This window comes from Brenneria nigrifluens DSM 30175 = ATCC 13028 (assembly GCF_005484965.1).
GTDB classification, from domain to species: Bacteria; Pseudomonadota; Gammaproteobacteria; order Enterobacterales; family Enterobacteriaceae; genus Brenneria; species Brenneria nigrifluens.
Window position 1 is genome coordinate 2465316 of record NZ_CP034036.1, and the last position, 57671, is coordinate 2522986.

Consider the following 57671-nt stretch of genomic DNA (forward strand, 5'->3'; position numbering starts at 1 on the left):
GCCCGCATTTCATCGTATACGGGACTGCTAACCGGCGTGGTACTGGCATTCTGCACCGCAATTTTCACTACGCTATTGCGCGAACCCATCGCCCTGCTTTACAACCAGGACCCGGTGGTGGTGGCGATGGCGTCGCAGTTGATGCTGCTGGCCGCCGTTTATCAAATATCCGATGCGGTTCAGGTTATCGGCAGCGGCGTACTGCGAGGCTACAAAGACACCCGGTCAATCTTTTACATAACCTTTACCGCTTATTGGATACTGGGGCTGCCGAGCGGCTACCTGCTGGCGCTAACCGATTATATTGTGCCCGGTATGGGACCGGCGGGCTTTTGGTGGGGATTTATCATCGGCCTGACCGCCGCGGCGATTATGATGGTCACCCGTATCCGCTGGCTCCAGCGACAACCCGCTGAAAAAATCCTGCTGCGCGCCGCGCGTTAATACGGGTTATGTTCCGCAATCAGCCGGATAGCGCGGAAGATGATGAAAAAAAACGCGGTATGGATAGAAGCGCAGCAATCGCGCGCGATACAGAATAAGTATCCCCCGGCATAGCCGGGGGTTTTTCATATGCGCCTGTAAGTCTCTGTTACCAGCCGTGCCGTAACAGGCGCATCACGATCTGACATTTGCATCTATGGATTACTTACGGCCCGTAAACGGGCTACCCTGATACGGAATCGAGAGTTGCTCTCCCAACGTGTCCTGCTCCAACTGATATCCCTGAAAGTCGTACAGAGCAAGAGGAACACAATGAATTTATCTCAAAACAAAGGTTACAGGACAATACTTGGATACAAAGCATCCGATGATGTTGTGGGAGGCATTACTTGGGAGTCTAACTCAGGATGATAAAAATATTCTTTTGAATTATGCGTTTACTAACGGAATATCAAGCCTCTTACCCTTTAAGACATCCGAACACGTTCTTAAGATAGCGCAGCTAATTGATGCTCTTCCAAGCGATGATCTGAGAGAGATATTGCACCTCATTGAGGCTAAAAAACTTGGGGCATTATTAGATAGTACACAAGGGCGTAAGCACGGCCAACCAGAATCCCACGACCACGGCACTACCCTCGCAATGCCTGCCGGGACATTGCGCCGGATCAGCCAGGCAACAAAACGCTGCTCCTCTCCTACCCAATTTCGCCAAACTTAGCCCACATATTGGCCGATCTTGTGGGTGCGGCTTTGAGTGTACGAATCTTTTGCCATCTTCTTCACTCCTATCCCGAGTCGGCCTTTGCTATAGCCGCATACACAGCAAATCGGCGGCGGGAGGAAGGCAACTCAGATTCTAACGAACGGATTCCTGATAGTGAGACTGTCTTCCAGGATCTGGCCGTGGTTCATATCCTCGCTGTACAGCGTCTGGCACCCGGCCACTGCGGCTGCGGCAACGATGCACGCATCATAGAACGACAACAGTTGCCGTTCGGCAATGTAGCGCGCCCGGTCATGCACCTCCACCGTCAGCGGCACCACATCGCAGAAGCTGCGAACCAGATCGAGAAAATTCCCGATGTCCTGCCAGCTCATCGCCAGTTTACGACGACATACGGCGGTCACCTCGTTGAGAACCTGGACACTGATCACTGGGTTCGTCTTCAACAATGCCTCAGCGCCGTCGGCTTTGGCGGCATCATCGGACAACAGGTACAGCAAGACGTTGCTGTCCAGGAAAGGCCGCAATTTACCCACGCTCATTGGCCTCGTCCCTGCTGAACTTGAAGTCCGCCGGCAGCTTGCCACGATAGCCGCGTAGCCGCTCCAGCAATTCATCCGCGCCAGGTTTCTTGCGAACTGCAAACGTACGCGGGTCGTCGATCACGATCTCGATGTCATCGCCTTCTTGCAACTCCAAGGCTTCGACCAAACTTGCCGGCAGTCGGATCGCCAGACTATTGCCCCACTTTGACACCTGCATCACCGCCACCTCTAAAGATATACATTATAAAATTGTATATCTACAACTGGAAAATTGCAATTCCCAAGATGTGTTCATTCACATCCGACCAAATCCCGCTCACCAAATAGCAATTCAAGTAATCCTTTCAACTCAATAATTCATTAAGCAAACCCCAATATATAAACTATTTTATGGGTGCCTTTGGCAAAATCCAATGGCGGGGATTTGCAGCCCCTTTAGCAAGAGTCGAGAGCAGGTCCTGCGTAATGCTACCGATAGTAGACAAGATATCCATTCGCTCGTCCCAATCACTCCATGGTTGTGCACCGGCTGCAACAGATGTCGCCCCCCAGGTTCGGCTTCACATGCCTTGAAACGCAGGCTACACGGCCTTCTGGACGTAAGCGTTAACAATTCGTGATGAGATGATGTCCTGATACGCCGGAGGAAGACATCCTATGGCCACATGACATCTTTCAGGTATGGGGCTTTGCTTCTTTCATGTACAAATCAAGCACTTTTTTTGCAAAATCATCATCCTTGACATAAAAATAGCACTCAGGCACACCCAATATTTCTGCCATGTGGCACGCAAGCGTATATTTGGGGGTATGCGTTCCCAGCTCATACTGAGAAATACGTTGCCTTGCGGTTGCTTCCTCTATGCCTATCATCACACCAAGCTTTTCCTGTGTAATGCCGCGCATTTTCCGGGCTTCTTTCAGTCTCTTCCCTATCATCGGTTGTCCAGACAATCAATTTTAATCATTGACGCCTGTCTAGCATTCCTTTACATTTTATTTGTAAAGTAAAACCTTTACATCAGCCATGCACCAGGGAAATCAACCGTAAAAGATTTCAGCTTTCGGGCTCCGTCCGCAAGGCGGAGCCTTATTTTGTAGTACTGGGCGTAAAAGAATTAATACTGGCTACCGCTTTAAAATAAGTCCACAATTAAGTCCTAACCAATTTGGTTTATACATGAAACTTTCCTTTTATCAATTGGTTAGAGCTGGAATTTAGGTCCATTAGAACGCACCATTTCTTGTTCCATAGATGTCTACTGGTATCTATAGGTCATTGGAATATGGATGGAAATCATCCTTTCTCGTTGCAGCGGCTTCCACTGAATTCCACCCGTATCCGATACATTTAAGTCTAATTTTAAGTCCATATAGCAAACCCGGTCGTAATCATCGTTTGCCACTATCCAACCTTAATGCTCCTCCTCTTCTTCACCATCATCAAACGAGCGCTCCTCATCCTCATCGTTTTCATTGCTTTCTTCATCGTCGAACATGGCAGTGACCCTGTCACCTTTATGTTGTTCCCGAATCTCCGCCGCCGCGATGGCAATCGCCTGGCCGCTGCTCATCCCCTGCGACATCAGATCCTGTATCCGCTCCACCGCTTCCTGCTGCTGCTCATGGGTCAGCGCCGGCATACCTGCAATCATCATCTTCTCCTGGGGAGTAAATCGGGCGCGTATCATCGCACGCCATCTGCGCCATACGCCAGAACTTCCGCTTTGTGGTACGCTAGCCCGCCGGGGAAAATCACTCCGGGCCGACCACTAAACAGCGGTTCACCTGCAAGCATGAGATTATACGAAAAGACATGTCCTTAGATACCCACGCCTCATCCCCTGTCTATCATTCGCTGCCCTATCGGCCGGATGCGCTACTGACGCTTTTCGCGCCGTTTTCGCAGCAGCCGTGGGCGATGCTGCTGCATTCGGGCTTTGCCGATCATCCCCATAGTCGTTTCGACATTATGGTGGCCGACCCCAGAGTCACGCTGCGCACCCGCGGCGAACGAACGGAAATCACCCGCGACGGCAATACGCGGATATCCACCGACGATCCCTTCCTGCTGCTGCAACAACAGCTTGAACATCTGGGCGTCGATGCCGCGGCGCGCCCTGACTTTCCCTTTCAGGGCGGCGCGCTCGGCCTGTTCGGTTACGATCTCGGTCGCCGCATCGAGAAGCTGCCGTCACAGGCACGGCAGGATATCGCCCTGCCCGATATGGCCGTCGGTTTATATGACTGGGCGGTAATCGCCGATCATCAGCGTCAGACATTAACGCTGATCGTTCATCGTCATCTTCAGGAGCGGCTCGACTGGCTGGCGCATCCGCCCGCGGGTCGCCCCACCGCCGATTTCCGGCTGACCGGGCCGTGGCGCGCCAATATGTCGCGCGCGGAGTACGGCGGAAAATTTGATAAAATACAGGATTACCTGCTGTCGGGAGACTGTTACCAGGTCAACCTGGCGCAACGCTTTGTCGCCGACTATCAAGGGGATGAATGGCAGGCGTTTCTGCGGCTGTCGTCCGGCAATAAGGCGCCGTTCTCCGCGTTTCTGCGCCTGCCTGAACACGCGGTGATCAGCGTTTCTCCCGAACGTTTTCTGTGGCTGGAAAGCCAGCGCATCCAGACCCGCCCCATTAAAGGCACGCTGCCGCGCCTGGCCGACAAGGACGCGGACCGCGCGCAGGCCGCACGGCTGGCGCGGTCGGATAAAGATCGGGCGGAAAACCTGATGATTGTCGATTTGCTGCGTAACGATATTGGCCGGGTGGCGGTGCCCGGCAGCGTGCGCGTACCGGAATTGTTTATCGTGGAACCTTTTCCCGCGGTTCACCATCTGGTCAGTACCATTACGGCGCGGCTTCCCGCCGGCCGCCACGCGACGGCGTTGCTGCGCGCCTGTTTCCCCGGCGGCTCGATCACCGGCGCGCCCAAGATCCGGGCGATGCAGATTATTGAAGAGCTGGAACCGCAGCGGCGTAATGCCTATTGCGGCAGCATTGGCTACCTGAGCATTTGCGGCACCATGGACACCAGCATCGCCATTCGCACCTTACTAACCGAGCAAGGTAAAATTTACTGCTGGGCCGGCGGGGGGATCGTCGCCGACAGCCAGGAACAGGCGGAATATCAGGAAACCTTTGATAAAGTGAAGCGTATCTTGCCATTGCTGGATACGTTGGATTAATTGGATAATCAGCGCTTCCCAGGTAACTACTCGTGACCCATTCAGTGAATGAAACCCGCTCGCCCGCCAGCTTCGATCTGGCCGAGTTTATTACCCGCTTTCAACTGCAAACGCTGCGGCCGGCGCCGCCGGCCCGCCACCGGAGGCAGGCGGCCGTACTGGTGCCGATTGTGCGCCGCGCCACCCCGACGCTGCTGCTGACCCGCCGGGCATCCGGCCTGAGAAGCCATGCCGGGCAGGTCGCCTTCCCCGGCGGCGCCGCCGACCTTGACGACCGGTCGCTGGTGGAAACGGCGCTGCGCGAGGCGCAGGAAGAAGTAGCCATTCCGCCGCAAAATGTGCAGGTATTGGGCGTATTGCCGTCGGTAGACAGCGTCAGCGGCTTTCAGGTCACGCCGGTTGTCGGTCTTATCTCCCCGCTGACCCGCTTTTATCCGCATGAAAACGAAGTGGCGGAGCTATTTGAAATGCCGCTGGCGGAAGCGTTGGCGCTTACCCGCTACCACTCCCTTGATATCGAGCGGCAGCGCAAACCTCACCGTGTTTATCTCTCCTGGTATCGGCAGCAATTCGTCTGGGGATTGACGGCGGCGATTATCCGCCGGCTCGCCCTGCACGTTGCCAGCGAACCATGATGGTTATCTTGTCCCTCTGTGCGCTGAAATAAGTTTTGTTGCCTGTTGGCATAAGTTTATTTCATGCGAAAAAGCGAACTCCGCAACATATTGCACACTACAATGGCGCGATTTGAGAATTTTATCCTATTCTTCGGCTATCAAGGGCGCGGGTAAGGAGTTTGGGCGTGATAAGCGTTTTCGACATGTTTAAAATCGGCATTGGCCCCTCAAGCTCTCATACGGTAGGACCGATGAAAGCCGGTAAGCTATTTGTCGATGAATTGATAAGCCGTAGCTTACTGTCCTGCGTGACGCGTATTGCCGTTGACGTTTACGGCTCGCTGTCGTTGACCGGAAAAGGACACCATACCGATATCGCCATCGTTATGGGACTGGCGGGCAAGATGCCGGACACCGTCGACATTGACGCCATTCCGGGGTTTATCCGCGAGGTGGGAAGCCGGGAACGCCTGTTGCTGGCGGACGGCCGGCATGAGGTCGATTTCCCCCGTGAAAGCGGCATGGTTTTCCGCAGCGAAAACCTGCCGTTGCACGAAAACGGTATGACGATCGCCGCGTTTACCGGGAGCGAGGCCGTTTTCCGTAAGACCTATTACTCCATCGGCGGCGGGTTTATCGTTGACGAAGAGAACTTTGGTAAAAGCGTATTAACCGAAGTCTCCGTGCCGTATGCCTTTAATTCAGCGCACGAGATGCTGGCGCACTGTAAGCAAAACGGCCTTTCGCTGTCCGCCATGGTGATGCGCAACGAACTGGCATTGCACAGCCGTCAGGACATAGAAGAGTATTTCTCGCATATCTGGCAGACCATGCGCGCCTGTATCGACCGCGGCGTGAACACCGAAGGGATACTGCCCGGCCCGCTGCGCGTTCCCCGCCGCGCTTCGGCGCTGCGCCGCATGCTGGTGGCCTCCGACAAACTCTCCAACGACCCGATGAACGTCGTCGATTGGATCAATATGTTCGCCCTGGCGGTCAACGAGGAAAACGCCGCCGGCGGACGCGTGGTTACCGCGCCGACCAACGGCGCCTGCGGCATTGTCCCCGCGGTCCTCGCCTATTACGACCACTTTATCGAACCGGTCGGCCCCGACATCTATATACGCTATTTTCTCGCCGCGGGCGCGGTGGGTATACTGTATAAAATGAACGCCTCCATCTCCGGCGCCGAAGTGGGCTGTCAGGGAGAAGTCGGCGTCGCTTGCTCAATGGCGGCGGCCGGGCTGGCGGAACTGATGGGCGCCAGCCCGGAGCAGGTCTGCGTGGCGGCGGAAATCGGCATGGAGCACAATCTTGGGCTGACCTGCGATCCGGTCGCCGGCCAGGTTCAGGTGCCGTGCATCGAACGCAACGCCATCGCCGCGGTGAAAGCCATCAACGCCGCGCGGATGGCGATGCGCCGCACCAGCGAACCGCGCGTATCCCTGGATAAGGTTATTGAGACCATGTACGAAACCGGCAAGGATATGAACGCCAAATACCGCGAAACCTCGCGCGGCGGACTGGCGATCAAGGTGCAGTGCGACTAGCGCCCTTTTCGTAAAAAAGTTAATACCTGTTCGAGCGTGTAGTCAGGCGATTTTGTTGTTGGTAATCGTCTACTGACCGCGCCGTTCGTTGAATTAAAAAGGAAATAGTAATGTACAAACAGACGAACGCGCCAGAAAACTGTTGTGACATGAGTGAAATAAGAGCGGAAATCGATGCGATAGACCGGCAAGTGATCGCCCTGCTCGCACAGCGTTTCGAATATGTTAAGTCCGCCTCGAAATTCAAGAAAAACCCTGATGAGATCCAGGCCAGGGTCCGTTTTGAAAATATGCTTGCCCAACGCAGGGCCGGGGCGGAAAGCAAGGGGTTGAGCGCTGATGTGATAGAAAAGATGTACCGCGATCCGGTGACATGGTTTATTGCGGAAGAGATGGCGCACTGGTCGCGGTCGCAAAACGCGATTTACCCCAAACCAGCACAACCCGGCATAAGATAAAACGGCTTGCCCCTAATTGGGCAAGCCCTAGCAATATCCGCACCAGCGATGCTCCGCCGGCGGGAGATCGCCGCTATTCGTTTGCAAAAACTACTCGTTTTCCTCTTCCCTCGGTTCGGTGATTTTTTCGACCCGCACCAGTTCAATACGGTATTCCGACACCTCCATGATTTGGAAGCGCAACTGGTGCAGCTCAATCACATCGCCCACGTTGGGAAACTCATCGCTGTATGCCAGCAGCATGCCCGCCAGCGAAGCATAATCCTCTTTCGGACTGACCAGATCGCTGCTGTCGACCACCTGCTGCAAAGAGTGCAAATCCGTACCGCCTTTAACCAGCCAGCCGTCGCCGTCGGCCACAATATCCAGCGTTTCGTCTTCGTCCGGGAACTCGCCGGCAATCGCTTCCAGCACGTCCAGCGGCGTAACCAGCCCCTGCACCACGCCAAACTCGTTACTTACCATCACCAGACTGCCTTTGGCCCGGCGCAGTACCGGCAGCAAATTGATCACGTCCAGCGTTTCCGGCACCACAATCGGCTGATTGGCCGCCGCGAAACTTTCCACATCGGCATGCTCTTCCAGCGCCACCAGCAGATCTTTGGCCCGCACCACGCCGATTAGCTCGTCCAGCGAGCCGCGGCATACCGGAAACAGGCTGTGGGGCGTATCCAGCAACTGCAAACGGATCTCCTCCACGGAGCGCTCGCTGTCTACCCAGGAAATTTCCGTGCGCGGGGTCATCACGCTGCGTAGGGAACGCGACGCCAACGTCAGTACCCCGCTAATCATATAGCGCTCTTCTTCGGCAAAGGTTTCAGCAGTGATTTTCCGCGGCTGATCGTCCTCGTCGGCGGCGGCCTTTCTGGCCCCCATCAGCCGTAAAATCGCCTCGGCGGTGCGCTCACGCAGAGGGCGCCGAGACTGATGCTTCATAAAGTTATGTCGGGCAATCTGGTTGAACAGTTCGATCAGGATCGAGAAGCCAATCGCCGCATACAGATAACCTTTGGGAATATGGAAGCCGAAACCTTCCGCAACCAGACTTAAACCAATCATCAACAGGAAGCTGAGGCACAGCACCACCACCGTCGGGTGGGCGTTGACAAAATTGGTCAACGGCTTGGATGCCAGCAGCATCACTCCCATGGCGATAATCACCGCGGTCATCATAACGCCCAGGTGGTTAACCATACCCACCGCGGTAATCACCGCATCCAGCGAAAATACCGCATCCAGAACCACTATCTGGGCGACAACGACCCAAAAGCTGGCGTGCGCGCGGTTGCCATGCTCATCATGCGATTTATTCTCCAGCCGTTCATGCAGCTCCATGGTGGCTTTAAACAGTAAGAACAGCCCCCCGAACAGCAAAATAAGATCGCGTCCGGAGAAGCTGAAATCGCCGACGTGAAACAGCGGTCGCGTCAGCGTAACCATCCAGGAAATCAGCGACAACAGCCCCAAACGCATCAGCAGGGCCAGCGATAAACCGATAATGCGGGCTTTATCTCGCTGTCTGGGGGGCAATTTATCCGCCAGAATGGCGATAAATACCAAGTTGTCGATACCCAGAACAATTTCAAGTACCACCAGCGTCAATAAGCCCGCCCAGATTGAGGGATCCAGCAAAAATTCCATGTCAGACTCCGAAAAATGAACCAGCAGATGACATCAATACCGCGTTGGCATTGACGGATAATAAAAAGCGAGGGTATGAATCAGAATGACTCTGAGGGTGGCAGGGATGACCAACCGAGTACAGAAAACCACCAGCGTTAGCGGGTACACAGAGAACGTTTTGTCGGTGACAGTCCATGGGAAGGGCGAATGCCCGGTGCTCCTAAATAATTTAACAGGATATAACTTTAACAGGTTGCCCCGGTTTTTCACAAAGACTTTCTTACGCCGCGCCATGCGGGGAAAGCAGGTAATACATCTGTTATTTACCGCACATTTTTTTAGCAGGTCAAAGGTATCGCCAGTCAAAGGTGGAGCAACATCACACTATTTATTTTTTCGGTGAGTAAAATAAATCCGTCAAGCGGTTGTTTTAGGTTTGACAGGTTTGAACCGAATCATGGAATGTAGTGAATTAACTGTAAAATTTTTACCTATTGAATAACCAAGTCAGCCTCTGACGACCATACTGATATGGCAATGATTAACGTTCGCCCGGCGTACGTTAACCCTATATCCCGACACATTACACACTCGATTTGATCGTGAATAGTGAGGAGGTAGTAAGTGGGTATTGCAATAATACTATGCACTCACGGAGCCACCGCAGGGCCGCTGTTAAAGACAGCTGAAATGATTCTTGGCGATCAGGATAACGTAGCCGTGATCGATTTCATCCCCGGTGAAAACGCTGAAACGCTGATAGAAAAATATCAGGAGAAGTTATCTCAGTTGGATACTTCGTCCGGCGTATTGTTTTTGGTCGATACCTGGGGGGGCAGTCCGTTTAATGCCGCCAGCCGTGTGGTTACCGACAAGGAGAATCATGAAGTTATCACCGGGGTAAACATTCCCATGCTGGTGGAAACGTTTATGGCCCGCGATGACAACCCGGCATTCGCCGATTTGGTGACAACCGCGCTTGAGGCGGGAAGGGACGGGGTAAAAGCCCTGAAAACCCAGGAGCAACAGAAAGCGGAGGCCTCCCCCGCTCCGGTTTCATCCGCACCCAAAGCCCCCGCGCCGGTTAGCGGAACCGGCGGGCATATGAAGATAGGGTTGGCGCGTATTGACGACCGTTTAATTCACGGTCAGGTAGCGACACGCTGGACAAAAGAGACCAACGTCAACCGCATTATCGTCGTCAGCAATGAAGTCGCCGCCGACAACGTGCGTAAAACGCTGCTGACGCAGGTCGCGCCGCCGGGAGTTACCGCTCATGTGGTGGATGTGGCGAAGGCCATTCGCGTTTATGACAACCCGAAATATGCCGCCGATCGCGTGATGCTGTTATTTACCAACCCGAGCGACGTATTAACCCTGGTTGAAAATGGCGTAAAAATAACCTCCGTCAACATTGGGGGCATGGCGTTTCGTCAAGGGAAAACGCAGGTCAATAATGCGGTCTCCATTGATGAAAAAGATATCGCGGCGTTTAAAGAACTGGATAAACGCGGCATTGAATTGGAAGTTAGAAAAGTCTCCAGTGATTCCAAACTCAAAATGATGGATCTAATCAATAAGATGGTTCGTTAACACATTCAATAAATTCCGCTGTGTAACGATTTATTTTACTCGGATAACGTTTTCTATAGGAGAAGTACAATGGAGATTACCACCCTTCAAATTGTGCTGATATTTCTCGTGGCTTGTGTTTCGGGGATGGGGTCGATTCTTGACGAGTTTCAATTCCACCGCCCTCTCGTCGCCTGTACGCTTATCGGCGCCGTATTAGGCGATTTACAAACCGGGATCATTATCGGCGGTACGCTGGAAATGATCGCGCTCGGATGGATGAACATTGGCGCGGCGGTGGCGCCCGATGCGGCACTGGCTTCCATTATCTCGACGATCCTGGTCATCGCCGGCGGACAAAGCGTAGGCGCGGGGATTGCGCTGGCGATCCCGCTGGCCGCGGCCGGTCAGGTGCTGACGATTATCGTGCGCACCATTACCGTTGCTTTCCAGCATGCCGCCGATAGCGCGGCGGAACGCGGCAGCTTGAGCGCTATCAGTTGGCTTCACGTATCCGCGCTGTTTCTTCAGGCGATGCGTATCGCCATTCCCGCCGTTATCGTGGCGATCTCAGTAGGCACCGATGCCGTTCACGCCATGTTGAATTCGATTCCCGACGTAGTCACCAACGGCCTGAATATCGCCGGGGGCATGATTGTCGTCGTGGGTTATGCGATGGTCATCAACATGATGCGCGCGGGCTACCTGATGCCTTTCTTCTATCTTGGTTTCGTTACCGCCGCATTTACCGATTTCAACCTGGTGGCGCTGGGGGTCATCGGTATTGTTATGGCCGTGCTGTACATCCAGCTCAGCCCGAAATACAACAAGTCGCAGGGTCAAGCGGTGGCCGCGGGTAACAACGATCTCGATAACGAACTGGATTAATAGGAGTGAGAGAAATGGTTGATACAACTACTGACGTAAAAAAACTCACCGCCAGCGATATTCGCGCGGTGTTTGTTCGCTCCAACCTTTTCCAGGGTTCATGGAACTTTGAACGTATGCAGGCGCTCGGCTTCTGCTTTTCCATGGTGCCGGCGATCCGCCGTCTCTACCCGGAAAACTCGGAAGAGCGTAAACAGGCGATTAAGCGCCATCTGGAGTTTTTCAATACTCAGCCGTTTGTCGCCGCCCCGATTCTGGGGGTAACAATGGCGATGGAAGAGCAACGCGCCAATGGCGCTCCGATTGACGACGGGGCGATAAACGGCCTGAAAGTGGGGTTGATGGGCCCGCTGGCGGGCGTCGGCGACCCCATATTCTGGGGCACGGCGCGTCCCGTTTTCGCCGCGCTGGGCGCCGGAATTGCGATGAGCGGCAGCCTGCTGGGGCCGGTGCTCTTTTTCGTTCTGTTCAACCTGGTGCGCCTGCTGGTGCGCTACTATGGCGTGGCTTATGGCTATCGCAAAGGGGTCGATATCGTTAGCGATATGGGCGGCGGCTTCCTGCAAAAGATGACTGAGGGGGCGTCTATTCTCGGTCTGTTCGTCATGGGGGCGCTGGTCAACAAATGGACCCACGTCAACGTGCCCATGGTGGTTTCAAGGGTAACCAACCAGGAGGGCGAAACCACCGTCACCACCGTCCAGTCGATTCTCGACCAGCTTATGCCGGGACTGATTCCCCTGCTGCTCACCTTCGGCTGTATGTGGCTGCTGAGGCGCAAGGTTAACGCCCTGTGGCTTATCATGGGATTCTTTGCCATCGGCATTTTCGGTTATTGGATCGGCTTGCTCGGTCTGTAAGTACCTTACCCCGCCGGAGGTTGCCCCTCCGGCGGGCGTACGCCGTTCTGCGGTAAAATTCAGTCAGAAACTGAACTTTCGTTTAACACAGCACATCCCAAACATTCACACACGGAGTTACCCATGACGGTTACGGATATCGCCCTGGTTATTTTGATCGCGCTGGCGCTGATTTATGCTATCTATGACGAATTCATCATGGAGATATGGCAAGGGAAAACCCGATTGCGCGTGGCGCTAAAACGGGTAAACCGTCTGGACGCGCTTATTTTTATCGGTCTGGTGATAATCCTTATTTATCAGAATGTCATGAATAACGGTGCGGTAATTACCTCTTCTCTTTTACTTTTTCTGGCATTTATGGCGATCTATCTTGCCTATATTCGGCGTCCCAAATTGCTGTTTAAACCGACAGGTTTCTTTTATGCCAATATCTTTATTCCTTATAACCGTATTAAAAATATGAATTTATCCGAGGATGGCGTTTTGGTCATCGATCTGGAACGGCGCCGGTTACTAATACAGGTGGAGAAGCTTGACGATTTGGAAAAAATATATAATTTTATGGTTGAAAATCAATAATATATAAAAATTCAATTTTAAATTTAAAATATTATAAAACATACCATTAACTTATTTGTGGCATTTTACCCCCATCAACTATGACGTTATTTTTTGCGATAACGATCACGCGATTTTTAAATGAAAATAATTATCAATTGCATTATTAATCCCTGCCATTTTTATTGTTGTTTAATCCATAAATAATATGTTAAGGTTTCGCCGTCATTGGGGAGTAGCCGGTTTCTGAACGTCAGGATCAGAAATGCTCGTATCAACATACTCGTTTTATCTACTAAAACGTGGTGCGGGCGGCCAGTTGGCAGGCGAGACCATAGACACGGCGACCATCATCTGGTTGGGGATGATCGCCGTGGATATGGAGAACCACCCAGCCGAGGCTATTTACAATGAACCTATCAGCAACGCTCATCCTTGCTTTTGGCATGTCGATGGATGCTTTTGCGGCGTCAATCGGTAAAGGCGCCGTACTGTATAAACCCCGATTCCGGGACGCCATCCGTACCGGCCTTATTTTTGGTATTGTGGAAGCCATCACGCCATTGATTGGCTGGTCCCTCGGTTTTTTTGCCAGCCAGTTCGTTATTGAATGGGATCACTGGGTTGCCTTTGGTCTGCTGGTGATTCTGGGAGGGCGAATGATTATCGAAGGCTGCAAAACCAGCAGAACCTGCCGCTGCGATAAAATAAAAAAACACAGTCTGGCGCTGCTGGTTTGTACGGCCATCGCCACCAGCCTTGATGCCATGACCATTGGCGTGGGACTGGCGTTTTTACAGGTCAATATTTTCCACACGGCCATGGCCATTGGCTGCGCCACCATGATTATGGTGACGTTAGGGATGCTGATCGGCCGCTATATCGGGCCGCTTCTCGGCAAAAAAGCGGAGATTGTCGGTGGTATCGTGCTTATCGGCATCGGCTGCAATATTCTCTATGAACATCTTGGCCATTTAGCCTGATCCGCCCGCGGTCGATGCCGGGCTTGCGCCCTGCTCGTTTCAAGTTACCTATCGGTCGTGCCGCCGTCGTCAATACGCTGGTGCAGGCGGATAATAAAATCGGTCTCGCAGCTAAATTGCTCCGTTTCCCGCAGCTTTTTACCGACCTCCGATGCCGCCCGCCAGGCGAATGGCGTCATCTGTAGTAGTGCGGCGCCCTCCGGCCCTGTCAATTGCATCGGATATGCCAGCGTTTGCTGTTCAATCAACTGAAAACCGGCCAGCTCTTCGTCTCCGCCGGAGTGTAACCGTACCCGGTCATAGACTTGCGCTTTTAACTGATAAAGATGCCGCGGCCCCGGCGATACGGTTATGACCCAACCACCCGTTTTTACCGTACGCTGCAATTCAGCGTCATTGCATGGCGCATAAATCTTCAGGATGGCATCCAGTGAGTGGTCGTCAAACGGCAGTCGCTGGCTAGATGCGACGCAATAATCGACCTCGCGATAGCGTTTTGCCGCACGCTGTATCGCCGCTTTCGAGACATCCAGCCCATAGACGGTTATTGCCCGGCATGATTTGACCCGGGCAGCCAAAGCGGCGGTGTAATAGCCCTCGCCACAGCCGATATCCAACAATGCGGTCGCATCAAACGGTAAAATCTCATCAATGCGTTGTGTGACATATTCACGCAATGGCTGATAATGTCCCGCATCCAGAAAGCGTCGGCGGGCCTGCATCATTTCCGCGCTGTCGCCCGGTTGCTTTGAACGCTTAAATTGCACCGGCAATAAGTTCACATAACCTTCTTTCGCACAGTCGAAACTGTGGCGGCCACAGGACCATTGCTGCGCTATGCGGCGTAATGGTTGCCGACATAGCGGGCATTGATAAGGCATCAGCACGTTTTCCCTGCTAAAAAGCACTCTTTATATTGATAAAAATAAGACAACAAAAAACCCGCACCGTGGCGGGTTTTACAACGTGAACTGTAATTAAATCGCAGTGACGTTGACTGCAGACGGACCTTTCTGACCGTCTTGAATTTCGAACTCTACGTTCTGGCCTTCAGCCAGAGTTTTAAAGCCGTTGCCTTGAATTGCAGAGAAGTGTACGAATACATCTTTGCTACCGTCAGCCGGAGTGATGAAACCAAAACCTTTCGACTCATTGAACCACTTGACCTGACCTTTAATCTTTGCCATTTCAGATATTTCCTTTAATTGTTTAAACCGCCAGAGGCGTTATACAGACAAACCAAAGTCGTTACTGCTTGAGGCACTAAGATAAGGATCGGCAGAGAAGTGGTATTCAACGCTAACGTTTGTACTCAAGTCTTCTTTACTGAAAATGCCATTCATATACAGAACTGTACCTCGTTTTACCCAAGTGCGTTATTACACACTCTGCAATCGTTGGCAAGCCCTTTTTTATCAGTCATGGACATGACGCACAGATTAACGGCACTGACGACTCATAAATACGCAACAATGACGCTAACTAGCTCTATTAATAAGACTATAATTATTTATATATGTCCAAGAGACGCAGCCCGTAGCCTGTGTGCGGCGCACCGGGTCACCGGCAATCATAGAAAATGCCGTCATCCGTGCGCTGAAATCCACAGCGGAAAGGAATGGGAAAAGAGCAAAAGCGGCAAACTGCAAGGCCTTATATAAATACCCGCTATCGATTCCCATTTTTTCCCTTTGGATGGTTGACTTATAAATCAAAGCATACGCAACGTTACTTTTTTTGAATTAATCAACATTCAGCATAACAACAAGTAAAACAATCAAAAAAATAAGCAAAATAGCACTAGCCAGCTTCCAACGCCTTTCTGATTTGCTGCTCATACCCACACATTCCTTCCAGAAACAAAACTTATACTAAAGCTAATACTTTTGTTTTATCGGCAGATGCCGACATTTTATTAGTCCGCCGATCGGCTTGTCTGCTAATCTCGGTTAATTACCCTTGAATAGTGCGGATAACGCAGCGTTATCGTTAGACATGCGTTGCAAGGTTACGTACGATTTATTAAATTAGGTCACTACTTTTGTTATTGAAGGAGCATTATGAGTCTTTCGCTCATGTGCGCGCAGTTTGTTACCCGCCAAGTCCTCCGACACGTTATCACCGCCCATCTGTCTCTTGACTTAAATGATATTGATAATTATTCTCAAATAAATCATTCATGACCTGTAAGGATATACCTATGATCGGTTTTCTGACTCACCTGCCCTCTTTTTTGCGTAGTATGGCGTTACCCGGCATCCTGCTATTTATGTCCGTCGCCAGCGCCAACGCCGCGGAAAAGCTTAAGGTGGTCACCACCTTTACCATCATCCAGGATATTGCGCAGAATATCGCCGGCGATGCCGCGACGGTAGAGTCGATTACCAAGCCGGGCGCGGAAATTCATGATTACCAGCCCACGCCGCTCGATATTGTCAAAGCGCAGTCGGCCCAACTGATACTGTGGAACGGCATGAATCTGGAACGCTGGTTCGAGCGTTTTTTTGACAACGTCAAGGACGTTCCGGCAGTGGTGGTGACGGAAGGGATTACGCCGCTGTCGATCCGTGAAGGCGCCTATAACGGCAACCCCAATCCGCATGCGTGGATGTCGCCTTCCAACGCATTGGTCTATATTGAAAATATCCGGGCGGGATTGGTAAAGTACGACCCGGCGAATGCGGAAACCTATAACCGCAATGCCAAAGCCTATGCGGAAAAAATCAAGGCCACCGACTCGCCGTTACGTGAACGGTTATCCCGTATTCCGCCGCAGCAACGCTGGCTGGTGACCAGCGAAGGCGCATTTAGCTATCTGGCGCAAGACTATCAGTTTAAAGAAGTCTATTTATGGCCGATTAATGCTGATGAGCAAGGCTCTCCTCAACAGGTGCGTCGGGTGATCGATACCGTGCGCAAGGAAAAAATCCCGGTGGTGTTCAGCGAAAGCACCATCTCGGACAAACCGGCAAAACAGGTCAGTAAAGAGACCGGCGCCAAATACGGCGGCGTACTCTATGTCGACTCGCTGTCAAGCGAAAATGGCCCGGTGCCTACCTACATTGATTTGTTAAAAGTTACTGTAGAGACCATCGCCAAAGGATTTGATCAATGAGCAGTGATACAGTAACACAGTCGTTAGAGGTTAATGACGTCTCCGTGACCTACAGTAACGGACACCAGGCGATAAGGCATGCCTCCTTCGCCTTGAGCGGCGGCACCATCTGCGCGCTGGTGGGCATCAACGGCAGCGGAAAATCAACGCTGTTCAAGAGCATTATGGGCCTGGTAAGGCCCACTGCCGGACAGGTATTGCTTAATAAAAAGCCCATTGTCCAGGCGCTGAAACAGAATCTGGTCGCCTACGTGCCGCAGACCGAAGATATCGACTGGAACTTTCCGGTGCTGGTCTCCGACGTGGTGATGATGGGACGCTACGGAAAAATGAATTTTCTGCGTATCCCCACGCAACAGGATCGCGACATCGTTGCCGAATCACTAGAGCGTGTCGGCCTCACGGCATTACACCAGCGTCAGATAGGCGAATTATCCGGCGGACAGAAAAAACGGGTTTTTCTCGCCCGTGCGCTGGCCCAGCAGGGCAGCGTACTGCTATTGGATGAGCCGTTTACCGGCGTCGATGTAAAAACGGAAAACGCGATTATCGACCTACTGCGTACCTTGCGCGACGAGGGGCACCTGATCCTGGTGGCGACGCACAACCTCGGCAGCGTGCCGGAATTCTGCGATAACGTTATCTTGGTGAATCGCACCGTGCTGGCGGCAGGACCGACGCACAGCACCTTTACCCAGAGCAATCTGGAAAAAACCTTTGGCGGCGTGTTACGCCATATCAATCTTGGCGGGCCGAACCTTCACGACGACGACGACGTCCGCACGGTAACCGTACTGACCGATGACGAACGCCCGGCGGTGTTCTATGGCTCAACCAAGAACGACCCTCCCGCTTTGCGCGCCATTCCAGGGGAGAAAGAACAGCGATGATCGATCTCCTGCTACAGCCGTTCAGCTATAACTATATGGTGAAAGCCATCTGGGTCAGCGCCATCGTAGGCGGCGTCTGCGCCTTTCTGTCGGCCTATCTTATGCTTAAGGGCTGGTCGTTGATGGGCGATGCGTTATCGCACTCGGTTGTGCCCGGCGTCGCCGGCGCCTATGCATTAGGCCTGCCGTACGCCGCCGGCGCTTTTTTTACCGGTATGCTGGCGGCGCTGGCGATGACTCTTATCCGTCACATTACCCGCTTACGTGAAGACGCGATTATCGGTTTTATCTTTTCCACCTTTTTCGCCGTCGGTCTGCTGATTATTTCGCTCAACCCCACCTCGATTAACGTACAGTCCATTATCTTTGGCAATATTCTGGGTATCGCCGATGAAGACGTCCTCCAGGTCGAGATTATTATCGGCGTGACCCTGATGATTCTTTGTCTGTTATGGAAAGACCTGCTCGCGGTGTTTTTTGATGAAAACCATGCCCGCTCTATCGGCCTTTCTCCGCTGAAGCTGAAAATTCTGTTCTTTACCCTGCTCAGCGCCTGCACCGTTGCGGCATTGCAAACCGTCGGCGCCATTTTGGTTATCGCGATGGTGATTACGCCCGGCGCGACGGCTTATCTGCTCACCGACCGATTCGGCCGTCTGGTGCTGATTTCCATCGCCCTTGGCGCGACAACCAGCGCCGTCGGCGCCTATCTGAGCTTTTACCTTGACGGCGCCACCGGCGGAGTAATCGTCACGTTGCAGACGCTGGTATTCCTGCTGGCGTTTCTATTCGCGCCCAAACACGGTTTATTGGCGTCACGCCGCCTGCGCCAGAGCGACCAAACGGGGGATTCGCTATGAGTCTGATACTGAGCTGGATAACCGAGCCGCTATCCTACCCGTTTATGCAACGCGCTCTTATCGCCGCCGTGGTGACGGGAATCGTCTGTGCGGTACTGTCGTGCTACCTGGTGCTAAAGGGGTGGTCGCTGATGGGCGATGCGATTTCCCACGCCGTCTTGCCGGGTATAGTTGTGGCCTTTCTGCTGGGCATCCCGCTGGTTATCGGCGCTTTTGTTTCCGGTATCTTCTGCGCCGTCGCCACCGGGTATGTCAAAGAGCACAGCCGGGTCAAGGAAGATACGGTGATGGGGATCATTTTTTCCGGCATGTTTGCGCTGGGATTAGTGCTGTTTGCCCGTATCGACACCAATCAACACCTGAATCATATTCTGTTCGGCAACGTGCTGGGCATCACGTTACAGGAACTGATCCAGATTCTGTTGATCGCCGGCGTCACGCTGACGGCCATTCTGCTGAAACGACGGGATTTCATGCTCTACTGTTTTGATCCCAACCACGCACGCGTTATCGGTCTGCCGGTTAAACTGCTGCATTACGGGCTGCTCTGCCTGCTGGCGTTAACGATTGTCGCGTCGTTACAGGCGGTGGGCGTTATTCTGGTCATCGCCATGCTTATCGCGCCGGGCATCATCGCCTTTATGTTATGCAAGAGCTTCGACCGTATGCTGATCGTGGCGACGCTGGTTTCCGTGGTCTCCTGCATCGCCGGCACAATGATCAGCTTTTATATCGACGGCGCCACCGGCCCCTGTATTGTCATTGTCCAGGCGGTCTTCTTTACGGTCACGCTGGGTTATCACCAGTTGAAAATTCATCTTCATCCCGCGCCCCAGACGCCGACGTAAACCGTTTAACGCGGCTGTTCGCTTGCCCGGCGGCGCTTTTCCGCCGGGTAATCCCCGGCTACAAGGTTTTATCTTCAACAACGGCTATACTTTCCTCCTGATGCCTTTTCGCAACGTTCGTCAATCATCATCGCTGTGCGACAGATTCAGTTTTTATACAGTTCAATCAATTACCGTAATGGTATACACCCAATAGATTCCGAGTTGCAGGAAGGCGGCAACTGAACGACAAATTCGTCGGGAACGAATTTGACCAGCCAACGGCTGGCCTCCGGTGAGAGACAGGATGTCTCTCATTAATCCCCAGGAGCTTACTCAAGTAAGTGACTGGGGTGAGCGACAAATCTGCCTGGAGCAGATTTGAACGCTGTTCACAGCGGTCCCGTAGGGGCGAGGCCCACGGAAGGACCGAGTAATACAGCCAACGCACCTGCGACTTGAAAGATGACGGGTATACAGGGCAATATCAACGGGAGAGTGACCTTATGTGGCAAGCTATCAGCCGGCTTTTGGAAGAACATCTCGGCGCTGCCGAAATTGAGGAGCGCCGCGAATTGCCTGGTGGCGAAATGCACCCCGCCTGGTATGTTCGCTATGGCGAACATGAGGTTTTCGTAAAATGCGATGTGCGTGAAATGCTGCCCAAATTCACCGCGGAAGCCGACCAGCTTATCTTACTGTCACGCAGCCATACGGTAAACGTACCCGAGGTTTATGGCGTGGGCAGTTCCCGCGATCACAGTTTCCTGCTATTGCAACACCTGCCGGTAAAACCGCTGGATGCCCACAGCGCCTGGTGTCTTGGCGAACAGCTCGCGCACTTGCACCAATGGAGCGATCAGCCGCAGTTCGGTCTGGACTTTGATAATGACCTCTCCACCGCCGTGCAGCCCAACTGTTGGCAGCGGCGCTGGTCGGTTTTTTTTGCCGAGCAGCGTATTGGCTGGCAGTTGCAGTTGGCCGCAGAGAAAGGCATGCACTTTGGCGATGTCGAGACCCTGATTGCGCGCGCGGAAGAGCGGCTGGCCGGCTATCAGCCGCAGCCGTCATTACTGCACGGCGACCTCTGGCCGGATAATTGCGCCAACAGCATTAATGGCTGTTATCTGTTTGATCCGGCATGCTATTGGGGAGACAGGGAGTGCGATCTGGCGATGCTGCCGCTCTACCCGGCGCTGCCGCCACAGATTTATGACGGCTACCAAAGCGTCTGGCCGTTGGATAAGGGCTTTATCGAACGGCAACCCATCTATCAGATTTATTACCTGCTCAACCGCGCCAATCTGTTCGGCGGTAAGCATATTGTTGCAGCTCAGCAGGCGATAGAGCAACAGCTGCCGTTCTGACGGCGAATAATAGCCCGCCGGCGCGGGCTCGCAATAACGGGAAACGCCCAAAGCAAGCGCCGGTATACTTAGAGTCCTAATAAACGCAGCACCATATACCCAATGCCGGCAATAATGAGCGGCAAAATATAGAGCGGAAAGAATTGCAGGAAAATGGTGTGTCGCGGCACGACTACACGAGATTCCAGTTTCTCCCGGGTGTTGCCTTCGTGCCCCTTCACTTTTTCCAGAATCAGCTGATCTTCAATACCTTCACGGATCGCCTTCACCTGCCGGGACATACGGGCGCCGGAAACCTGTAGCGCCAGGCCGACGAAAATCAGGATATAAATCAGCCAAAACATCAGGCTGGGGGCGATAAAGAAACGCGAAAAATCCGGAACCGGCGAGTTGTACCAGAAAATATTCAGGAACGGCGTATTAAAACGCACCATATCGATCATCAGATGCGAAAAATCCAGCAGCACCGCATCAATACCCTGCTTTTTCTGCGTATAGGCATAAAGATAGTTAGCCAGTGAAACAATAGTGGACAGCAAAGCCGGAATAAAAATGATCCATCCCGCAATACGTTTAACCACGGCGACACGGCCCGCCTGTTGATACGTCATGAGTTCCCCTTCTGAGCGACGCAACATTGTTAATATTTTCGTATAACAAACAGTCTATACCTAAAAAAACCCGTTAGAAGCCTACTTTAAGTTTACTATCAGTCAACGTTTTATCGCTCGTCCACCCTCAGCGGCAATGATTTAGCTTACAATCAACCGATGTTTTCTTATATTACGGAGCCTATGGCATGACCTTTGATTCTTCTATCCGCGCGGCGATTTTTGATATGGATGGCTTACTGATCGATTCAGAACCCTTGTGGGATATGGCCGAACTTGAAGTCATTGCTTCTCTGGGGATTGATACCTCATTGCGTCATTCCATGACCGACACGCTGGGATTGCGCATCGATATGGTGGTTGACCAGTGGTATCAGCTTGCGCCCTGGGAAACCCCCGGCCGGGAAGTGGTGGTCGGCCGTATTATCGAACGCGCCACCGCCCTGGTCGCCGAGCGCCGCCCGCTATTGCCGGGCGTCGAACAGGCTTTGCAGCTCTGTCGTCGACAACAGCTCAAGATCGGCCTGGCGTCCGCCTCCCCCCTGGCTATGCAGAGGCAGGTATTGAAAATGTTCAATCTGGAGCGCTATTTCGACGTATTGGTTTCCGCCGAAAATCTGCCTTATAGCAAACCGCACCCGGAAGTGTATCTGAATGCGGCGCAAGGGTTGGGCGTCTCGCCGCTGCGCTGCGTCACCCTGGAGGACTCGATAAACGGCATGATTGCGACCAAAGCGGCGCGGATGCGTTCGATTGTGGTGCCGCAAGCGGAATTGAGTAAAGATCCGCGCTGGGCGCTGGCCGAACATAAGCTCAGCTCGTTGCAACAGCTTGAGATCGCTCATATTGCCTAAACAGGGCGACGGGGTGAAGCGCGGTCACCGGCGGCGCGTCGGCCGGAAAAGCGCCGCCCAACGCCAGGGGAGTTACAGGAAATCAGCGCGTTTGGGGGAAAAGGTGTCGATCAATACGCTGCCTTCCTCCAGGGAAACCACGCCGTGCATTTCGTTTTTTATCGCCATATAGGCATCGCCGGTTTTCAGAATACGCTTTTCACCTTCAATAACCACCTCAAAACTGCCTGCGGCAACGTAAGCGATCTGATCGTGAACATCATGCTTGTGGGGCGTGCCAATGGCACCCTTGTCAAAATGCACGCAGACCATCATTAGCTCATCGCTCCAGGTGATGATCTTACGCTTGATGCCGCCGCCCAATTCTTCCCACGACGTTTCGTCGTCAATAAAATACCTTCTCATGGTTTTCCCCTCTCTGTGTTGCTCCCCCTTGCCGTGCAAGCAAGGTAAGCCGGTGCCTGCGGATTGCGACATTTTAATCACACCAGCGCCGGATGAAACCTAAAATAAGCAAAAACATGACCATTCTCAATAAATAAATAAAACAATATTTCATATTTATTGAATTCATATCCCAATCGAACTATGATCCAGCATAACAAGAAAGAACCGGGCAAACGAAGGTTCAGGTGACATTGTCACTGCCACGCCGTCTCACCTGTTCCGCCCGGTGCTTTCCCCCAGGTTTTTATGCGGATTTATATCCATGCCTGAAGGAGAGGCGAAGCAATGCAAGTACCTCAAAGCATTCACAGCGATCACGCCAACCAACTGGACAACATTCCCAACAGTAACAGCTAACGACTATGTATTGTCGCTTATGGAGAGATTATGGCTATGATTTTAGATTCCTTTGATTTACAGGGTAAAGTGGCGCTTATCACCGGGTGTGATACGGGGCTGGGCCAAGGCATGGCTATTGGACTGGCGCAGGCCGGTTGCGATATTGTCGGCGTCAATATTGTCGAACCCAAAGACACCATCGGAAAAGTCACCGCGCTGGGACGCCGTTTCCTCAGCCTGACGGCGGATGTGAGTAATATTGGCGGCCACGCAGAACTGGTGGAAAAAGCCGTTGCCGAGTTTGGCAAAGTTGACATTCTGATCAACAACGCCGGCATTATCCGCCGTGAGGATGCCATCGAGTTTAGTGAAAAGAACTGGGATGACGTGATGAACCTGAACATCAAGAGCGTATTCTTTATGTCGCAGACGGTTGCCCGCCAGTTTATCAAGCAGGGTAATGGCGGCAAGATCATCAATATCGCTTCGATGCTCTCTTTCCAGGGCGGTATCCGCGTACCTTCCTACACCGCCTCGAAAAGCGCGGTAATGGGGGTCACCCGTCTGCTGGCCAATGAGTGGGCCAAACACCATATCAACGTTAATGCCATCGCCCCCGGATATATGGCCACCAACAATACCCAGCAACTGCGCGCGGATGAAGAACGCAGCAAAGAAATCCTGGAGCGCATCCCGGCCGGTCGTTGGGGTCTGCCGCAGGATGTGATGGGCCCGGCGGTATTTCTGGCGTCCGGCGCTTCTGATTATATCAACGGCTATACCATTGCCGTTGACGGCGGATGGCTGGCCCGCTAATACATCTTTTCGCACCAGCCGTTATTTTCGACCCGGTGATAAAAGGCACAATTCATATTGTGCTTTTTATTTATTTTTCAAAAATTTATCTTTATACCTACGCCATTTCCCGCGCTAAAACCTCACTTTAAAAAAAATCAAAACAACGTTCCGACTTTGATCACACTTTCGTTATCGGATGCATGACGGCATGGCGGATAGCGCCATATAATAAATCAAAACATCGTTTCTATTTATAAGAAACTGTAACTCAGTTCTATAAGAAGGTACTCGATGAGTATTTTTTCCCGTCTGTACGCCAGCAGAAAAAACAGGCTTGATAAGTGGATTGCCGCGCTGGGCAAGCATATTGATACCGTAACAAAGCGGGCCAGCAGCCGCAGTAATCCAACGCCGCTGCTGGCCGACGGCTTTGATGTGCTGAGTCATAATCCCGTCGTATGGCAATTTCCCGACGGGCATAGCGCGCCGATTTCCAATTTCGCCAGTCAGCAAAACTGGCTGAGAACGCTTTGTGCGATGAGCGTCATCACCGGGGAAAATAACTACCAGCAGCAGGCCGCCACGCAGACGGCGTATTTTTTGGCAAATTTCGTCGATGCTCACAGCGGTCTGTTTTTCTGGGGCGGACATCGTTTTATCAATCTGGATACGCTGCAAAGCGAAGGGCCTCAATCGAAAGCCCTGGTCCATGAGCTCAAACACCACCTGCCCTATTACGCGCTGCTGCATCGCATTGATGGCGCCAAGACGCTGAACTTCCTGCAGGGCTTTTGGAACGCGCACGTCGAGGACTGGAACTCGCTGGACCTCGGGCGCCACGGCGATTATGCCAAACCGCGCGACCCCGACGTTTTCCAGCATCCCCGTTACGACGTGGTTAACCCGGCGCAGTGGCCGGTTCTGCCGCTGACGAAAGGGCTGACCTTTGTTAACGCCGGCACCGATCTTATCTATGCCGCTTTCAAGTATGCGGAATATACCGGCGATCGGCAGGCGGCGAAATGGGGCAAGCATCTGTACCGTCAATACGTCCTGGCAAGAAATCCGGAGACCGGGATGCCGGTTTATCAATTCAGCTCACCGCTGCAGCGCCAGCCTGCCCCCGCCGACGATAATCAGACCCAGTCCTGGTACGGCGACCGCGCCCAGCGCCAGTTTGGCGCCGAATTCGGTGAAATGGCCCGCGAGGCCAACGTGCTTTTCCGGGATATGCGCCCGCTGTTGATTGATAACCCGCTGGCCATGCTGGATATCCTGCGCGTTCAACCCGACGACGAGATGCTCGGCTGGGTGATTTCCGGGCTGAAAAATTATTATCAATATGCCTATGACCTGAACAGCAATACGCTGCGCCCGATGTGGAATAACGGCCAGGATATGACCGGTTATCGTTTTAAGCGCGACGGCTATTACGGAAAAGCCGGCACGGAATTAAAACGCTTTGCTCTGGAGGGAGATTATTTATTGCCGCTGGTGCGGGCTTATTGCCTGAGCGCCGATGAGGATCTGTATGCGTTGATTAACACCATTCTCACCCGTCTGGCTAACGAAAACGCGCGCCATATCGCCAGCCCGGCTTTACTGTGCGCCATGGTCGAATTGGCCGAACGCCGCCAGTCGGAAAAATGGGCGCAATACGCCTGGCAATTGGCTGAAATTCTGTTTGAAAAACATTTCCATCGCGGATTATTCGTGCGTTCGGCACGGCATCGCCATCTGCGGCTGGATGACCCGGCCCCGCTGGCTTTATCAGCATTCATCGCCGCCTGCCGCAACAGGCTAAACGAGATTCCACCGTTGTTAACCCAGGGGGGATATGTGCACGGCGACTTTCGCGTTAACGGGGAAAATAAAATTATCTATGACGTGGAGTTTATTTATCCAGAGTTATTAAAGGCTTGATTTTATGTTTGTTAATAATAATTCCCAATTACTAATAGGTAAGCATGATGAATGAAAACAGAATGCTGGGGTTAGCCTATATCTCCCCCTATATTATAGGGCTGATAGTTTTTACCGCTTTTCCCTTTATTTCGTCATTTATACTCAGTTTTACCGAGTATGACTTGATGAGCCCTCCTGAATTCACCGGGATGGAAAATTATCATCGGATGTTGCTGGAAGACGATCTTTTCTGGAAATCCATGGGGGTTACCTTTGCCTATGTCTTTCTGACCATACCGATGAAATTAATATTCGCTTTGTTGATTGCCTTTGTGCTCAATTTTAAATTGCGCGGGATCGGTTTCTTTCGTACCGCTTACTATGTGCCTTCCATTTTAGGCAGCAGCGTGGCCATCGCCGTGCTGTGGCGAGCGCTTTTCGCCATCGACGGCCTGCTGAACAGCTTTCTCGCCGTGTTCGGCTTTGATGCCATCAACTGGCTCGGCGAACCTTCTCTGGCATTGATGTCCGTCACCCTGCTGCGCGTCTGGCAGTTTGGCTCCGCCATGGTTATTTTCCTCGCCGCCCTGCAGAACGTCCCGCAGTCGCAGTATGAAGCGGCCATGATTGACGGCGCCTCCAAGTGGCAAATGTTTATGAAAGTGACCGTGCCGTTAATTACGCCGGTTATTTTCTTTAACTTTATTATGCAGACCACACAGGCATTCCAGGAATTTACCGCGCCTTACGTCATCACCGGCGGCGGCCCCACCCACTACACCTACCTGTTCTCGCTCTATATCTACGATACGGCATTCAAGTATTTCGATATGGGCTATGGCGCGGCGTTGGCATGGGTGCTGTTCCTGGTGGTGGCGGTATTCGCCTCGGTTGCCTTCAAGTCGTCCAAATACTGGGTGTTCTACTCCGCCGATAAAGGAGGAAAAAATGGCTGACGTGCATTCAAATATCAATGCGGCGCAAGTAAGCGCGGCGTTGGAAATTCGCCGGACGCTGCGTAAAGAGAAAATCAGCGCCGCCGTTCGTTACGTTATTCTGTTATTTGTCGGCCTGCTGATGCTGTATCCGCTGGTATGGATGTTCTCGGCATCCTTTAAACCGAATCACGAGATCTTCACCACCCTCGGATTATGGCCGGCGCACCCGACGTCGGACGGTTTCGTCAACGGCTGGAAAACCGGCACGGAATACCACTTCGGCCACTATATGATCAACACCTTCAAGTATGTGATCCCGAAAGTGATTCTGACCATTATCTCTTCCACCATCGTCGCTTACGGCTTTGCCCGCTTCGAGATCCCGTGGAAGAACTTCTGGTTCGCCACGCTTATCGCCACCATGCTGCTGCCCAGCACCGTACTGCTGATCCCGCAGTACATCATGTTCCGCGAAATGGGCATGCTGAACAGCTATCTGCCGCTCTACCTGCCATTGGCGTTCGCCACCCAGGGATTCTTCGTCTTTATGCTTATCCAGTTCCTGCGCGGCGTACCGCGCGATATGGAGGAAGCGGCGCAGATCGACGGCTGCAACTCTTTCCAGGTGCTGTGGTATGTGGTGGTGCCGATTCTGAAACCGGCGATTATCTCCGTTGCCCTGTTCCAGTTTATGTGGTCGATGAACGACTTTATCGGTCCGCTAATCTACGTCTACAGCGTGGATAAATACCCGATTGCGCTGGCGTTGAAAATGTCCATCGACGTAACGGAAGGCGCACCGTGGAACGAGATTTTGGCGATGTCCAGCATTTCGATTCTGCCATCCATCATTGTTTTCTTCCTGGCGCAGCGTTACTTCGTGCAAGGCGTGACCAGCAGCGGAATTAAAGGTTAATAGAGGATCTATCATGGCTGAAGTCATTTTCAACAAGCTGGAAAAAGTATATTCCAACGGTTTTAAAGCGGTACACGGCATCGACCTGACCATTAAAGACGGCGAATTTATGGTGATCGTCGGCCCGTCGGGCTGCGCCAAATCCACTACGCTGCGCATGCTGGCCGGTCTGGAAACCATCAGCGGCGGCGAAGTACGCATCGGCGAACGGGTGGTGAACAATCTGGCGCCGAAAGAGCGCGGCATTGCGATGGTGTTCCAGAACTATGCGCTCTACCCGCATATGTCGGTAAAAGAGAACCTGGCATTCGGCCTGAAGCTCAGCAAAATGCCGAAAGCGCAGATTGAAGAACAAGTGACCGAAGCCTCCAAAATACTGGAGCTGGAGGAGTTGATGGACCGTCTGCCGCGCCAGCTCTCCGGCGGCCAGGCGCAGCGCGTCGCGGTGGGCCGCGCCATCGTTAAAAAGCCGGACGTGTTCCTGTTCGACGAACCCTTATCCAATTTGGACGCCAAGCTGCGCGCCTCCATGCGTATCCGTATTTCCGACCTGCATAAACAGCTGAAGAAAAGCGGTAAAGCCGCGACCACCGTGTATGTCACCCACGACCAGACGGAGGCCATGACCATGGGCGACCGTATCTGCGTGATGAAGCTGGGTCATATCATGCAGGTGGATACGCCGGATAATCTGTACCACTTCCCTGTCAATATGTTTGTCGCCGGCTTTATCGGCTCGCCGGAAATGAATATCAAACCGAGCAAACTGGTGGAAAAAGACGGCCGGATTGGTCTGACCGTCGGGCACTACACGCTGGTACTGAATAGCGAGCAGCAGGATAAGGTGCGAGCTTATTCCGGCCAGGATGTTTTCTTCGGTATCCGTCCCGAATACGTCACCGTTTCTGAGACCCCGTTTGCGGCCAACCACTCGCAGGGCGAGCTGGTGCGGGTAGAAAACATGGGTCATGAATTCTTTATGTACATAAAAGTCGATGGCTTTGAATTAACCAGCCGCGTCCCGTCCGATGAAGCGCGGCAGATTATCAAAAACGGCCTGCATCGCCAGATATTCTTCCAGTTCGATATGGAAAAGTGCCATATCTTTGATGCTAAAACAGAAAAAAATATCTCTCTTTAACAGGAGTAGCACCCGATGAAAAAAGCGATCCTACACACGCTGATAGCCTCATCCCTGGCCTTACTGGCGGCGCCGTCTTTTGCCGCCGACCAGGTTGAATTGAGAATGTCCTGGTGGGGCGGCAACAGCCGCCACCAGCAAACGCTCAAGGCAATCGAAAGCTTCCATCAGCAATACCCCAATATCACGGTAAAAGCCGAGTACACCGGTTGGGATGGACACCTGTCCCGCCTGACCACCCAGATCGCCGGTAAAACCGAGCCGGACGTGATGCAGACCAACTGGAACTGGTTGCCGATTTTCTCGAAAAACGGCGATGGGTTCTACGATCTGAACTTGGTCAAAGATTCATTGGACCTGACCCAGTTCGACGCCAAAGAGCTACAGGGCACCACTGTTAACGGCAAGCTGAACGGCATTCCCATTTCCGTTACCGCCCGCGTTTTCTATTTCAACAATGAAAGCTGGAAAAAGGCCGGACTGAAATATCCCAAAACCTGGGACGAGCTGTTGAACGCCGGTAAGGTATTCAAAGAAAAACTGGGCGACCAGTATTACCCGGTGGTACTGGAACATCAGGATTCATTGGCGCTGTTAAGTTCTTACATGATTCAGAAGTACAATATCCCCGCCATCGACGAAAAAGCGCAGAAATTTTCTTATAGCGATGCGCAGTGGATAGAGTTCTTCAGTCTGTACAAGAAGCTGGTTGATAGCCACGTTATGCCTTCGGCGAAGCACTATGCCTCTTTCGGCAAGAGCAATATGTATGAAATGAAGCCGTGGATTACCGGCGAGTGGAGCGGCACCTATATGTGGAACTCCACCATCACCAAATACTCCGACAATCTGCAGCCGCCGGCCAAACTGGAGTTGGGCCATTATCCCATGCTGCCGGAAGCCAAAGACGCCGGACTGTTCTTTAAACCGGCACAAATGTTGTCTATTGGTAAATCAACCAGGCATCCTAAAGAATCCGCCCTGCTGATTAACTTCCTGCTGAACAGTAAGGAAGGCGCTCAGGCATTGGGATTAGAGCGCGGCGTACCGCTAAGCAAAGCCGCCGTGGCGCAATTGACCGCCGATGGGATAATTAAAGAGGACTCGCCCTCCGTCGCCGGATTAAATCAGGCATTAAATTTACCGCACGCGTTGAAAACATCACCCTACTTTGACGACCCGCAGATCGTTTCCCTGTTTGGCGATGCCATTCAGTATATCGACTACGGTCAAAAATCCGTTGAAGAAACGGCAAAATATTTTCAGCGCCAGTCTGAACGTATTTTAAAACGCGCAATGAGATAACGAAACCAGTTACTTAAATAGTATTTTCCCTGCCGTCAATCCGGCAGGGGTTTTTCAATTAAATTAAAACAAACAAATTATACAAGTCGATCATTGTCACAATTTGAAATTCATTTTTACTTTTTGTTACTCAAGCAGATCGCGATCACAAAATAGATACTAATAGTTAATAAAATAGAACTTGATCCAAAAGCCGTAATACATCTTTGCGTTAACCTTTACCTTAATCACCCAGGACATATAAAAAATGAAATTAAAAATATTATCTCTGGCAGTAGCATCTTTAGTTAGTATAAATGCAATGGCTGTCACCATTGATTATCGTCATGAAATTAAAGATGATAGCGGGAACACGAATAAAGATCGTTTATTAATGTCACATCGTTTTGCCAGTGGTTTTGGGTTATCAGCCGAAGTCAAATGGAAAGGCGCCGATTCGACGGATAAACCTTATAATGAAACCGTTGCTGATGGTACCGAAGTGGTCGCAAGCTATCAGTATAAAATCAATAGTACTTTCGCCATCGAACCAGGATTTTCCCTGGAATCTTCAAGTAATAGCCAAAACTATCGTCCATATATCAAAGGATCAGCCAAAATCACCGATGGTTTTTCCGCCTCTCTCCGTTATCGCCCCTGGTATAAGCGCCTGAATGGTAATATTGGTAAAGGCGATGATGTGGACACCGTACAAAGAGGTCATCAGGGCAATTTGGTTCTCGATTATAAATTCCTTGAAAAATGGCAGTTGACTACTGATTTTGAAATAAAGAAAGCGGAAAATTACAATCTGTATGATGACGATAAGATCGATTATCTATACGAATTTAAATTAGCTTATGCATGGGATAAAAATTGGAAGCCCTATACGGCTATCGCTAATGTCAGTAAGTCTTCTGGCTCGGATGAACGTCAGACCCGTTTTCGGGTCGGTATTCAGTACAACTTCTAATCCATCAAATGCATATATTGTGAAAGGAATTATTTATGGGAAAATTGTTCTCATTTAAATTCAGTTAATAGTTAGTATTTTTATTATCAAGTTGTATTTCTGGTTAGCAGCGTTATGCGATAGCTATTTTTGCTGTATGTATTTCTGTGTCTAAGTTATTTTTATATGAAGTTTATTTATTAATACTGCTTTCGCTGTTTAGGGCGTTTATTTTCATCTCTGATGTGATAACCGTCCTATTTTTTACCCATGTTATACTCGACATACTTCAAGTTGCTGATGCGTTGGCTTTATTACCCGGCCTTGCTGATCCTTCTCCCAATGGAACCGCTGCAAGCAGTGTTCATACCCGATAGGTTATTTATACAGCAGTCAATCATTCACATCCATATAACAAATTTATAAAAGAACTGATATCCTGTCCAGGTTCGTCACTTTGAAAAAATTATTGATATAACTAATAGGGAGAAGTGGAGATGAATTTTCCGCTGCTGTTGAATATTGCGGCATTCGCCGCACTCTTGTTGCTGCTGGGATACGCCAGCAGCAACAAGTCATGGAGTCTGGCGAAAAAAGTATTACTGGGTTTGGTCGTCGGGGTTTTGTTCGGTCTGGCATTACACCTGATTTATGGCGGTGATAACCCGCTAATCAGGCAGTCGGTGGCCTGGTTTAATATCGTCGGCAACGGCTATGTGCAACTGTTGCAGATGATTGTTATGCCTCTGGTATTTGTCTCCATCCTCAACTCGGTGGCGAAACTGCATAATGCCTCTTCGTTAGGCAAAATCAGCATCCTGACGCTCGGCACCCTGCTGTTTACCACGCTGATTGCCGCTTTGGTCGGGGTTTTCGTCACCAATCTGTTCGGGTTGACCGCCACGGGATTGGTTCAGGGCGCGCAGGAAAGCGCCCGCCTGTCGGCTATCGAAACCAATTATTCGGGTAAGGTGGCCGATCTGAGCATCCCGCAGATCATCCTGTCGTTTATTCCAAAAAATCCCTTTGCCGAACTGACGGGAGCCAATCCCACGTCAATCATCAGCGTGGTTATTTTTGCCGTTTTTCTCGGCGTCTCCGCCCTGCAACTGACGAAAGACGACGCAGCGAAAGGCGAGCGAATATTGACCGCCATCGATACGCTGCAGGCCTGGGTGATGAAACTGGTTCGTCTGGTGATGAAACTGACCCCGTATGGCGTGCTGGCGTTAATGACCAAAATGGTCGCCAGCTCCAATCTGCAGGATATCCTCAAGCTGGGCAGCTTTGTGGCGGCCTCCTATCTCGGCCTGGCCATTATGTTCGGCGTGCACGCGCTGCTGCTGTCGCTGACCGGCATCAACCCGGCGCGCTTTTTCCGCAAGATATGGCCGGTGCTGACCTTTGCCTTTACCAGCCGTTCCAGTGCGGCGACCATTCCCCTCAGTATCGAGGCGCAAACCCGCCGTATCGGCGTGCCGCAATCCATCGCCAGCTTTGCCGCCTCGTTCGGCACCACCATCGGCCAGAATGGCTGCGCCGGACTTTATCCCGCCATGCTGGCGGTGATGGTGGCGCCGACCGTCGGCATTAATCCGCTAGATCCGCTGTGGATCCTCACCCTGGCCGGCATCGTTACCATCAGTTCGGCGGGCGTGGCCGGCGTAGGCGGCGGCGCAACCTTTGCCGCCCTGATCGTACTGCCGGCAATGGGACTGCCCGTCACGCTGGTGGCATTGCTGATTTCCATTGAACCATTGATAGATATGGGGCGCACGGCGTTAAACGTCAGCGGTTCCATGACCGCGGGCACGGTGACCAGCCAGTTATTGAAACAAACGGATAAAACGGTGTTCGACGCTCACGAAGAGGCGGAATTGGCGCATCGCTAGCATGGCGTAATAAAATCACAACCTGCCGGCTGCGCATACGCCGCCGGCAGGTTAATCCTCTGTTACGGTTAGTTTAACGCGCCGTTCAGCAGAATAGCGGTGATTATCCCCGTAGCCGCGGCGATCAACACATAATTGCCATTAATATAGGCCCAGTGCTGACCGGCCGGCGGCTCACGTAAACCGCGGGCATGCCAGTCATTTACCCGATAATCATCCCCGCGAAAACGTTTGGGGGCCGGGTGGCCTTTCCTGAAATTACTCCCCTTCCACGCAAACTGATCGCGTTCACGGAAGTTGGCGCCATTGCGATGCTCACGGGAAGTCTGCTTTTCCGCTCTTTTCCCGTTATCGCTGTTGCGATTGGCGTTGGGCAGCATTCTTTGCTTACTGTCGGCGCCCCGCGCACTTCCGCGCTCCCCGCTATTTTGGTTATTGCCTTGATTATTGCGTTGTTGCAACTTCTGCTCTTGCGGTCCGTTCGTCCTTTCAGCAAAAGTAATGGGTGAAAAAGAACTTGTCGCCAGGAGTAACGACATCGTCAGCGCCAGTGTTTTTTTCGTCATTGCATTTTCCTCGACATATTTACAGTCTGCTAAACCGGTTGATGGCAATATCGGATACATTAGCGCCGGGCGAAAGATGGAAATATCTTAAAACCCCAATTCTGACAATAGTTTACCAAATCCAGGCAAATTCTTAACACTCCCCCCGGATAGCACGTAAAAGTCGAGGGTGTTATAGGGCGTTTGGCGGAATATTCACAGGTCATACCGGAAGACGCGGTTCTCCACGGAGAACCGCGTCTTCCGGTCGGTTTTCAGATATGAAAATACGGATATTGCAGAGGGTTACGCAAGCCCGCAGGCGACGTTATGATACTCGCTAGCGCTGCGGATTGGTGTCATAAGCCTGGCAGCTTTGGAAGCCTTTGTTGCGCACCTGCCCGGTTTCGTCATAGCTGACGAAATAGTTCTGCGCCGTGCCATCACGATTCTTCAGCAGATAATCGCTACAGGTGCCTGTCGCGTTCACCAGCCTTCTTTCCACGCCTATCGAACCTGCAATCTGACGAACCTGCTGCTTCGTCATTCCCACCTTCACGTCTTTCACTACCGGCTCATTTACATAACTCTCGGCTTTGTTATAAGTAGAACACCCGGAGAGAAAAACAGCTCCTGCCGCCGCAAAACACAATATTAGTCGATTATTTTTCATTACATTACCTCGTAGGAATGGGTATTGATAAGGGTAGACGGCAAACCCTTTTTTTTCAAATTATAGCCATACTTATGCGCATACTGACTAAACTGCAGCGTTATTTTACCCATAGGTAAAACTGCTGGCAGCGCGCTTACTCTTTTTCTTCACGCTGATTAGCTTTACACTCTGATGATTAAGACAATTTTGCACAGCATCGACAAGTTCAGCAAAGGGGGGATTATGTCATTACAACAAGAGATTATCAGCGCGCTGGGAGTGAAAAGCAGTATCGATCCAACGCAGGAAATCCGCGTCAGCGTTGATTTTTTAAAAGATTATCTGACGGCACATCCGTTTGTGAAGTCGCTGATTCTGGGGATCAGCGGAGGTCAGGACTCAACGCTGACCGGTAAACTGTGCCAGTTGGCCATCACCGAACTGCGTAATGAAACCGGCAGGCAGGATTATCAGTTTATCGCGGTGCGTTTGCCTTACGGCGTTCAGGCCGATGAGGCCGACTGCCAGGACGCCATCGCCTTTATCAAGCCGGATAAGGTGCTGACCGTCAATATCAAACCGGCGGTGCAAGCCAGCGAAGCCACGCTGAAAGCGATTGGCATCGAGCTTTCCGACTTTGTCAAAGGTAATGAAAAAGCCCGCGAGCGCATGAAAGCCCAGTACAGCATCGCCGGGATGAACGCCGGCCTGGTGGTGGGAACCGACCATGCAGCAGAAGCGGTGACCGGCTTCTTTACCAAATATGGCGATGGCGGCACGGATATCAACCCGATATTCCGCCTGAATAAACGTCAGGGGAAAGCGCTGCTGCGCGAATTGGGCTGCCCGTCGAACCTTTACACCAAAGCGCCGACCGCCGATCTGGAGGACGACCGCCCCGCGCTGCCGGACGAAGTGGCATTAGGCGTGACCTATGAAAAAATTGATGACTACCTGGAAGGTAAAGCAATTGACGCCAAAGAGGCGGCGATTATAGAAAACTGGTATCGCAAAACCGAACATAAGCGTCGGCCGCCGGTTACCGTTTTCGACGACTTCTGGCGTTAATCAGCTTTAATTTGCTCGGAGGATGCCGGCCCCGGCATCCGTTGCCACGGTTTTAGCGGTGGATACGCCGGCATCAATAATCCGGCATAGGCTTGGGCCGCGGGAGTCCCCCTCGGTGCAATAACCTGTTATAGTAGATTTCACATTTAGTTAACTCAAAAAACCACGCATGTTACGACGTTTTTTCTCTTACTACGCCCCTTACAAGGGGCTATTCGTGCTCGATTTCGGCTGCGCTATTATCGCAGGTTTACTTGAACTCGGTTTCCCGATGGCGATCAAGGCATTCATCGACCGGCTGCTGCCGGAGCAGGACTGGTCGTTGCTTCTACTCGCCTCGGTGGCGTTATTGGTGGTGTATTTGCTGAATACCGCACTGATGGCCATTGTGAACTACTGGGGACATGCGCTGGGAGTAGGCATTGAAACCGACATGCGCCGTCAGGCGTTTGAACACCTGCAAAAGCTGCCTTTCCGCTATTATGACAATATGAAAACCGGTCATATTATCACCCACGTCACCAAGGATCTGGAAGAGGTGGGGGAAATCGCCCATCACGGCCCGGAAGACCTGTTTATCGCCATCATGACCTTTATCGGCGCGTTTATTCTGATGGCCACCGTGCATCTGCCGTTGGCGATGCTCACTATCGTTATCGTGCCGTTTATGACCTATCTGGTCAGCCGCTATGGCGCACGCATGACCGATACCTGGCGCCAGTTATTCGGCCAGGTTGGCGATTTCAACGCCCGCATTGAAGAAAGCGTGGGCGGTATTCGAGTGGTCAAAGCGTTCGCCAATGAGGCGCATGAGCAAAAGCTGTTTTCACATGATAACGAAAGCTATCGCCGCACTAAACTTCAGGCCTATCGCATTATGACCGCCAGTTTGACCCTCAGCTATCTGAGCACCAGGCTGATTCAGTTGATCGTCATGCTGGCGGGCATCTGGTACGTTATTGCCGGCGAACTTACCTACGGCGGCTTTATCGGCTTCCTGTTGCTGATCGAAGTATTCTTCCGCCCCGTGGCTAAAATTACCGCGGTGCTGGAGAGCTATCCGAAAGGGATTGCCGGTTTCAAGCGTTTTACCCAATTGATTGACACGGTGCCGGAAATTGCGGATTCCCCCAACGCACGCGATGCCGGCGCGCTTAAAGGCGATATCCGCTTCAGTCAGGTTTGTTTTGGCTATTCGCCCGATCGCCCCATCATCCGTGACGTAAATCTATCGATTCGCGCCGGCGAAACGGTCGCCTTTGTCGGGCCTTCCGGTGCGGGAAAAACCACGCTCTGTTCGCTGCTGCCCCGCTTTTATGATTTGACCAGCGGCAGTATCACCATCGACGGCATAGATATCCGCGATATGACGCAGGCTTCGCTACGCAGCCAGATTGGCATCGTGCAACAGGATGTCTTCCTGTTCGGCGGCACCATTCGTGAAAATATCGCCTATGGCAAACTGGGCGCCGACGATAAAGAAATCATGCAGGCGGCGCGGCGCGCCAGGCTGGACGAGCTGATTGAGAATCTGCCGGACGGGCTGGATACCGTCGTGGGAGAACGCGGCGTCAAATTGTCCGGCGGCCAGAAACAGCGTTTATCCATTGCACGGATTTTCCTGAAAAACCCGCCGATTCTGATCCTGGATGAGGCTACCTCCGCGCTGGATACCGCCACCGAACAGGCCATCCAACACTCGCTTAGCGAGCTTTCGGCGGGACGAACCACGCTGGTTATCGCCCATCGTCTGGCAACCATTCAACATGCCGAGCGCATTGTGGTGGTTGATGACGGCGGAATTATCGAGCAAGGCAGTCATCGGGCGTTAATCGAACGCAGCGGAATTTACGCCAGCTTGCATCAGGCGCAGTTCGGCCACGCCTGATGCTCTTTACGAGCGGGGACGTCCGTCCCCCGCTTTGTATCTTTTCCCTTGCGAATGTGGCCCCGATGGTTTCAACTTGCATAAATTGCATTTAAAATATAGCTATTATTATCCGATCGGAAAATAACGCACATGGCGAGACCCCCCCCAGGCAAATACCGGCAGCGAGAGATCCGTACCGTCGGGCTGATGATCGAACTGTACCAAAAGCGCCATCCCGCAGCCGACTGCGACGATAAATACCGGCGTCTGTTCGATTACGCCGTCAATCGTCTGGAACGCTGCTATTTCGGCGAAGAGAAACCGGCGTGCAAGCACTGCCCCATCCACTGCTACCAACCCGCCAGGCGGGAAGAGATCAAAACGATTATGCGCTGGTCGGGACCGCGTATGCTGCTTCGCCACCCTATTCTGGCCATCCGTCATTTGATTGACGACCATCGCCCGGCGCCGAAATCCGGCCGCGAATAGCCTCCTTTCAGCAATTCGCCCGCAAAGAATAAAGAAAAGGCCGCTTACGCGGCCTTTTTGGTTATCACTTTTACTCTTTGGGAGAGGCGTTCTCTACCCTGCTTTTTAGCTTTTGCCCAGGACGGAACGTGACCACACGGCGCGCCGTAATCGGAATATCTTCGCCAGTTTTTGGGTTACGTCCCGGTCGTTGGTTTTTGTCTCGCAAATCAAAATTGCCAAATCCCGACAATTTGACCTGCTCGCCATTCTCCAAAGCGCGACGAACTTCTTCAAAAAACAGCTCGACTAGCTCTTTGGCATCCCGTTTGCTCAGCCCAAGCTTCTCAAACAGGTATTCTGACATTTCAGCTTTAGTAAGCGCCATAGGTTCAATCCCTCAAGGATGCTTGGAATCGCTGTTTTAATGCTGCTACACACTGCGCAACGGTAGCGGCAATTTCCTCTTCTGCCAATGTACGAGAGTTATCTTGCAAGATTAGACTGATAGCCAGGCTCTTATACCCTTCCGCTACGCCCTTCCCTCGGTACACGTCAAATAAGTTTACGCCAACTAACTGATTTGCGCCAACTTTCTTACACTCGGCTAAAACATCGCCAGCGGGAACGTTTTCAGCCACCACTACAGCGATATCACGACGGTTCGCTGGGAAACGAGAAATGTTGCTCGCATCAGGCAGCACGCGGTCTGCGACCTTGTTCCACAACAGTTCGAAAACCACGGTACGTCCGTTAAGATCCAGCTTACGTTCCAATTCGGGATGGATAACTCCAATAAATCCAATGCGTTCCCCGCACAGATAAATAGCAGCACTTTGTCCCGGATGCAATGCCGGATTACTTTCCGCGCGGAATTCAACCTCGGACCATTTCCCGGTCAGCGCCAGTATCGATTCCAAATCGCCTTTCAAATCATAGAAGTCAACCGTCTGACGCGCCAGATCCCAATGCTCCTCATAGCGGCCGCCGGTAATCACCCCCGCCAGCATCACATCCTGACGAATGCCCAGCGGAGCGCCGGCTTCGGGCACGAAGCGCAGTCCGCTTTCAAACAGGCGCAGGCGGTTTTGCTGGCGGTTCTGGTTGTACACCACCGCGCTTAGCAGGCCGCTCCACAGCGACAGACGCATCGCCGACATCTCGGCGGATATCGGGCTGGGCAGAATCAGCGCCTCTTCACCGGGGTGAATTAATGCCTGAATTTTAGGGTCAACAAAACTGTAAGTAATTGCTTCCTGATAGCCATGATCGACCAATAACGTCTTGACGCGCTTGAGAGAAAGGTTCGCTTCACAATGCGAGGTCATCTTCAGCGGCGCCTGCGTGGCGATATTGGGAATGTTGTCGTAGCCGTAAAGGCGGGCGACTTCTTCCACCAGATCCTCTTCAATTTCCATATCGAAACGCCAGCTTGGCGCCACGGCCTGCCATCCGGCGTCGGTCTTCGTCACCTTGCAGCCAAGGCGCTGCAAAATATCCGTCACCTGCTCGTCGGCGATAACGTGACCAATCAGACGATCCAGCTTTTCGCGACGCAGCGTAATGGTGGCGCGCAGCGGTAAATCCGCCTCGCTGGTCACCGCCGCCACCGGGCCGGCGCTGCCGCCGCAAATATCAATCAGCAGACGGGTGGCGCGCTCCATCGCCTTAAACTGCAACGCCGGATCGACGCCGCGCTCATAGCGATGAGACGCATCCGTATGCAGGCCGTAGCGCCGCGCCCGTCCGGTAATCGACAGCGGATTAAAGTAGGCGCACTCCAGCAGAACGTTCTGCGTCTCTTCGCCGACGCCCGAATGCTCGCCGCCAAAAATCCCGCCCAGCGCCAGCGCTTTCCTGTGGTCGGCGATAACGAGCGTATCGGCGTCCAGTTTGGCCTGGTTGCCGTCCAGCAGCGTCAGGGTTTCTCCCTTTTGCGCCATTCGCACCACAATGCCTCCGTCCAGCCTGTCAAGGTCAAAGGCGTGCATCGGCTGGCCTAACTCCAGTAAAACGTAATTGGTGACGTCAACCACCGCATCGATGGAGCGGATACCGCTGCGGCGCAGCTTTTCACGCATCCACAGCGGGGTGGGCGCTTTCACGTTGATGCCTCTAACCACCCGGCCCAGATAGCGTGGGCAGGCCTGCGGCGCGGCGACCTGAATGGGAAAGGTATCCTGGATGGTCGCGGCAACGGGCGCGATCTCCGGCTCCGTCAGCGCCAACCGGTTCAGCACCGCCACGTCGCGCGCCACGCCGATGATTCCCAGACAGTCGGCGCGGTTTGGCGTTACGCTGATTTCAATGGCGTTGTCGTCCAACTGCAAATAGTCGCGAATATCGGCGCCGATCGGCGCATCCACCGGCAGTTCGATAATGCCGTCATGGTCTTGTGAAATACCCAGCTCCGAGAATGAACACAGCATCCCTTCCGATGGCTCGCCGCGCAGCTTGGCCGCTTTGATTTTAAAATCGCCCGGCAATACCGCGCCGATGGTGGCGACGGCGACTTTCAAGCCCTGACGGCAGTTAGGCGCCCCGCAGACGATATCCAGCAGGCGATCGCCGCCGATATTTACCTTGGTTACGCGCAGTTTGTCGGCGTTCGGGTGCTGGCCGCACTCCGCCACTTCGCCGACCACCACGCCATGGAACGCGGCGGCGACCGGCTCAACGCCGTCCACTTCCAGACCGGCCATGGTGATTTGTTCGGATAACGTCTCGCTGTCAACCGCCGGGTTTACCCACTCGCGCAACCAGAGTTCACTGAATTTCATGATGATATTCCCGCCTTACTTAAACTGTTTGAGGAAACGCAGATCGTTTTCAAAGAATGCGCGCAAATCAGTGACGCCGTAACGCAGCATGGTCAAGCGCTCCATACCCATGCCGAAAGCAAAGCCGGAGTAGATTTCCGGATCGATACCTACGTTGCGCAGCACATTGGGATGCACCATGCCGCAACCCAGAACCTCCAGCCACTTGCCGTTTTTACCCATCACATCCACTTCAGCGGAAGGCTCGGTAAACGGGAAATAGGAGGGACGGAAACGGACCTGTAAATCTTCCTCAAAAAAGTTGCGCAGAAAATCGTGCAAGGTTCCTTTCAGATTGGTAAAGCTGATGTTTTTATCCACAATCAACCCTTCCATCTGATGGAACATCGGCGTATGCGTCTGATCGTAATCGTTGCGGTATACGCGGCCGGGAGCAATGATGCGAATCGGCGGCTGCTGGTTTTCCATGGTACGGATTTGCACCCCGGAGGTTTGCGTACGCAGCAGGCGTTTGGCGTCGAACCAGAAGGTGTCGTGATCGGCGCGCGCCGGGTGGTGTCCGGGAATATTCAGCGCGTCGAAATTATGATAGTCGTCTTCAATTTCCGGTCCCGTCTCCACGGAGAAGCCCAGCTCGCCGAAAAAGGTTTCAATGCGATCGATGGTGCGGGTTACCGGATGCAGACCGCCGTTTTCGATGCTGCGCCCCGGCAGCGACACGTCGATGGTTTCCTCCGCCAGCCGGGCGTTCAATTCCGCCGACTCCAGCGCCTGCTTGCGCGCATTCAGCGCCGTCTGTACGTCCTGCTTGGCCTGGTTGATAACGGCGCCCGCGGCGGGACGCTCTTCAGCAGGCAGCTCGCGCAGCGAGGTCATCTGAAGGGTTAAGTGACCTTTTTTGCCGAGATATTCGACGCGCACGGTATCCAGCGCGGCGACATCCTGGGCCTCTTCTATGGCTGTTCTGGCTTTGGCGACCAGCTCTGCGAGATGTGGCATTGCATTCCTCTTCTTCTGCCTGTACGGCCAACTGTCAAGTTGGCAAAATTGTGTTGTCGTATGAAACAAAAAAGCCTCCCTGTGGGAGGCTTAGGCGCTACTTTTCGTTTCTTTTCTTACGCGCAAAGCCACCCCAAGTTCAGGCGCTAAAGTAAAAAAAGAAACGGAAAATAGCAGTATGCATACTTGCGTTACCTTGTCGTTATCGTAAAACGTAAAAATAAAACAGCATTAATTGAAAAATGATGCCGACTAAATGTCAACAGCCACCGGCGTTTTCTTTGACGCCAATAGCTGGCCGATAACTAAAAGAGGGAGCAAAGCTCCCTCTTTTAACTGACTTATGCCAGTGCAGCTTTCGCTTTTTCAACCAGGGCGCTGAAAGCGACCTTGTCGAATACCGCGATATCAGCCAGGATCTTACGGTCGATTTCAACAGAGGCTTTTTTCAGGCCATTGATGAATTTGCTGTAAGACAAGCCATTTTGACGGGCTGCTGCGTTGATACGTGCAATCCACAGCTGGCGGAACTGACGCTTACGTTGACGACGGTCGCGGTAGGCGTACTGGCCGGCTTTGATTACTGCCTGGAAGGCAACACGATAAACGCGCGAACGGGCACCGTAGTAACCTTTCGCTTGTTTCAGTATTTTTTTGTGACGTGCACGAGCAACCACACCACGTTTTACGCGAGCCATATGCTCTCTCCTAAAGTCTTATTCTAAATTCAAAAAGGTTACTTATGCGTAAGGCAGACATGCGATGACCAGACCCAGATCCCCTTTGGAGACCAGACCCTTCGGACGCAGATGACGTTTACGTTTAGTCGCTTTTTTGGTCAGAATATGACGCAGGTTAGCATGCTTACGCTTGAAACCGCCGTTGGCGGTTTTTTTGAAGCGTTTAGCGGCGCCGCGTACTGTTTTGATCTTTGGCATATTAATTTCCACTTCGCATTGTTAATTACAACGAATCAGATTAAGGCGAACAAAACCCGCACTGCGCGAACGCGGCGCGGGTTCGGCTACTTGAATGCCTTACTGTTTCTTCTTGGGTGCGAGCACCATGATCATCTGGCGGCCTTCAATCTTCGATGGGAAGGATTCAACCACCGCCAGTTCACTCAGATCGTCACGAACGCGGTTAAGCATTTCGATGCCAATCTGTTGGTGCGCCATCTCACGACCGCGGAAACGCAGCGTGATTTTGGCTTTATCGCCGTCTTCCAGAAAGCGAACCAGGTTGCGTAGTTTGACCTGATAGTCGCCATCATCGGTACCAGGCCGGAATTTGATTTCCTTGACCTGAATAACTTTTTGCTTCTTCTTTTGTTCCTTTGTGGCCTTACTCTTCTCATAGAGGAATTTGCCGTAATCCATGATTCGGCAAACCGGCGGCTCGGCGTTCGGACTGATTTCAACTAAATCAACACCTGCTTCCTCGGCTTTTTCTAATGCTTCATTCAGACTGACAATGCCAAGCTGTTCGCCTTCGACGCCTGTCAGGCGTACCTCTAGCGCGCGAATTTCTCTGTTGATGCGATTAGGACGCGCCGGTTGAACTCGTTTTCCGCCTTTAATACCTTATTCCTCCAATTGATGAAGACTACGGCTGCGAATCTCTTGCTGCAGCTTACTGATCACTTCACTAACGTCAATGCTTCCCAAATCTTTGCCCCGGCGGGTACGGACAGCGACTTTCCCTGCCTCAACCTCTTTATCGCCGCAGACCAGCATGTAGGGAACACGCCGTAAAGTGTGCTCGCGGATTTTAAAGCCTATCTTCTCATTTCTCAAGTCTGCTTTTACGCGAATACCCGCTTCTTGCAATTTTCTGGTTAATTCGCTGACATAATCAGTCTGGTTATCGGTGATATTCATAATCACCGCTTGCACCGGGGCCAGCCAGGTCGGGAAGAAACCGGCGAACTCTTCGGTAAGGATACCGATAAAGCGCTCCATTGATCCCAGAATAGCCCTGTGAATCATTACCGGCACCTGCCGTTCGTTGCTTTCGCCCACGTAGGAGGCGTTCAGACGACCCGGTAATGAAAAGTCGAGTTGCACCGTACCACACTGCCAGGCGCGATCCAAACAATCATGAAGGGTAAATTCAATCTTCGGACCGTAAAACGCCCCTTCCCCCGGCTGATATTCGAACGGAATGCCGTTTTCGGTCAACGCGGCCGCGAGATCATCCTCGGCGCGGTCCCACACTTCATCGCTGCCGATGCGCTTCTCTGGACGGGTAGACAGTTTCACCACGATTTTTTCAAAACCGAAGGTGCCGTACATATCATACACCATTTTGATACAGCTATTGACCTCAGCGCGCACCTGCTCTTCGGTACAGAAGATATGGGCATCGTCCTGGGTGAAGCCGCGCACGCGCATCAGCCCGTGCAGAGAACCAGAGGGCTCGTTACGGTGACAGCTGCCGAACTCCGCCATGCGCAGCGGCAGGTCGCGGTACGATTTCAATCCCTGATTGAAAATCTGTACGTGCCCCGGGCAGTTCATCGGCTTGATGCAATATTCACGGTTTTCCGACGAGGTGGTAAACATCGCGTCTTTGTAGTTATCCCAGTGGCCGGTTTTTTCCCACAGCACCCGGTCCATCATAAACGGACCTTTCACTTCCTGATACTGATACGCTTTCAGCTTCATGCGCACAAAGGCTTCCAGCTCGCGGAAGATGGTCCAGCCGTCGTTGTGCCAGAACACCATGCCCGGCGCTTCTTCCTGCATATGATAGAGATCGAGCTGTTTGCCGATTTTGCGGTGATCGCGCTTCGCCGCTTCTTCAATACGCTGCAAATAGGCGTTGAGCTGTTTTTTATCCGCCCAGGCGGTGCCGTAAATGCGCTGCAGCATTTTATTGTTGCTGTCGCCGCGCCAGTAGGCGCCTGACGTTTTCTGCAGTTTGAAGTGATGGCAGAAACGCATATTCGGCACATGGGGACCACGGCACATATCAACGTATTCTTCATGATGATAGAGCCCCGGACGGTCGTCATGACTGATGTTTTCGTCCAGAATGGCGATCTTGTAGGTCTCGCCGCGCGCGGCGAAAACATCGTGCGCCTCCTGCCAACTGACCTTTTTCTTAATAACGTCGTAATCTTTGTCGGCCAGCTCATGCATGCGTTTTTCAAGCAGTTCGATATCTTCCTGGGTCAGCGTACGGTCGATATCCACGTCATAATAAAAACCGTTGTCGATCACCGGGCCGATGGCCATTTTGGTATCGGGCCACAATTGCTTGATGGCATGCCCCAGCAGGTGGGCGCATGAGTGGCGAATAATTTCCAGCCCCGCTTCATCTTTAGCGGTGACGATCGCCAGTTGGGCATCGGTTGCAATTTTATCGCCGGCGTCCACCAGTTCGCCGTTGACGCGTCCGGCGATACAGGCTTTCGCCAGTCCGGGACCAATATCAAGCGCGACGTCGAGGGGAGAAACAGGGTGATCGTAGTGACGCTGACTTCCATCAGGAAGAGTAATAACAGGCATTGTAATTCCCTTATTTGCAGTGGTGACCCACACGAAAGATCACATACAAAAACAATTTTTTTTGATTTCAGATAATTGCCCATCAAATCAGACCCACAATGTCGGATTGAGGAGCAAGTTGGTGGTACGCGCTTCAACGGCGTACGCCTTGCGGCCTAAAAAGCAGCCGGGATAATATCACTAAATAAGGCAAGGATAAATGCACGCCCTGGATATAAATCAACGCCATACCATCCCACACTGGCTTTATGGGAATAGAGTAAATCTGTTAAATAGTCCACTTTTTTTTATCAAACCGTAGATTACTCTAGCGCTTGACGTCCATTGGCAGTCGTTACCTTTTTTATTGCCAATAACGATTCCCCCTACCCCGAACAAAGGAAATAAGTCATGCAGACGAAACTTTTAGCCGGCATTCTGACCGGTCTCTTTGCTGTAACCGCTTTTGCCGCAGACGGTATAATTAAAGACGGCACCTATAAGGCGGAAACCATCAATTTTGATGACCATGGATGGAAACCTTTTGTGGAGCTTACGTATAAAGATGGAAAAATTGCCGGCGTAAAATTCGATTATACCAGCGAGAAAGACGGCCATCTGAAAACGTCGGATAAGGAATACGGTAAAAAAATGGCCTCAGTGGCAAAAACGTCCCCTGAGGTATATACGGTAAAACTGGCTCAGAGCCTGCTGGAAAAACAAAATATCGAGGATGTCGATGGCGTAACGGGGGCGACACACTCCACGGAAGACTTTAAAATACTGGCCGGCGCGGCAATAGAAAATGCCAAAGCCGGTAATACGGAGACAGCGAAAATCGAATAAATTTTTCACCATATGCAGCTATCCCGAATAACGCCGTAATACGGGATAGTCTGCATTTAACGCTCGGGAATGACGTTTTTAAAATCAAGCGCGACGTCATCCTGCGCCTGCAAATCATCACTATCTTCACTTGCCGGCTGCGGCACCAACACTTTCAGCAGGGTTAACTGTTGCCGTTGCTGCTCGGCTATCTCGCGCAACAACTTGATTTGCTCATTCGCCCTGACGCTCGCCCGGTTGATAAAAAACCACACCAATGCGGCCAGAAGCGCAACGAGTACGATAAAAATCATTTCTAATGTATCCACACCTATTCCACTCATAACAATCTGCCAGACAACGACTCACGGGGGCCTATATTAGCACCAAGCCCAAGGTAAGTTCGATACGAGGATTCCTAACCAATACCCGGCGCCCGCGACGGCCCGTAGGGTGACGGGCAGGAAGCCCGTCATAAAAAAACGCCCGGAGCGTTTTTCAACGTCGCCCGCGACGGCCCGTAGGGTGACGGGCAGGAAGCCCGTCATAAAAAACGCCCGCCGGGCAAGTTGATTCACAGTACGCTTAAATCAGAACGGGTAGTCATGATAGCCCATCTGTTGTGAGATATTTCTGGCCGCGGTGTGCAATATATCGGCATAGCCGAGTTTGTTTTCTTCAGAAAAACGAATAGTTGGGAATGAAATGCTCAGACCGGCGATAACCACGCCAAAACGATCAAAAACAGGAACCGCGATGCAACGCAGCCCTTCCTCCTGCTCTTCATTATCTTCGCCGTATCCCTGTTTTCGCACCAAATCCAGCTGAGTCAGCAGTTCCTCAGGGGAACCAAGGGTATTCGGGGTGCTGCGCGTAAACTCCACGGTGGAGAGAATCTCTTTCACTTCCTCGCTATCGCGCCACGCCAGCAGCACTTTACCGATGGCAGTGCTGTACAGCGGGTTACGGCGCCCGATACGGGAGTACATGCGCAGGTTATACATCGAATCGATTTTGTGGATATACACGATGCTGTCTTCATCCAGCGCGCCAAGATGAATCGTTTCCCGCGTAAGTGCGGAGAGCTCGCGCATTTGTATATCGGCGCTGCGGATTAAATCGACGTTCTGCAATGCTTTCGCGCCGAGCTCAAACAACTTTAGCGTCAGCGTGTATTTCTCTGATTCACCTTCCTGAGCCACATAGCCCAGGGATTTCATCGTCTGCAAGAAACGGTATACGGTACTTTTAGACATCATTACACGTTGCGAGAGTTCGGTGATACCGATTTCACGCTCTTCACCCAATGCCTGCAAAATACCAAAAACCTTTAAAACGGACGACACGGAATCGGGTTGTTTATCTAAATCTGCAATAGCCATTTTTGTGGTTACCCTACTCAGTTTTCTTGTTTTAAAAAAAATAGAACAATGGTTTTAGTATAAAGGGAACACTTTGATTATGGCAATGGAACAACGACGATAATCAGGCAAGTTTGCCAACGATGGATGTCGGAAAACTTTACTAATTAATATGTAAGTAAATTTATGACGATAAACCGCGACATCGGTGACGGCGCGGTTTATTGCACAAGATTAATGCCGCACGGCGTCAGGAACCCGAGCCAGATAAAGCGCCGGTTTGCCATCGGCGTCGGAGGTAAACAGAATCTGTTTATCATCCGGCGTAAAGGAAGGATGCGGATGCGTTACCTGGCGATCGCCTTGCAACACTTTCCAGGAGGTATTGTGTTGAGCAACGCGATGCCGCTGACCGGTCCGCATGTTAAAGACATACAGGAAAGGATCATTTTCAATCTTGTAGCCGCCATCATCCTGCACGTCAACCGGGGCATCGGAACCATCCCCCACCAGCAGCGAACCGTCAAAGTTGCTCATCAGGTGGGAACATGGCGGCATCGCGGTCAGCCGGCGGTTTTCCAGCGTGACGGGATCGACGCTGCAGATATAACGATGCGAATTGCCTTTGTGATAAGACACATAGATCAGCGCCGAACCATCCGGCACCCAGAACTCATGGGTGCAGCTCTCTCCCGGCGCATGCTCCTTCACTTTACGCATATTGCCGCCGTCTTCATTAATAAACCACATCCGGGCATCGACCAAATCGTGCGGACCTTCATGGCAGAAGGCAACGGTGTTATCGTCGCCGGGACGGTAGATCGGATGGCCCAGCCAGCGGTTTTCCTGCAGGATGGTTGCCGCTTTACCGCTGGACAAATCAATACGAATCAGGCGGCAGCACGGATTGGTAAAGTAAAACGCCTGGAATTTTTTCCAGTCCGTCAATGGTTGCCAATCTTCTTTGCTGATTTCAATCCCCACCATTTTGCTACAGTCGGAATTGGCCACCCAGGTACCGTATCCCACCCAGTCTTCAGGAACCTGATAAATCCTTTTCTCTTCCAGCGTTTGCAGATCGACGCGCCTCAGATCGCGTCCGTTTTTCACGTAATAGAGCGCCTCGTCATCGGGAGACAGAAAACCGCCAAAGGTATTGTCGCCCTCGCCCTCGGTCAACTGCGTGGCCTGCCGCGTTTTCAGATCCAGCAGGTAATAGTTCCACGGGCCGTCAAACGCGCCGCCAAACAGCAGCTTGCTTGCGTCGCGGGTGAAGCATTTCTGATAAAAGTAGTTGCGGTGGCAAATGACGTCGGGCGGGGTTAAACGCACAACTTCGGTACCGGTTACTGAATCCTGATAGGTATGAAACGCCAGGGAGAACTTGTTGCCTTTGGCCATCCGTAAAATCCTTAGAATTGATCATGAAGAATCTGACGCCGCGCGCGCAAGCCATGTTCTTATCCGTTGTCGTCTGCAACCTGGCAACCCGTCTCACGCGATAACGTCGGTTATCATGACATTATAGAAACGACGTTTCATTTTTTCCGTGATCGCGATTTTATTTTATAAAGCATGAGCTATATTTTCATCCCGGCATGCAGATTCAATGACATTGCCACTACGAAGGAAAGGCAACGAATACTCGCGCCGAAAAACAGAAATGACAAAGGCCCGTATGGGCCTTTGAGGTTACCGCCATCGTCATCCCCGCGCAGGCGGAAATCTCAGCGACACCGAGTCGCCAGCAGAAAGATCCCCGCGTACTGGGTTATTTCAGGTAAGCGCCCGAACGCAGGGCTTCAATACGCTTGTCCAGCGGAGGATGCGACATAAACAATTCGCTGAACGACTTGGATTTACCGTTGATGCAGAAAGCCAGCATGCTGCTCTCTTCCTGTGGTTCATAACTGGTTTTCAGCCGTTGTAACGCGGCAATCATTTTTTCACGCCCTACCAGCTTCGCCGAACCGGCATCCGCATGGAATTCACGATAGCGGGAGAACCACATGGTGATAATGCTGGCGAGAATACCGAACACCAGCTCCAGCACCGTCGCCACGGCAAAGTAGACCATCGGATTGCCGCTGCCGCCGCCTTCATCCCGATTGCCGGACAGAAAGCCGGAAGCGAGCTGGGCAATCAAGCGGGAAATGAAGATGACAAAGGTATTCACCACGCCTTGAATCAGCGTCATGGTAACCATATCACCGTTGGCCACGTGGCTGATTTCATGAGCGATAACCGCTTCCGCCTCATCGCGGCTCATGTTTTGCAGCAACCCGGTGCTTACCGCCACCAGCGATGCATCGCGTCGGGCGCCGGTGGCGAAAGCATTGATATCCGGCGCGTGATAAATCGCCACCTGAGGCATCACGATGCCGGCCTGTTGAGACTGCGAACGGACAGTTTCCAGCAGCCAGCGTTCCGTTTCGTTACGTGGCTGTTCAATGACTTCGCCGCCAACGGATCGTAATGCCATCCATTTGGACATCAGCAGCGAAACGAACGCGCCGCCAAAGCCGAACAGCCCGGCCATAATCATTAGACCCTGGACACTGCTGGATTGAATTCCCGTCAGGCTAAGTACCAGCCCGAAAACCAACATCACCGCCAGGTTGGTGATCAGGAAAAGCGCAATACGCATCATAGCAGTCTGATTTCCTCTCGCAGAAAGATAAAATTTTGTAACACCCATATCGTATGGGCTACGGCGGCATTTTCAAGCATTCTTAACTTTTCAGTTACTAAATCCACATAACTTTACATTTTATAAGGAGAAAGTCTTATACGACCAACAGGAGCGCGAAGGCTCCTGTTGGCGAAGATCGTAGCTAAAATGTTACCTTTATTTATCAGCTTTGCGCATGCGCCATCGTGGCCTTCACGGAGGGTGAACGTTGCAGTTTCGGCGGTTTAACCCACAGGGTTATCATGAACGAAACCAGAGACATAACGATTATCGCCACAAATGTCGCGTGAAAACCGCCCAACTGCGTGGCAATAAACGATCCGGACAGCGCGCCGATGCCGAACCCCTGATAGATCACGCCATAGTTTTTGCTGTGATTTTTCATCCCGAAGAAGTCGCCCACAATCGCCGGGAATATAGTGATATTGCCGCCGAAGCAGAAAGCGACGGCGCTCACGCAGGCAAAAAACAGCAGCGGATTGAGCGGCAAAAACGTCATCACCGAAACCGCTATGGCGGTCACCAGCAGGGTAAAGGAGATCACCCGCAGGCGGCTCATTTTATCTGAAATCGCCCCCAGCACGATACGCCCGACGGTGTTGAAGATGGCAATGGCCGACACCGCGTTGGCCGCCGTCGCCATATCCATGCCGGCCATCTGTACCCCGATATCTTTTACAATGCCGATCAGATACAAGCCGCTCATGCAGGCGGTAAAAAAGATGATGAACAGCAGGTAAGACTCTTTTACCGCCAGCATCTCACCCAGGGAAAAATCCGCGGCTCGACGCTGGGACGCCGGCGAGGTCGCCACCGAATCGGCGTTTGGCTCTTTCAGCAACGAACTACCGAGGGTAATCATCGCCATCACAATGATCCCCCAGTAAAAAAAGGCTTGCGATACGCCGACTTCGGCAATCAGAAAACTGTTCACGTATTTGAACAGCAGGCTTCCGGTACCGAAAGCGCCGACGGAAATACCGGCGATTAATCCTTTTCGCTCCGGAAACCACTTAATCAGATTGGAAAGCGTGATGATATACGCGGTGCCGTCAGCAAAGCCGACTACCATCCCCATCAGAATATAAAACAGCGACAGCGAGGAAACGCCGGCGCTGGCCATCAGTCCTAATCCCAACGCCATGCCGGCGAACAGGGTCAAACGGCGGATACCGATTCGTTCCTGAAATTTCCCGGCAAACAGCGTGGCCACCGCCAGACAGAAGCTGGTGATGGAAAAGGTGACGGCCACCGAACTCAGCGACCAGCCAAATTTATCGACCAGAGGTTGATTAAACAGACTCCAGGTATAAATCGTCCCCAGCCCCATTTGCGCAATAACGGTGCCTAAAACGATCATCCCCCGGTTTACTGGTTTGGCATTCATGGGTTTTCCCCTGCATCAAAGTTTGGTCCGAATCACTCGGCACGCTAAAAAATATAGGCTGGCGCGCGGAAGGGAATATCGCCGAAAACGCCGTCAGCTTATGGTCTGAAGCCAGTATACAAGCGGGCTGACGGCGATTGTTCGAACGGGGAATGAGATGCCTGAAATGCGGAATGAAATGCCGTTAAAGACGCATCAACGACCTGAACTCTTTTATTTTGCTGCGGCTCACCGGGACTTCAAAATCCAGGTCGTTCAGCCGCAGGATATAAGTGTTGTTAAACCAAGGAACGATTTCACGAATTTTGGTCAGATTTACGCCGTAAGAACGGTGGCAGCGGAAGAAATAATCCTCCGGCAAGCGGCTGCAAAACTCGGTGATATTCATCGGCATGATAAACTCCTCCCGCAGGGTATGCACCAGCGTGACCTTTTCCTGGGCGGCGGCATAGTAAATATCACCGATGTCCGTAACGATAATGCGTTCATCCTTCATCAGGTTAACGGTCTGATTTCGCGCCGCGCCCAGGCTATTGCCCTGCTCTACCGCCGTTGCCGTCTGCCGCTGTTGCCAGTCCGCTTCCAGTTTGCGCAGCATGGTGACGATTCGCGATTCATGATACGGCTTGAGAATATAATCGAAAGCGTCGACTTCAAACGCTTCGACCGCGTGCTCCTTATACGCGGTAATAAAAATGATATAAGGTTTATGCGCAAACTTACTGATATTTTGCGCCAGGCAAACGCCATCAAGCGAAGGAATATTGATATCCAGGAAGATGACATCGACCTCGTTATGCTGCAGATACTTTAGTACGTCGATTCCGTCTTCGAACGTCTCTTCAATACGGATCGCGCCGTGCTGTTTGATAAGATAACCCAGCTCTTGCCGCGCAAGGAACTCATCCTCAACAATAATGCCTCTCACTGACTCTCTCCTGACTGGATAACGGAAGCGTTCATCGTGGCGCGCGCGCCTGGCGTTTGCGGAATAATCGGCTGCTGTTTATCGGGCCGGGGAATATAGAAGGAGATTTCCGTTCCCGGCTCCAACCGCCGAATATGCAATCCCTCGCCGTAAAGTAAACGCACCCGATGATGAACATTCAGCAGGCCGATTTTATTTCCGGGCAGTTCGTTTCTCGCCACCCTTTCCATGGTTTCCAGGCTGATGCCATGCCCGGTATCTTTCACCGCCACCAACAAATGGTCGCCCCGATCTTTCACCGACACCACGACGGTGCCTTTTCCCCGGCACGGCTGAATGCCGTGCACAATGGCGTTTTCCACCAATGGCTGAATTAACAGGCTGGGGATTTTATACGACAGATCGTCGTCAATATCGTAGATAACGGTTAATTTCGCGCCGAAACGCGCCTGCTCAATGGCAATATAATCGCGTATTTGATATAGCTCTTTTTTTATATCGATCGGTTCGTCGTCGTTCAGTTCCAGGTTGTAACGCAAATAGCGCGACAGATTGATCACCAATTGGCGAGCGGTATCCGGATTGATGCGTATCGAGGAGGAGATGGCATTCAGCGCATTGAACAGAAAATGCGGATTAATTTTACTCTGTAGTGCCCGAAGCTCCGCTTTGTTCGCCATGTCCCGCAGTTGCTCCATGCGGGACACCTCAATCTGCGTGGATATTATCTGGGATAGCCCCACCGCCATCACGCGCAGCGAATAGGTAATTTTGTGCGCGTGGCAGTAATAAATTTTCAATGTCCCGGTTACTTGCCCATGTTCCCACAGCGGGATGACGATCATCGAGTGAATTTGCGGCGTCAGATGTTGTTCATCATTATTTTTGATAATGATTTTCCCATCGTTAATCGCCAGTTGCGTCATAGGGCTGATGATATCCTGCCCAATATTATATTTTTCTTCCCCGACGCCGACATAAGCCAGAATATGCTGCGTATCGGTGAGCGCCACCGCGTCGGCATTGATTTCGCTGCGAATGATATTGCAAATAGCGGTTAACGAATCGCTGTTGATATTGCGGAAATACGGCAGGGTTTTGTGGGCGATGTCCAGCGCGAGCTTTGCCTGTCTGGCGGCGATCGCTTCTTTTTCGTTGGCGACGCTCTGCACCAGCAGAACGATCAAGCCGATACATACCGCCCCCAGAATCATCGGCGCCGCTATTTTCGAGACAATCTCCACCCCCAAAGCCGTAGGCGTTGCCCAGACCACCACCAGCAGCATAGTCAATGACTCGCACAGCATTCCGCCCAGAATCCCCATGCTCCACTGCCGCTCTTTTTTCACCTTCTTATTAATATAACCGGCCGTCACCCCGGCAATAACGCTGGTGATCAGACAGGGAACGGAGCTAATGCCGTCAATATCAATTAAATAACGATGAATCCCGGCAATCGTCCCGGTGGCGATGCCGACCCAGGGTCCAAACAGAATACCGCCGGACACTACCGCAATCACGCGTACGTTGACCAGCGAGCCTTCGACATTGATGCCGGAATATGTGCCAAACAGCGCGAACAGAGAAAAAATAGCCGTAACCGTGATGCGCTCGCCGGGAGAATGCCGATCTTTTTGCAGCAATTGACGAAACTGCCGCGTTCGGGTAAGAAAGAACAGACAAATCAGCATCAGCGCGGCGCGATCGAACACCGCCAGCAACATCTCGAATATTTCGCTCACGGATCATTCCAGCAGTAAGACAACGGCTGGTAACTATAGAAAAAATGTGATCCGGATTCCACTTTTAACTGCCCCTAATCCCTGGCGTCATTCCAGACGCCGATGCGCTAACTCTCCCTTTAACCGACGCTTTATGCAATTTGAGCCGCCGGGTGAAATCCGCCGCTGACATTGGACGCCCGAACAAATATCCCTGAGCCTCCTCGCAGCCTTTGTTTCTTAGCCGCTCACACTGTTCCAGCGTCTCGACCCCTTCGGCAATAACCGCCAACCCAAAACTTTTTCCAAGATAGAGAATTGCCCGGACAATCGCCGCATCCGAAGGTGATTCACACATGGTGCGAACAAAGGTTTGATCGATTTTAAGGCGCGTTACCGGATAGTTTTTTAACATGCTGAGCGAAGCGTAACCGGTGCCGTAGTCATCAAACGCAATACCGATTCCCGCACTGCGTAGTGCATTGAGCGGCTGCAACATATTTTCATCGTAGCGCAGAATGATGTTTTCGGTAATTTCCAACTCCAGCGACTCAGGCGGCAAACCGGTCCGGTACAGCACATCCATAATCTTCTGCGACAGCGTACCCGAGCGAAACTGGGCGCTAAACAAATTAATGCTGATGCGAAAATTTTCAGCGCCGGCATTGCGCCATGCGGCGGCCTGCTCGCAGGCCGTCTGCATCACCCAGTCGCCAATGCATTCGGCCCAGGTGCCATGTTCCAGCGCAGCAAGAAACGCCGCCGGACCGAGTAACCCCTGATGCGGATGGCGCCAGCGAAGCAGCGCTTCCGCCCCCACAATTTCATTATTCGACAGCGAGACCTGGGGCTGGTAAAACACCTCAAACTCATGTCGTTCATAAGCACGGGCAAACTCGAGCTGAAAGGCATGCTTTGCCTGAAAATTATCTCGTAGCTGTTGAGTAAAAAAACGATGGCAGTTGCGGCCTTCGGACTTGGCCTGATAAAGCGCCAGATCCGCGCTGGTCAGCAGATTCTGGGCGGTAATGCCGTCCGCGGGGTAAAGCACCATGCCAATGCTGGCGCTGATATTGATTTGCTGGTCGTCAATAACTATCGGCTGGGAAATTTCATGAATAATGAGCTCGGCAATCTGGGCCGCCACTTTCTGACTGTCCAGACCCGGGAATAATAAGGCGAACTCGTCTCCGCCCATACGCGCCACCAGATCGCCGGCGCGTACGCTGGACTGGATTTTTTTTGCCACGTTAACCAAAATAGCATCGCCGCTGGCGTGCCCCAGACTGTCGTTAACATCTTTAAAACCATCCAGATCGACCATCATTATGCAAACCGACGCTTCATTTTTCAGCGCCTGCACCAGGTTTGAGGTCAATAAGTTGCGGTTTGCCAATCCGGTCAGCGGATCCATATGCGCCAGTAAAAACAACCGTTCCTCATTACGGCGGCGCTCGCTAATATCACGCAGGATGGCGCCATAACTGACATGCGCATTGTCCCGCCACGTCGAGATGGAAAGCTCGACGGGAACCAGCGCGCCGCCTTTGGTCCGTACCTTTAATTCCAGCGTGGCGCCTTTAGCCAGAGAATCGCTATCCGCAATCAGCTGATTTAGCCGATCGAGAAAACAATCGGGGATGATGGCGTGAACGTCCTGCCCGACGACCTCGCTGCCTGTATACCCGAGCATCTGCTGCGCCGCGGCATTGCAGAAAGTAATCATTCCCTTTTCATTAATACAGATAATGGCATCGGGAGAGGTAGTGGAAATATTTTCAAAACGCACCTGACTCGCCTTGCGCGCCAGCGTCAACCGGCGCATCTCCAGTTTATCCATAACCAGCGTAGCCAGATCCCGCAAATTGTGTTTATCCCTGCCGCTAAGAGGCGAGCGAGGATTGATATCAATGATGCACAGCGCCCCGATGGCATGACCGGATTGCGCCCGTAACGGGACGCCGGCATAAAATCGAATATAGGGAGCGCCGGTGACCAGCGGATTATTGCTGAAGTTCGGATCCTTATGCGTATCGGGAACCACCAGAATTCTCTTTTTCAGAACGGTATGCAGACAGAAAGCGATATCTATCGGCGTTTCACTGAAGGAAACCCCAACGCCTGCGGCAAGTAGCTGCCGTTCGGATTCTAATAGCGAGACCAAAACAATAGGTACATTAAAAACGTTTGCCGCCAGATTGACCAGATTATCAAGGTCGGGATCGGCCAAGGTATTTTTAATGCCATATTCATGGAGAGCGGCAAGACGATTGGCTTCATTACCTACTGTTGGCGCATGCCTCATGGGTTTCCCCCTATGCTTTCTGTTTTTCGGTATGCAGATTAATACGCAATTATTCAGCTATAAATCTAACTAGTTGCGCGATGGTGCAGAACAGACACACTAAAAATCAGTGCTGAAAAACAGAATAAATGAGTAACATATTCAGTTGGAAAGTAACAAAATCCTATTCCTTTATAGAATTATGGCAAAATATCGCCGATCTAACATCCCTGGGCAGGCAAAATAATAACAAATGTAAATATTAAAATCTTATGATGGATTGATCATCCAGGGTAGTACAAAAACAGACCGACCGGTCAGACTGCTGATACTCGGCCTTGCCGCCGGCATGTCGCTAACCGGTAAGTTCTTTGCTTGCAACACATCAATAATGCACAAGTTGATCAAACGATGTATGCTGAGTATGTTAAATTTTCGTTAGAGAAGCATGAATATACCTTTGCGGAAAAGTATATTTCGCAAAAGCAGACGCGGTTATGCAGGGGGAATTCGACCATGCGACGGCGTCTAAGCGCAACCATGTGGAAATACTTTTATCCTAAGCTGTACCAGCGTATTTTCACCTCTATTAAGGAGACATAATATGGCATACGCCACCACGAACCCTTACACAGGGGAACGGATCAAAACCTTCCCTGATGCGACAGATGCCGAAGTAGCATCGGCGATAGAACACGCGCACGCGACATTCCTGACATGGAAAAACACCTCGTTCGCCGAACGACGCGCCATCATGCAGCGTGCGGCCGATTTGCTGCGCAAAGATAGCGACAACCACGCGAAATTATTAACCCTTGAGATGGGTAAGCTGTTTAGCGAAGCGAAAGCCGAAGTGGAATTGTCCGCGCAGATCTTTGAATATTACGCAAAATACGCAGAATCTCTTCTGGCGCCGGAAAAACTGCCGGTGGCCGATCCCGCGGAGGGTGAAGCGGTCATATACCATGAACCGCTGGGCGTGCTGCTGGCTATCGAACCCTGGAACTTTCCCTACTATCAGATTGCCCGCATCATTGCGCCGCAGCTGTCGGCGGGCAATACCATCCTGCTGAAACATGCCTCAAACGTGCCGCAGAGCGCCGCGCTTTTTGAACGACTGATGCTTGACGCGGGTTTACCGCAAGGCGCGTTTAAAAACCTGTACGCCACCCGTTCTCAGATTGAACTTATTCTTAACGATACGCGGGTTCACGGCGTGGCGCTTACCGGTTCGGAAGACGCCGGCGCGCTGGTTGCCCAGCAGGCGGCCAAAGCGCTCAAAAAATCGACGCTTGAACTCGGCGGCGCCGACGCTTTTATCGTGCTGGCTGACGCCGAGCTTGAAAAAACCGCCAAGTGGGCGGTGTTTGGCCGCCACTGGAACGGCGGACAGGTATGCGTATCCTCCAAACGGATGATTATTGTCGATGAAGT

General features: G+C 52.1%; 58 protein-coding genes, 1 pseudogene, 1 riboswitch and 1 other annotated feature (2 of these 61 cut by a window edge). Of the genes and pseudogenes, 30 read left to right on the forward strand and 29 right to left on the reverse strand.

Features of this window, described 5'->3' with window-relative positions:
- A protein-coding gene (locus EH206_RS11550) for an MATE family efflux transporter (protein WP_009112945.1) crosses the window boundary here: on the forward strand, nucleotides 1–444 show its end. Its footprint begins 927 nt before the window's first position; only the last 444 of its 1371 coding nucleotides appear in the window; its start codon lies beyond the left edge, outside the window; the stop codon is at nucleotides 442–444.
- Between the two features lie 201 nt (nucleotides 445–645).
- Here the strand turns inward: EH206_RS11550 and EH206_RS11555 are convergent.
- Nucleotides 646–726 (reverse strand): annotated as a pseudogene (locus EH206_RS11555) (IS200/IS605 family transposase); the annotation flags it as partial.
- Nucleotides 727–793: 67 nt separating this feature from the next.
- Here EH206_RS11555 and EH206_RS11560 point away from each other — a divergent pair.
- Complete coding sequence (locus EH206_RS11560) at nucleotides 794–1165, forward strand: hypothetical protein (RefSeq protein WP_136163881.1); 372 nt, start codon at nucleotides 794–796, stop codon at nucleotides 1163–1165.
- A gap of 131 nt (nucleotides 1166–1296) precedes the next feature.
- Here EH206_RS11560 and EH206_RS11565 read toward each other — a convergent pair whose 3' ends face one another.
- The 4 genes from EH206_RS11565 to EH206_RS11580 form a co-directional block, all read right to left on the reverse strand.
- Entirely contained in the window at nucleotides 1297–1713 is a 417-nt protein-coding gene (locus tag EH206_RS11565; RefSeq protein ID WP_009112946.1) for a PIN domain-containing protein, read from the reverse strand.
- Nucleotides 1700–1933: an AbrB/MazE/SpoVT family DNA-binding domain-containing protein gene (locus tag EH206_RS11570; RefSeq protein WP_009112947.1), complete on the reverse strand. Its 234-nt coding sequence runs from the start codon at nucleotides 1931–1933 to the stop codon at nucleotides 1700–1702. The genes EH206_RS11565 and EH206_RS11570 overlap by 14 nt, the downstream gene beginning before the upstream one ends.
- A 458-nt stretch (nucleotides 1934–2391) precedes the next feature.
- Nucleotides 2392–2655: a helix-turn-helix domain-containing protein gene (locus tag EH206_RS11575; RefSeq protein ID WP_009112948.1), complete on the reverse strand. Its 264-nt coding sequence runs from the start codon at nucleotides 2653–2655 to the stop codon at nucleotides 2392–2394.
- Between the two features lie 476 nt (nucleotides 2656–3131).
- The gene (locus EH206_RS11580) at nucleotides 3132–3371 is read right to left on the reverse strand and encodes a YoaH family protein (RefSeq protein WP_009112949.1); all 240 of its coding nucleotides are present in this window, start codon (nucleotides 3369–3371) and stop codon (nucleotides 3132–3134) included.
- A gap of 161 nt (nucleotides 3372–3532) precedes the next feature.
- Here EH206_RS11580 and pabB point away from each other — a divergent pair, with 161 nt between their 5' ends.
- From pabB to EH206_RS11600, 4 genes are all read left to right on the forward strand, one after another.
- A complete protein-coding gene (gene pabB, locus EH206_RS11585) occupies nucleotides 3533–4915 on the forward strand; it encodes an aminodeoxychorismate synthase component 1 (protein WP_009112950.1) in 1383 nt (460 codons plus the stop codon).
- 32 nt (nucleotides 4916–4947) lie between these two features.
- Nucleotides 4948–5550 carry a CoA pyrophosphatase gene (locus EH206_RS11590; protein ID WP_009112951.1) on the forward strand — a complete coding sequence of 201 codons (603 nt, stop codon included), beginning with the start codon at nucleotides 4948–4950 and terminating at the stop codon, nucleotides 5548–5550.
- A gap of 167 nt (nucleotides 5551–5717) precedes the next feature.
- Complete coding sequence (locus EH206_RS11595; RefSeq protein ID WP_009112952.1) at nucleotides 5718–7082, forward strand: L-serine ammonia-lyase; 1365 nt, start codon at nucleotides 5718–5720, stop codon at nucleotides 7080–7082.
- 110 nt (nucleotides 7083–7192) lie between these two features.
- Nucleotides 7193–7540: a chorismate mutase gene (locus EH206_RS11600; RefSeq protein WP_009112953.1), complete on the forward strand. Its 348-nt coding sequence runs from the start codon at nucleotides 7193–7195 to the stop codon at nucleotides 7538–7540.
- A 90-nt stretch (nucleotides 7541–7630) separates the two neighbouring features.
- Here the strand turns inward: EH206_RS11600 and EH206_RS11605 are convergent, their stop codons facing one another.
- Entirely contained in the window at nucleotides 7631–9181 is a 1551-nt protein-coding gene (locus EH206_RS11605) for a TerC family protein (RefSeq protein ID WP_009112954.1), read from the reverse strand.
- A gap of 606 nt (nucleotides 9182–9787) precedes the next feature.
- Between EH206_RS11605 and manX the strand changes: the two genes are divergently transcribed.
- The 5 genes from manX to mntP all read left to right on the forward strand — a co-directional run bounded on the left by manX (nucleotide 9788) and on the right by mntP (nucleotide 14027).
- Nucleotides 9788–10756 carry a PTS mannose transporter subunit IIAB gene (gene manX / locus EH206_RS11610; protein WP_009112955.1) on the forward strand — a complete coding sequence of 323 codons (969 nt, stop codon included), beginning with the start codon at nucleotides 9788–9790 and terminating at the stop codon, nucleotides 10754–10756.
- A gap of 69 nt (nucleotides 10757–10825) precedes the next feature.
- The gene (locus EH206_RS11615; RefSeq protein WP_009112956.1) at nucleotides 10826–11623 is read left to right on the forward strand and encodes a PTS mannose/fructose/sorbose transporter subunit IIC; all 798 of its coding nucleotides are present in this window, start codon (nucleotides 10826–10828) and stop codon (nucleotides 11621–11623) included.
- Between the two features lie 14 nt (nucleotides 11624–11637).
- Entirely contained in the window at nucleotides 11638–12483 is an 846-nt protein-coding gene (locus EH206_RS11620; protein WP_009112957.1) for a PTS mannose transporter subunit IID, read from the forward strand.
- A 123-nt stretch (nucleotides 12484–12606) separates the two neighbouring features.
- A complete protein-coding gene (locus tag EH206_RS11625; protein WP_009112958.1) occupies nucleotides 12607–13065 on the forward strand; it encodes a DUF986 family protein in 459 nt (152 codons plus the stop codon).
- Between the two features lie 197 nt (nucleotides 13066–13262).
- Nucleotides 13263–13447, forward strand: a riboswitch (yybP-ykoY riboswitch).
- A gap of 7 nt (nucleotides 13448–13454) precedes the next feature.
- Entirely contained in the window at nucleotides 13455–14027 is a 573-nt protein-coding gene (mntP, locus tag EH206_RS11630) for a manganese efflux pump MntP (RefSeq protein WP_009112959.1), read from the forward strand.
- A gap of 44 nt (nucleotides 14028–14071) precedes the next feature.
- Here the strand turns inward: mntP and rlmA are convergent, their stop codons facing one another.
- The 3 genes from rlmA to EH206_RS11645 form a co-directional block, all read right to left on the reverse strand.
- The gene (rlmA, locus tag EH206_RS11635) at nucleotides 14072–14908 is read right to left on the reverse strand and encodes a 23S rRNA (guanine(745)-N(1))-methyltransferase (protein WP_009112960.1); all 837 of its coding nucleotides are present in this window, start codon (nucleotides 14906–14908) and stop codon (nucleotides 14072–14074) included.
- Between the two features lie 96 nt (nucleotides 14909–15004).
- Nucleotides 15005–15214, reverse strand: a complete 210-nt coding sequence (gene cspE, locus EH206_RS11640; RefSeq protein ID WP_002221949.1) for a transcription antiterminator/RNA stability regulator CspE — start codon at nucleotides 15212–15214, stop codon at nucleotides 15005–15007.
- 39 nt (nucleotides 15215–15253) lie between these two features.
- Nucleotides 15254–15370 (reverse strand): DUF2627 domain-containing protein, encoded by a 117-nt coding sequence (locus EH206_RS11645; protein WP_009112961.1) that lies wholly within the window; start codon nucleotides 15368–15370, stop codon nucleotides 15254–15256.
- Between the two features lie 857 nt (nucleotides 15371–16227).
- Here EH206_RS11645 and EH206_RS11650 point away from each other — a divergent pair.
- From EH206_RS11650 to EH206_RS11670, 5 genes are all read left to right on the forward strand, one after another.
- Complete coding sequence (locus tag EH206_RS11650; protein WP_009112963.1) at nucleotides 16228–17142, forward strand: metal ABC transporter substrate-binding protein; 915 nt, start codon at nucleotides 16228–16230, stop codon at nucleotides 17140–17142.
- A complete protein-coding gene (locus tag EH206_RS11655; RefSeq protein ID WP_009112964.1) occupies nucleotides 17139–18032 on the forward strand; it encodes a manganese/iron ABC transporter ATP-binding protein in 894 nt (297 codons plus the stop codon). Before EH206_RS11650 ends, EH206_RS11655 begins: the two co-directional genes overlap by 4 nt.
- Entirely contained in the window at nucleotides 18029–18892 is an 864-nt protein-coding gene (locus tag EH206_RS11660; RefSeq protein WP_009112965.1) for a metal ABC transporter permease, read from the forward strand. Before EH206_RS11655 ends, EH206_RS11660 begins: the two co-directional genes overlap by 4 nt.
- Entirely contained in the window at nucleotides 18889–19740 is an 852-nt protein-coding gene (locus EH206_RS11665) for a metal ABC transporter permease (protein ID WP_009112966.1), read from the forward strand. The genes EH206_RS11660 and EH206_RS11665 overlap by 4 nt, the downstream gene beginning before the upstream one ends.
- Before the next feature lie 485 nt (nucleotides 19741–20225).
- Nucleotides 20226–21086 carry a fructosamine kinase family protein gene (locus tag EH206_RS11670; RefSeq protein ID WP_009112967.1) on the forward strand — a complete coding sequence of 287 codons (861 nt, stop codon included), beginning with the start codon at nucleotides 20226–20228 and terminating at the stop codon, nucleotides 21084–21086.
- 68 nt (nucleotides 21087–21154) lie between these two features.
- Here EH206_RS11670 and EH206_RS11675 read toward each other — a convergent pair whose 3' ends face one another.
- Nucleotides 21155–21697, reverse strand: a complete 543-nt coding sequence (locus EH206_RS11675) for a YniB family protein (protein WP_009112968.1) — start codon at nucleotides 21695–21697, stop codon at nucleotides 21155–21157.
- 188 nt (nucleotides 21698–21885) lie between these two features.
- Between EH206_RS11675 and hxpB the strand changes: the two genes are divergently transcribed.
- A complete protein-coding gene (gene hxpB / locus EH206_RS11680) occupies nucleotides 21886–22551 on the forward strand; it encodes a hexitol phosphatase HxpB (protein WP_009112969.1) in 666 nt (221 codons plus the stop codon).
- A gap of 72 nt (nucleotides 22552–22623) precedes the next feature.
- Here hxpB and EH206_RS11685 read toward each other — a convergent pair whose 3' ends face one another.
- Nucleotides 22624–22956 carry a cupin domain-containing protein gene (locus tag EH206_RS11685; protein WP_009112970.1) on the reverse strand — a complete coding sequence of 111 codons (333 nt, stop codon included), beginning with the start codon at nucleotides 22954–22956 and terminating at the stop codon, nucleotides 22624–22626.
- Nucleotides 22957–23391: 435 nt separating this feature from the next.
- On the opposite strand from EH206_RS11685, the gene kduD reads away from it, so the two are divergent.
- The 8 genes from kduD to EH206_RS11730 all read left to right on the forward strand — a co-directional run bounded on the left by kduD (nucleotide 23392) and on the right by EH206_RS11730 (nucleotide 33163).
- On the forward strand, nucleotides 23392–24153 hold the full coding sequence (gene kduD / locus EH206_RS11690; protein WP_040343886.1) for a 2-dehydro-3-deoxy-D-gluconate 5-dehydrogenase KduD: 762 nt from the start codon (nucleotides 23392–23394) through the stop codon (nucleotides 24151–24153).
- 273 nt (nucleotides 24154–24426) lie between these two features.
- Entirely contained in the window at nucleotides 24427–26058 is a 1632-nt protein-coding gene (pelW, locus tag EH206_RS11700) for a pectate disaccharide-lyase PelW (RefSeq protein ID WP_009112972.1), read from the forward strand.
- A 47-nt stretch (nucleotides 26059–26105) separates the two neighbouring features.
- Nucleotides 26106–26996 (forward strand): carbohydrate ABC transporter permease, encoded by an 891-nt coding sequence (locus tag EH206_RS11705; RefSeq protein ID WP_040343208.1) that lies wholly within the window; start codon nucleotides 26106–26108, stop codon nucleotides 26994–26996.
- Entirely contained in the window at nucleotides 26989–27894 is a 906-nt protein-coding gene (locus EH206_RS11710; protein WP_009112974.1) for a carbohydrate ABC transporter permease, read from the forward strand. The genes EH206_RS11705 and EH206_RS11710 overlap by 8 nt, the downstream gene beginning before the upstream one ends.
- A 13-nt stretch (nucleotides 27895–27907) precedes the next feature.
- Nucleotides 27908–29035, forward strand: a complete 1128-nt coding sequence (locus tag EH206_RS11715) for an ABC transporter ATP-binding protein (RefSeq protein WP_009112975.1) — start codon at nucleotides 27908–27910, stop codon at nucleotides 29033–29035.
- A gap of 15 nt (nucleotides 29036–29050) precedes the next feature.
- Complete coding sequence (locus EH206_RS11720) at nucleotides 29051–30340, forward strand: ABC transporter substrate-binding protein (protein WP_009112976.1); 1290 nt, start codon at nucleotides 29051–29053, stop codon at nucleotides 30338–30340.
- Nucleotides 30341–30587: 247 nt separating this feature from the next.
- A complete protein-coding gene (locus EH206_RS11725) occupies nucleotides 30588–31292 on the forward strand; it encodes an oligogalacturonate-specific porin KdgM family protein (RefSeq protein ID WP_009112977.1) in 705 nt (234 codons plus the stop codon).
- A gap of 476 nt (nucleotides 31293–31768) precedes the next feature.
- Complete coding sequence (locus EH206_RS11730; protein ID WP_009112978.1) at nucleotides 31769–33163, forward strand: L-cystine transporter; 1395 nt, start codon at nucleotides 31769–31771, stop codon at nucleotides 33161–33163.
- Nucleotides 33164–33231: 68 nt separating this feature from the next.
- Here EH206_RS11730 and EH206_RS11735 read toward each other — a convergent pair whose 3' ends face one another.
- Together EH206_RS11735 and osmE are read right to left on the reverse strand one after the other, a co-directional pair.
- Nucleotides 33232–33729 carry an RcnB family protein gene (locus EH206_RS11735; protein WP_009112979.1) on the reverse strand — a complete coding sequence of 166 codons (498 nt, stop codon included), beginning with the start codon at nucleotides 33727–33729 and terminating at the stop codon, nucleotides 33232–33234.
- Between the two features lie 319 nt (nucleotides 33730–34048).
- Entirely contained in the window at nucleotides 34049–34381 is a 333-nt protein-coding gene (osmE, locus tag EH206_RS11740) for an osmotically-inducible lipoprotein OsmE (protein ID WP_009112980.1), read from the reverse strand.
- Between the two features lie 225 nt (nucleotides 34382–34606).
- On the opposite strand from osmE, the gene nadE reads away from it, so the two are divergent.
- The 3 genes from nadE (at nucleotide 34607) to EH206_RS11755 (ending at nucleotide 37790) form a co-directional block, all read left to right on the forward strand.
- Nucleotides 34607–35431, forward strand: a complete 825-nt coding sequence (nadE, locus tag EH206_RS11745) for an ammonia-dependent NAD(+) synthetase (protein ID WP_009112981.1) — start codon at nucleotides 34607–34609, stop codon at nucleotides 35429–35431.
- Between the two features lie 169 nt (nucleotides 35432–35600).
- Complete coding sequence (locus EH206_RS11750) at nucleotides 35601–37319, forward strand: ABC transporter ATP-binding protein (RefSeq protein WP_009112982.1); 1719 nt, start codon at nucleotides 35601–35603, stop codon at nucleotides 37317–37319.
- 132 nt (nucleotides 37320–37451) lie between these two features.
- Nucleotides 37452–37790, forward strand: a complete 339-nt coding sequence (locus tag EH206_RS11755) for a nitrous oxide-stimulated promoter family protein (protein WP_009112983.1) — start codon at nucleotides 37452–37454, stop codon at nucleotides 37788–37790.
- Nucleotides 37791–37860: 70 nt separating this feature from the next.
- Here EH206_RS11755 and ihfA read toward each other — a convergent pair whose 3' ends face one another.
- The 8 genes from ihfA to thrS form a co-directional block, all read right to left on the reverse strand.
- On the reverse strand, nucleotides 37861–38157 hold the full coding sequence (gene ihfA / locus EH206_RS11760) for an integration host factor subunit alpha (RefSeq protein ID WP_009112984.1): 297 nt from the start codon (nucleotides 38155–38157) through the stop codon (nucleotides 37861–37863).
- A gap of 4 nt (nucleotides 38158–38161) precedes the next feature.
- Nucleotides 38162–40549, reverse strand: coding sequence for a phenylalanine--tRNA ligase subunit beta (pheT, locus tag EH206_RS11765; RefSeq protein WP_009112985.1), 2388 nt, complete (start codon nucleotides 40547–40549; stop codon nucleotides 38162–38164).
- 15 nt (nucleotides 40550–40564) lie between these two features.
- Entirely contained in the window at nucleotides 40565–41548 is a 984-nt protein-coding gene (gene pheS, locus EH206_RS11770) for a phenylalanine--tRNA ligase subunit alpha (protein WP_009112986.1), read from the reverse strand.
- A 64-nt stretch (nucleotides 41549–41612) separates the two neighbouring features.
- Nucleotides 41613–41738 (reverse strand) — a sequence feature (Phe leader region).
- Complete coding sequence (gene pheM, locus EH206_RS11775; protein WP_121514181.1) at nucleotides 41688–41732, reverse strand: pheST operon leader peptide PheM; 45 nt, start codon at nucleotides 41730–41732, stop codon at nucleotides 41688–41690. It overlaps the preceding feature by 45 nt.
- 151 nt (nucleotides 41739–41889) lie before the next feature.
- Entirely contained in the window at nucleotides 41890–42246 is a 357-nt protein-coding gene (gene rplT / locus EH206_RS11780; protein ID WP_009112987.1) for a 50S ribosomal protein L20, read from the reverse strand.
- A gap of 42 nt (nucleotides 42247–42288) precedes the next feature.
- Nucleotides 42289–42486, reverse strand: a complete 198-nt coding sequence (gene rpmI / locus EH206_RS11785) for a 50S ribosomal protein L35 (protein ID WP_009112988.1) — start codon at nucleotides 42484–42486, stop codon at nucleotides 42289–42291.
- Between the two features lie 99 nt (nucleotides 42487–42585).
- Nucleotides 42586–43128 carry a translation initiation factor IF-3 gene (infC, locus tag EH206_RS11790; RefSeq protein ID WP_009112989.1) on the reverse strand — a complete coding sequence of 181 codons (543 nt, stop codon included), beginning with the start codon at nucleotides 43126–43128 and terminating at the stop codon, nucleotides 42586–42588.
- A gap of 3 nt (nucleotides 43129–43131) precedes the next feature.
- Nucleotides 43132–45060, reverse strand: a complete 1929-nt coding sequence (thrS, locus tag EH206_RS11795) for a threonine--tRNA ligase (protein ID WP_009112990.1) — start codon at nucleotides 45058–45060, stop codon at nucleotides 43132–43134.
- Nucleotides 45061–45450: 390 nt separating this feature from the next.
- On the opposite strand from thrS, the gene EH206_RS11800 reads away from it, so the two are divergent.
- Nucleotides 45451–45885, forward strand: coding sequence for an FMN-binding protein (locus tag EH206_RS11800; RefSeq protein ID WP_009112991.1), 435 nt, complete (start codon nucleotides 45451–45453; stop codon nucleotides 45883–45885).
- Nucleotides 45886–45941: 56 nt separating this feature from the next.
- Here the strand turns inward: EH206_RS11800 and EH206_RS11805 are convergent, their stop codons facing one another.
- From EH206_RS11805 to EH206_RS11840, 8 genes are all read right to left on the reverse strand, one after another.
- On the reverse strand, nucleotides 45942–46208 hold the full coding sequence (locus EH206_RS11805; protein WP_040343213.1) for a YebO family protein: 267 nt from the start codon (nucleotides 46206–46208) through the stop codon (nucleotides 45942–45944).
- Nucleotides 46209–46454: 246 nt separating this feature from the next.
- Nucleotides 46455–47246, reverse strand: coding sequence for a DNA-binding transcriptional regulator KdgR (gene kdgR, locus EH206_RS11810; RefSeq protein WP_009112993.1), 792 nt, complete (start codon nucleotides 47244–47246; stop codon nucleotides 46455–46457).
- Between the two features lie 213 nt (nucleotides 47247–47459).
- Nucleotides 47460–48626 (reverse strand): oligogalacturonate lyase, encoded by a 1167-nt coding sequence (ogl, locus tag EH206_RS11815; RefSeq protein ID WP_009112994.1) that lies wholly within the window; start codon nucleotides 48624–48626, stop codon nucleotides 47460–47462.
- Between the two features lie 370 nt (nucleotides 48627–48996).
- On the reverse strand, nucleotides 48997–49875 hold the full coding sequence (gene htpX / locus EH206_RS11820) for a protease HtpX (protein WP_009112995.1): 879 nt from the start codon (nucleotides 49873–49875) through the stop codon (nucleotides 48997–48999).
- A 205-nt stretch (nucleotides 49876–50080) separates the two neighbouring features.
- Nucleotides 50081–51304 carry an L-lactate MFS transporter gene (locus EH206_RS11825; protein WP_009112996.1) on the reverse strand — a complete coding sequence of 408 codons (1224 nt, stop codon included), beginning with the start codon at nucleotides 51302–51304 and terminating at the stop codon, nucleotides 50081–50083.
- Between the two features lie 184 nt (nucleotides 51305–51488).
- On the reverse strand, nucleotides 51489–52232 hold the full coding sequence (locus EH206_RS11830) for a LytR/AlgR family response regulator transcription factor (RefSeq protein ID WP_009112997.1): 744 nt from the start codon (nucleotides 52230–52232) through the stop codon (nucleotides 51489–51491).
- Complete coding sequence (locus EH206_RS11835) at nucleotides 52229–53974, reverse strand: sensor histidine kinase (protein ID WP_009112998.1); 1746 nt, start codon at nucleotides 53972–53974, stop codon at nucleotides 52229–52231. Before EH206_RS11835 ends, EH206_RS11830 begins: the two co-directional genes overlap by 4 nt.
- A 64-nt stretch (nucleotides 53975–54038) precedes the next feature.
- Nucleotides 54039–56258 carry a sensor domain-containing phosphodiesterase gene (locus tag EH206_RS11840; RefSeq protein ID WP_009112999.1) on the reverse strand — a complete coding sequence of 740 codons (2220 nt, stop codon included), beginning with the start codon at nucleotides 56256–56258 and terminating at the stop codon, nucleotides 54039–54041.
- Nucleotides 56259–56841: 583 nt separating this feature from the next.
- On the opposite strand from EH206_RS11840, the gene EH206_RS11845 reads away from it, so the two are divergent.
- On the forward strand, nucleotides 56842–57671 hold the 5' portion of the coding sequence (locus EH206_RS11845; protein ID WP_009113000.1) for an NAD-dependent succinate-semialdehyde dehydrogenase. Its footprint extends 562 nt past the window's final position; only the first 830 of its 1392 coding nucleotides appear in the window; its start codon is at nucleotides 56842–56844; the stop codon falls past the right edge of the window.

Bases quoted from the DNA above. Each gene is read 5' to 3' on its own strand.
- EH206_RS11710 (WP_009112974.1), top strand. From the start codon at position 26,989: ATGGCTGACGTGCATTCAAATATCAATGCGGCGCAAGTAAGCGCGGCG.
- EH206_RS11705 (WP_040343208.1), top strand. From the start codon at position 26,106: ATGAATGAAAACAGAATGCTGGGGTTAGCCTATATCTCCCCCTATATT.
- rpmI (WP_009112988.1), bottom strand. From the start codon at position 42,486: ATGCCAAAGATCAAAACAGTACGCGGCGCCGCTAAACGCTTCAAAAAA.
- EH206_RS11580 (WP_009112949.1), bottom strand. From the start codon at position 3,371: ATGATTGCAGGTATGCCGGCGCTGACCCATGAGCAGCAGCAGGAAGCG.
- ihfA (WP_009112984.1), bottom strand. From the start codon at position 38,157: ATGGCGCTTACTAAAGCTGAAATGTCAGAATACCTGTTTGAGAAGCTT.
- EH206_RS11715 (WP_009112975.1), top strand. From the start codon at position 27,908: ATGGCTGAAGTCATTTTCAACAAGCTGGAAAAAGTATATTCCAACGGT.
- rlmA (WP_009112960.1), bottom strand. From the start codon at position 14,908: ATGCCTTATCAATGCCCGCTATGTCGGCAACCATTACGCCGCATAGCG.
- EH206_RS11750 (WP_009112982.1), top strand. From the start codon at position 35,601: ATGTTACGACGTTTTTTCTCTTACTACGCCCCTTACAAGGGGCTATTC.
- EH206_RS11575 (WP_009112948.1), bottom strand. From the start codon at position 2,655: ATGATAGGGAAGAGACTGAAAGAAGCCCGGAAAATGCGCGGCATTACA.
- hxpB (WP_009112969.1), top strand. From the start codon at position 21,886: ATGACCTTTGATTCTTCTATCCGCGCGGCGATTTTTGATATGGATGGC.
- EH206_RS11645 (WP_009112961.1), bottom strand. From the start codon at position 15,370: ATGAATGGCATTTTCAGTAAAGAAGACTTGAGTACAAACGTTAGCGTT.
- EH206_RS11565 (WP_009112946.1), bottom strand. From the start codon at position 1,713: ATGAGCGTGGGTAAATTGCGGCCTTTCCTGGACAGCAACGTCTTGCTG.
- EH206_RS11735 (WP_009112979.1), bottom strand. From the start codon at position 33,729: ATGACGAAAAAAACACTGGCGCTGACGATGTCGTTACTCCTGGCGACA.
- kduD (WP_040343886.1), top strand. From the start codon at position 23,392: ATGATTTTAGATTCCTTTGATTTACAGGGTAAAGTGGCGCTTATCACC.
- EH206_RS11800 (WP_009112991.1), top strand. From the start codon at position 45,451: ATGCAGACGAAACTTTTAGCCGGCATTCTGACCGGTCTCTTTGCTGTA.
- EH206_RS11605 (WP_009112954.1), bottom strand. From the start codon at position 9,181: ATGGAATTTTTGCTGGATCCCTCAATCTGGGCGGGCTTATTGACGCTG.
- EH206_RS11720 (WP_009112976.1), top strand. From the start codon at position 29,051: ATGAAAAAAGCGATCCTACACACGCTGATAGCCTCATCCCTGGCCTTA.
- EH206_RS11660 (WP_009112965.1), top strand. From the start codon at position 18,029: ATGATCGATCTCCTGCTACAGCCGTTCAGCTATAACTATATGGTGAAA.
- pheS (WP_009112986.1), bottom strand. From the start codon at position 41,548: ATGCCACATCTCGCAGAGCTGGTCGCCAAAGCCAGAACAGCCATAGAA.
- htpX (WP_009112995.1), bottom strand. From the start codon at position 49,875: ATGATGCGTATTGCGCTTTTCCTGATCACCAACCTGGCGGTGATGTTG.
- EH206_RS11655 (WP_009112964.1), top strand. From the start codon at position 17,139: ATGAGCAGTGATACAGTAACACAGTCGTTAGAGGTTAATGACGTCTCC.
- pheT (WP_009112985.1), bottom strand. From the start codon at position 40,549: ATGAAATTCAGTGAACTCTGGTTGCGCGAGTGGGTAAACCCGGCGGTT.
- EH206_RS11650 (WP_009112963.1), top strand. From the start codon at position 16,228: ATGATCGGTTTTCTGACTCACCTGCCCTCTTTTTTGCGTAGTATGGCG.
- EH206_RS11805 (WP_040343213.1), bottom strand. From the start codon at position 46,208: ATGAGTGGAATAGGTGTGGATACATTAGAAATGATTTTTATCGTACTC.
- rplT (WP_009112987.1), bottom strand. From the start codon at position 42,246: ATGGCTCGCGTAAAACGTGGTGTGGTTGCTCGTGCACGTCACAAAAAA.
- EH206_RS11615 (WP_009112956.1), top strand. From the start codon at position 10,826: ATGGAGATTACCACCCTTCAAATTGTGCTGATATTTCTCGTGGCTTGT.
- thrS (WP_009112990.1), bottom strand. From the start codon at position 45,060: ATGCCTGTTATTACTCTTCCTGATGGAAGTCAGCGTCACTACGATCAC.
- EH206_RS11625 (WP_009112958.1), top strand. From the start codon at position 12,607: ATGACGGTTACGGATATCGCCCTGGTTATTTTGATCGCGCTGGCGCTG.
- nadE (WP_009112981.1), top strand. From the start codon at position 34,607: ATGTCATTACAACAAGAGATTATCAGCGCGCTGGGAGTGAAAAGCAGT.
- EH206_RS11685 (WP_009112970.1), bottom strand. From the start codon at position 22,956: ATGAGAAGGTATTTTATTGACGACGAAACGTCGTGGGAAGAATTGGGC.
- pabB (WP_009112950.1), top strand. From the start codon at position 3,533: ATGTCCTTAGATACCCACGCCTCATCCCCTGTCTATCATTCGCTGCCC.
- EH206_RS11600 (WP_009112953.1), top strand. From the start codon at position 7,193: ATGTACAAACAGACGAACGCGCCAGAAAACTGTTGTGACATGAGTGAA.
- EH206_RS11675 (WP_009112968.1), bottom strand. From the start codon at position 21,697: ATGACGTATCAACAGGCGGGCCGTGTCGCCGTGGTTAAACGTATTGCG.
- EH206_RS11725 (WP_009112977.1), top strand. From the start codon at position 30,588: ATGAAATTAAAAATATTATCTCTGGCAGTAGCATCTTTAGTTAGTATA.
- pelW (WP_009112972.1), top strand. From the start codon at position 24,427: ATGAGTATTTTTTCCCGTCTGTACGCCAGCAGAAAAAACAGGCTTGAT.
- EH206_RS11665 (WP_009112966.1), top strand. From the start codon at position 18,889: ATGAGTCTGATACTGAGCTGGATAACCGAGCCGCTATCCTACCCGTTT.
- EH206_RS11570 (WP_009112947.1), bottom strand. From the start codon at position 1,933: ATGCAGGTGTCAAAGTGGGGCAATAGTCTGGCGATCCGACTGCCGGCA.
- EH206_RS11670 (WP_009112967.1), top strand. From the start codon at position 20,226: ATGTGGCAAGCTATCAGCCGGCTTTTGGAAGAACATCTCGGCGCTGCC.
- kdgR (WP_009112993.1), bottom strand. From the start codon at position 47,246: ATGGCTATTGCAGATTTAGATAAACAACCCGATTCCGTGTCGTCCGTT.
- cspE (WP_002221949.1), bottom strand. From the start codon at position 15,214: ATGGCAAAGATTAAAGGTCAGGTCAAGTGGTTCAATGAGTCGAAAGGT.
- EH206_RS11840 (WP_009112999.1), bottom strand. From the start codon at position 56,258: ATGAGGCATGCGCCAACAGTAGGTAATGAAGCCAATCGTCTTGCCGCT.
- EH206_RS11730 (WP_009112978.1), top strand. From the start codon at position 31,769: ATGAATTTTCCGCTGCTGTTGAATATTGCGGCATTCGCCGCACTCTTG.
- ogl (WP_009112994.1), bottom strand. From the start codon at position 48,626: ATGGCCAAAGGCAACAAGTTCTCCCTGGCGTTTCATACCTATCAGGAT.
- osmE (WP_009112980.1), bottom strand. From the start codon at position 34,381: ATGAAAAATAATCGACTAATATTGTGTTTTGCGGCGGCAGGAGCTGTT.
- EH206_RS11620 (WP_009112957.1), top strand. From the start codon at position 11,638: ATGGTTGATACAACTACTGACGTAAAAAAACTCACCGCCAGCGATATT.
- mntP (WP_009112959.1), top strand. From the start codon at position 13,455: ATGAACCTATCAGCAACGCTCATCCTTGCTTTTGGCATGTCGATGGAT.
- EH206_RS11825 (WP_009112996.1), bottom strand. From the start codon at position 51,304: ATGAATGCCAAACCAGTAAACCGGGGGATGATCGTTTTAGGCACCGTT.
- EH206_RS11755 (WP_009112983.1), top strand. From the start codon at position 37,452: ATGGCGAGACCCCCCCCAGGCAAATACCGGCAGCGAGAGATCCGTACC.